The 55,239-nt window shown below is 72.9% G+C and carries 57 protein-coding genes (2 of these 57 running past the window's edge); 16 read left to right on the top strand and 41 right to left on the bottom strand.

Going from position 1 to position 55,239, the window contains the following annotated elements:
• Window positions 1-1,339, bottom strand: partial view of a DNA-3-methyladenine glycosylase 2 family protein gene (locus tag DEI91_RS02525; RefSeq protein ID WP_111050768.1) — the 5' portion only. It extends 347 nt beyond the left edge of the window; only the first 1,339 of its 1,686 coding nucleotides appear in the window; the start codon lies at window positions 1,337-1,339; its stop codon lies off the left edge, out of view.
• Window positions 1,340-1,659: 320 nt separating this feature from the next.
• Between DEI91_RS02525 and DEI91_RS02520 the strand changes: the two genes are divergently transcribed.
• Window positions 1,660-2,226: a molybdenum cofactor biosysynthesis protein gene (locus DEI91_RS02520; RefSeq protein ID WP_111050767.1), complete on the top strand. Its 567-nt coding sequence runs from the start codon at window positions 1,660-1,662 to the stop codon at window positions 2,224-2,226.
• A gap of 92 nt (window positions 2,227-2,318) precedes the next feature.
• Here DEI91_RS02520 and DEI91_RS02515 read toward each other — a convergent pair whose 3' ends face one another.
• From DEI91_RS02515 to folE, 7 genes are all read right to left on the bottom strand, one after another.
• On the bottom strand, window positions 2,319-2,867 hold the full coding sequence (locus DEI91_RS02515) for a type 1 glutamine amidotransferase domain-containing protein (RefSeq protein ID WP_111050766.1): 549 nt from the start codon (window positions 2,865-2,867) through the stop codon (window positions 2,319-2,321).
• Window positions 2,868-2,988: 121 nt separating this feature from the next.
• Complete coding sequence (locus DEI91_RS02510; RefSeq protein ID WP_111050765.1) at window positions 2,989-3,642, bottom strand: HAD-IA family hydrolase; 654 nt, start codon at window positions 3,640-3,642, stop codon at window positions 2,989-2,991.
• Window positions 3,643-3,651: 9 nt separating this feature from the next.
• Window positions 3,652-3,852, bottom strand: a complete 201-nt coding sequence (locus DEI91_RS02505) for a hypothetical protein (RefSeq protein WP_110910547.1) — start codon at window positions 3,850-3,852, stop codon at window positions 3,652-3,654.
• Window positions 3,849-4,436 (bottom strand): hypothetical protein, encoded by a 588-nt coding sequence (locus DEI91_RS02500; protein WP_146244176.1) that lies wholly within the window; start codon window positions 4,434-4,436, stop codon window positions 3,849-3,851. Before DEI91_RS02500 ends, DEI91_RS02505 begins: the two co-directional genes overlap by 4 nt.
• A gap of 205 nt (window positions 4,437-4,641) precedes the next feature.
• Entirely contained in the window at window positions 4,642-5,388 is a 747-nt protein-coding gene (locus tag DEI91_RS02495) for a pyrimidine reductase family protein (RefSeq protein WP_258374259.1), read from the bottom strand.
• Window positions 5,385-6,311 carry a dihydropteroate synthase gene (folP, locus tag DEI91_RS02490; protein WP_111050762.1) on the bottom strand — a complete coding sequence of 309 codons (927 nt, stop codon included), beginning with the start codon at window positions 6,309-6,311 and terminating at the stop codon, window positions 5,385-5,387. The genes DEI91_RS02495 and folP overlap by 4 nt, the downstream gene beginning before the upstream one ends.
• Window positions 6,311-6,928: a GTP cyclohydrolase I FolE gene (gene folE / locus DEI91_RS02485; RefSeq protein WP_110889562.1), complete on the bottom strand. Its 618-nt coding sequence runs from the start codon at window positions 6,926-6,928 to the stop codon at window positions 6,311-6,313. Before folE ends, folP begins: the two co-directional genes overlap by 1 nt.
• Window positions 6,929-7,084: 156 nt before the next feature.
• On the opposite strand from folE, the gene DEI91_RS02480 reads away from it, so the two are divergent.
• Entirely contained in the window at window positions 7,085-8,554 is a 1,470-nt protein-coding gene (locus DEI91_RS02480) for an NCS2 family permease (protein ID WP_111050761.1), read from the top strand.
• 144 nt (window positions 8,555-8,698) lie between these two features.
• Here the strand turns inward: DEI91_RS02480 and DEI91_RS02475 are convergent, their stop codons facing one another.
• The gene (locus tag DEI91_RS02475; RefSeq protein WP_110824304.1) at window positions 8,699-9,154 is read right to left on the bottom strand and encodes a hypothetical protein; all 456 of its coding nucleotides are present in this window, start codon (window positions 9,152-9,154) and stop codon (window positions 8,699-8,701) included.
• Between the two features lie 135 nt (window positions 9,155-9,289).
• On the opposite strand from DEI91_RS02475, the gene DEI91_RS02470 reads away from it, so the two are divergent.
• The gene (locus DEI91_RS02470; RefSeq protein ID WP_111050760.1) at window positions 9,290-9,553 is read left to right on the top strand and encodes a hypothetical protein; all 264 of its coding nucleotides are present in this window, start codon (window positions 9,290-9,292) and stop codon (window positions 9,551-9,553) included.
• Between the two features lie 38 nt (window positions 9,554-9,591).
• The gene (locus tag DEI91_RS02465) at window positions 9,592-10,110 is read left to right on the top strand and encodes a DUF1697 domain-containing protein (RefSeq protein ID WP_111050876.1); all 519 of its coding nucleotides are present in this window, start codon (window positions 9,592-9,594) and stop codon (window positions 10,108-10,110) included.
• 24 nt (window positions 10,111-10,134) lie between these two features.
• Here the strand turns inward: DEI91_RS02465 and DEI91_RS02460 are convergent, their stop codons facing one another.
• From DEI91_RS02460 to DEI91_RS02440, 5 genes are all read right to left on the bottom strand, one after another.
• Window positions 10,135-10,458: a hypothetical protein gene (locus tag DEI91_RS02460; protein ID WP_110900375.1), complete on the bottom strand. Its 324-nt coding sequence runs from the start codon at window positions 10,456-10,458 to the stop codon at window positions 10,135-10,137.
• Window positions 10,459-10,482: 24 nt separating this feature from the next.
• The gene (locus DEI91_RS02455; protein ID WP_110910554.1) at window positions 10,483-10,947 is read right to left on the bottom strand and encodes a prevent-host-death protein; all 465 of its coding nucleotides are present in this window, start codon (window positions 10,945-10,947) and stop codon (window positions 10,483-10,485) included.
• 37 nt (window positions 10,948-10,984) lie between these two features.
• Window positions 10,985-11,752, bottom strand: coding sequence for an SDR family NAD(P)-dependent oxidoreductase (locus tag DEI91_RS02450; RefSeq protein WP_111050759.1), 768 nt, complete (start codon window positions 11,750-11,752; stop codon window positions 10,985-10,987).
• 148 nt (window positions 11,753-11,900) lie between these two features.
• On the bottom strand, window positions 11,901-14,408 hold the full coding sequence (locus tag DEI91_RS02445) for a glycoside hydrolase family 65 protein (RefSeq protein WP_111050758.1): 2,508 nt from the start codon (window positions 14,406-14,408) through the stop codon (window positions 11,901-11,903).
• Window positions 14,405-15,247 (bottom strand): HAD family phosphatase, encoded by an 843-nt coding sequence (locus DEI91_RS02440; protein WP_111050757.1) that lies wholly within the window; start codon window positions 15,245-15,247, stop codon window positions 14,405-14,407. The genes DEI91_RS02445 and DEI91_RS02440 overlap by 4 nt, the downstream gene beginning before the upstream one ends.
• A 182-nt stretch (window positions 15,248-15,429) precedes the next feature.
• Here DEI91_RS02440 and DEI91_RS02435 point away from each other — a divergent pair, with 182 nt between their 5' ends.
• Window positions 15,430-16,782, top strand: coding sequence for an APC family permease (locus DEI91_RS02435; protein WP_111050756.1), 1,353 nt, complete (start codon window positions 15,430-15,432; stop codon window positions 16,780-16,782).
• 103 nt (window positions 16,783-16,885) lie between these two features.
• Here the strand turns inward: DEI91_RS02435 and DEI91_RS02430 are convergent, their stop codons facing one another.
• The 6 genes from DEI91_RS02430 to hxlB form a co-directional block, all read right to left on the bottom strand.
• Entirely contained in the window at window positions 16,886-17,527 is a 642-nt protein-coding gene (locus DEI91_RS02430; RefSeq protein ID WP_111050755.1) for a PepSY domain-containing protein, read from the bottom strand.
• 80 nt (window positions 17,528-17,607) lie between these two features.
• On the bottom strand, window positions 17,608-18,939 hold the full coding sequence (locus DEI91_RS02425; RefSeq protein WP_258374257.1) for a HAMP domain-containing sensor histidine kinase: 1,332 nt from the start codon (window positions 18,937-18,939) through the stop codon (window positions 17,608-17,610).
• Window positions 18,932-19,609 (bottom strand): response regulator transcription factor, encoded by a 678-nt coding sequence (locus DEI91_RS02420; RefSeq protein ID WP_111050754.1) that lies wholly within the window; start codon window positions 19,607-19,609, stop codon window positions 18,932-18,934. The genes DEI91_RS02425 and DEI91_RS02420 overlap by 8 nt, the downstream gene beginning before the upstream one ends.
• An 84-nt stretch (window positions 19,610-19,693) precedes the next feature.
• Window positions 19,694-20,161, bottom strand: a complete 468-nt coding sequence (locus DEI91_RS02415; RefSeq protein WP_146234070.1) for a hypothetical protein — start codon at window positions 20,159-20,161, stop codon at window positions 19,694-19,696.
• A 276-nt stretch (window positions 20,162-20,437) separates the two neighbouring features.
• Window positions 20,438-21,067, bottom strand: coding sequence for a 3-hexulose-6-phosphate synthase (gene hxlA, locus DEI91_RS02410; RefSeq protein WP_110824313.1), 630 nt, complete (start codon window positions 21,065-21,067; stop codon window positions 20,438-20,440).
• Window positions 21,068-21,093: 26 nt separating this feature from the next.
• Window positions 21,094-21,666, bottom strand: a complete 573-nt coding sequence (gene hxlB / locus DEI91_RS02405) for a 6-phospho-3-hexuloisomerase (protein WP_111050753.1) — start codon at window positions 21,664-21,666, stop codon at window positions 21,094-21,096.
• 113 nt (window positions 21,667-21,779) lie between these two features.
• Here hxlB and DEI91_RS02400 point away from each other — a divergent pair, with 113 nt between their 5' ends.
• From DEI91_RS02400 to DEI91_RS02390, 3 genes are all read left to right on the top strand, one after another.
• Window positions 21,780-22,718: a LuxR C-terminal-related transcriptional regulator gene (locus DEI91_RS02400; protein ID WP_258367457.1), complete on the top strand. Its 939-nt coding sequence runs from the start codon at window positions 21,780-21,782 to the stop codon at window positions 22,716-22,718.
• 88 nt (window positions 22,719-22,806) lie between these two features.
• A complete protein-coding gene (locus tag DEI91_RS02395; protein WP_110900366.1) occupies window positions 22,807-23,118 on the top strand; it encodes a transcriptional regulator in 312 nt (103 codons plus the stop codon).
• Window positions 23,115-23,795 carry a nucleotidyl transferase AbiEii/AbiGii toxin family protein gene (locus DEI91_RS02390; RefSeq protein ID WP_258371639.1) on the top strand — a complete coding sequence of 227 codons (681 nt, stop codon included), beginning with the start codon at window positions 23,115-23,117 and terminating at the stop codon, window positions 23,793-23,795. Before DEI91_RS02395 ends, DEI91_RS02390 begins: the two co-directional genes overlap by 4 nt.
• Here the strand turns inward: DEI91_RS02390 and DEI91_RS02385 are convergent.
• The 7 genes from DEI91_RS02385 to DEI91_RS02355 form a co-directional block, all read right to left on the bottom strand.
• On the bottom strand, window positions 23,771-24,457 hold the full coding sequence (locus tag DEI91_RS02385) for a response regulator (protein ID WP_111050751.1): 687 nt from the start codon (window positions 24,455-24,457) through the stop codon (window positions 23,771-23,773). The genes DEI91_RS02390 and DEI91_RS02385 overlap by 25 nt on opposite strands.
• Window positions 24,454-26,946 carry an ATP-binding protein gene (locus DEI91_RS02380; protein WP_111050750.1) on the bottom strand — a complete coding sequence of 831 codons (2,493 nt, stop codon included), beginning with the start codon at window positions 26,944-26,946 and terminating at the stop codon, window positions 24,454-24,456. Before DEI91_RS02380 ends, DEI91_RS02385 begins: the two co-directional genes overlap by 4 nt.
• Before the next feature lie 136 nt (window positions 26,947-27,082).
• The gene (gene kdpC / locus DEI91_RS02375; protein ID WP_111050749.1) at window positions 27,083-27,685 is read right to left on the bottom strand and encodes a potassium-transporting ATPase subunit KdpC; all 603 of its coding nucleotides are present in this window, start codon (window positions 27,683-27,685) and stop codon (window positions 27,083-27,085) included.
• On the bottom strand, window positions 27,682-29,829 hold the full coding sequence (gene kdpB, locus DEI91_RS02370; RefSeq protein ID WP_111050748.1) for a potassium-transporting ATPase subunit KdpB: 2,148 nt from the start codon (window positions 29,827-29,829) through the stop codon (window positions 27,682-27,684). The genes kdpC and kdpB overlap by 4 nt, the downstream gene beginning before the upstream one ends.
• The gene (kdpA, locus tag DEI91_RS02365; protein ID WP_111050747.1) at window positions 29,829-31,511 is read right to left on the bottom strand and encodes a potassium-transporting ATPase subunit KdpA; all 1,683 of its coding nucleotides are present in this window, start codon (window positions 31,509-31,511) and stop codon (window positions 29,829-29,831) included. Before kdpA ends, kdpB begins: the two co-directional genes overlap by 1 nt.
• Window positions 31,511-31,600: a potassium-transporting ATPase subunit F gene (locus tag DEI91_RS02360; protein ID WP_017887940.1), complete on the bottom strand. Its 90-nt coding sequence runs from the start codon at window positions 31,598-31,600 to the stop codon at window positions 31,511-31,513. Before DEI91_RS02360 ends, kdpA begins: the two co-directional genes overlap by 1 nt.
• Window positions 31,601-31,841: 241 nt before the next feature.
• A complete protein-coding gene (locus DEI91_RS02355; protein ID WP_111050746.1) occupies window positions 31,842-32,843 on the bottom strand; it encodes a YafY family protein in 1,002 nt (333 codons plus the stop codon).
• 102 nt (window positions 32,844-32,945) lie between these two features.
• On the opposite strand from DEI91_RS02355, the gene DEI91_RS02350 reads away from it, so the two are divergent.
• Both DEI91_RS02350 and DEI91_RS02345 read left to right on the top strand, forming a co-directional pair.
• Window positions 32,946-33,365: a VOC family protein gene (locus DEI91_RS02350; RefSeq protein ID WP_111050745.1), complete on the top strand. Its 420-nt coding sequence runs from the start codon at window positions 32,946-32,948 to the stop codon at window positions 33,363-33,365.
• A 111-nt stretch (window positions 33,366-33,476) separates the two neighbouring features.
• Complete coding sequence (locus DEI91_RS02345) at window positions 33,477-33,872, top strand: hypothetical protein (RefSeq protein ID WP_111050744.1); 396 nt, start codon at window positions 33,477-33,479, stop codon at window positions 33,870-33,872.
• A 73-nt stretch (window positions 33,873-33,945) separates the two neighbouring features.
• Here DEI91_RS02345 and DEI91_RS02340 read toward each other — a convergent pair whose 3' ends face one another.
• The gene (locus tag DEI91_RS02340) at window positions 33,946-34,854 is read right to left on the bottom strand and encodes a putative RNA methyltransferase (protein WP_111050743.1); all 909 of its coding nucleotides are present in this window, start codon (window positions 34,852-34,854) and stop codon (window positions 33,946-33,948) included.
• Window positions 34,855-34,948: 94 nt separating this feature from the next.
• Here DEI91_RS02340 and DEI91_RS02335 point away from each other — a divergent pair, with 94 nt between their 5' ends.
• Window positions 34,949-35,887, top strand: coding sequence for an aldo/keto reductase family oxidoreductase (locus DEI91_RS02335; protein ID WP_111050742.1), 939 nt, complete (start codon window positions 34,949-34,951; stop codon window positions 35,885-35,887).
• Between the two features lie 36 nt (window positions 35,888-35,923).
• Window positions 35,924-37,090 carry an acyltransferase gene (locus DEI91_RS02330; RefSeq protein WP_111050741.1) on the top strand — a complete coding sequence of 389 codons (1,167 nt, stop codon included), beginning with the start codon at window positions 35,924-35,926 and terminating at the stop codon, window positions 37,088-37,090.
• A gap of 40 nt (window positions 37,091-37,130) precedes the next feature.
• Here the strand turns inward: DEI91_RS02330 and DEI91_RS02325 are convergent, their stop codons facing one another.
• The 13 genes from DEI91_RS02325 to DEI91_RS02265 all read right to left on the bottom strand — a co-directional run bounded on the left by DEI91_RS02325 (window position 37,131) and on the right by DEI91_RS02265 (window position 51,593).
• Complete coding sequence (locus DEI91_RS02325; RefSeq protein ID WP_111050740.1) at window positions 37,131-37,361, bottom strand: hypothetical protein; 231 nt, start codon at window positions 37,359-37,361, stop codon at window positions 37,131-37,133.
• Between the two features lie 48 nt (window positions 37,362-37,409).
• Complete coding sequence (locus DEI91_RS02320) at window positions 37,410-37,709, bottom strand: hypothetical protein (RefSeq protein ID WP_111050739.1); 300 nt, start codon at window positions 37,707-37,709, stop codon at window positions 37,410-37,412.
• A 54-nt stretch (window positions 37,710-37,763) separates the two neighbouring features.
• The gene (locus tag DEI91_RS02315; RefSeq protein ID WP_111050738.1) at window positions 37,764-39,395 is read right to left on the bottom strand and encodes a serine/threonine-protein kinase; all 1,632 of its coding nucleotides are present in this window, start codon (window positions 39,393-39,395) and stop codon (window positions 37,764-37,766) included.
• A 45-nt stretch (window positions 39,396-39,440) separates the two neighbouring features.
• On the bottom strand, window positions 39,441-40,280 hold the full coding sequence (locus tag DEI91_RS02310) for a phosphatase PAP2 family protein (protein ID WP_111050737.1): 840 nt from the start codon (window positions 40,278-40,280) through the stop codon (window positions 39,441-39,443).
• Window positions 40,281-40,329: 49 nt separating this feature from the next.
• The gene (locus DEI91_RS02305) at window positions 40,330-42,015 is read right to left on the bottom strand and encodes a bifunctional 3'-5' exonuclease/DNA polymerase (RefSeq protein WP_111050736.1); all 1,686 of its coding nucleotides are present in this window, start codon (window positions 42,013-42,015) and stop codon (window positions 40,330-40,332) included.
• Window positions 42,016-42,054: 39 nt separating this feature from the next.
• A complete protein-coding gene (locus DEI91_RS16130) occupies window positions 42,055-44,820 on the bottom strand; it encodes a hypothetical protein (protein WP_181439439.1) in 2,766 nt (921 codons plus the stop codon).
• Window positions 44,821-45,022: 202 nt separating this feature from the next.
• Entirely contained in the window at window positions 45,023-45,217 is a 195-nt protein-coding gene (locus DEI91_RS02295) for a hypothetical protein (RefSeq protein ID WP_146244175.1), read from the bottom strand.
• 41 nt (window positions 45,218-45,258) lie between these two features.
• Complete coding sequence (locus DEI91_RS02290; RefSeq protein WP_111050734.1) at window positions 45,259-46,068, bottom strand: hypothetical protein; 810 nt, start codon at window positions 46,066-46,068, stop codon at window positions 45,259-45,261.
• Entirely contained in the window at window positions 46,065-46,973 is a 909-nt protein-coding gene (locus DEI91_RS02285; RefSeq protein ID WP_258374256.1) for a carbohydrate ABC transporter permease, read from the bottom strand. The genes DEI91_RS02290 and DEI91_RS02285 overlap by 4 nt, the downstream gene beginning before the upstream one ends.
• Window positions 46,970-47,929: a carbohydrate ABC transporter permease gene (locus tag DEI91_RS02280; protein WP_111050733.1), complete on the bottom strand. Its 960-nt coding sequence runs from the start codon at window positions 47,927-47,929 to the stop codon at window positions 46,970-46,972. The genes DEI91_RS02285 and DEI91_RS02280 overlap by 4 nt, the downstream gene beginning before the upstream one ends.
• A gap of 127 nt (window positions 47,930-48,056) precedes the next feature.
• Window positions 48,057-49,373, bottom strand: a complete 1,317-nt coding sequence (locus DEI91_RS02275) for a sugar ABC transporter substrate-binding protein (RefSeq protein ID WP_111050732.1) — start codon at window positions 49,371-49,373, stop codon at window positions 48,057-48,059.
• The gene (locus DEI91_RS02270) at window positions 49,370-50,611 is read right to left on the bottom strand and encodes a Gfo/Idh/MocA family protein (protein ID WP_111050731.1); all 1,242 of its coding nucleotides are present in this window, start codon (window positions 50,609-50,611) and stop codon (window positions 49,370-49,372) included. The genes DEI91_RS02275 and DEI91_RS02270 overlap by 4 nt, the downstream gene beginning before the upstream one ends.
• 193 nt (window positions 50,612-50,804) lie before the next feature.
• Entirely contained in the window at window positions 50,805-51,593 is a 789-nt protein-coding gene (locus DEI91_RS02265; RefSeq protein WP_111050730.1) for a DeoR/GlpR family DNA-binding transcription regulator, read from the bottom strand.
• A gap of 130 nt (window positions 51,594-51,723) precedes the next feature.
• On the opposite strand from DEI91_RS02265, the gene DEI91_RS02260 reads away from it, so the two are divergent.
• The 4 genes in view from DEI91_RS02260 to DEI91_RS02245 are tightly spaced (at most 22 nt apart) and all read left to right on the top strand, a layout consistent with a single transcriptional unit that may run on beyond the window.
• A complete protein-coding gene (locus DEI91_RS02260) occupies window positions 51,724-52,602 on the top strand; it encodes an SIS domain-containing protein (RefSeq protein WP_111050729.1) in 879 nt (292 codons plus the stop codon).
• Entirely contained in the window at window positions 52,602-53,558 is a 957-nt protein-coding gene (locus DEI91_RS02255) for an ROK family protein (protein WP_111050728.1), read from the top strand. The genes DEI91_RS02260 and DEI91_RS02255 overlap by 1 nt, the downstream gene beginning before the upstream one ends.
• A 22-nt stretch (window positions 53,559-53,580) precedes the next feature.
• Complete coding sequence (locus tag DEI91_RS02250; protein ID WP_220038014.1) at window positions 53,581-54,678, top strand: N-acetylglucosamine-6-phosphate deacetylase; 1,098 nt, start codon at window positions 53,581-53,583, stop codon at window positions 54,676-54,678.
• On the top strand, window positions 54,675-55,239 hold the 5' portion of the coding sequence (locus tag DEI91_RS02245; protein WP_111050727.1) for a 1-phosphofructokinase family hexose kinase. It continues 386 nt past the right edge of the window; 565 of the gene's 951 nt are visible here — the first part of the coding sequence; it begins with the start codon at window positions 54,675-54,677; its stop codon lies beyond the right edge, outside the window. Before DEI91_RS02250 ends, DEI91_RS02245 begins: the two co-directional genes overlap by 4 nt.

Genomic DNA, 55,239 nt, shown 5'->3' with positions numbered 1-55,239 from the left:
CGCGCATGATCGTGTCGACCCGGGCAGCGGGGCCGCGGAGGACCTCGCCTCCACGCTCGGCGACGACGGCGGCCCGCGGGAACGTACGCGCCACGGCCGCACCCGGCACGAGGCCGCCCGACACCGGTCCGCCCGACACCGGTCCACCCGGCTCGAGGCCGCCCGACACCGGTCCGCCCGGCTCGAGGCCGCCCGACACCAGCCCGGCCGGCACCGGGGTGCCGAGCGCCGCCACGAGCCGGGTCTGCGCGGTCCTCGCCGCCGCGACGGACACCTGCTGCCCGATGAGCGTGCGGAACACGACCTCGTGCGGGTCCACCGCGCCGGGCAGCCGCATGCCGGGGATCCGAGCGACGACCGGTGCGAGTGCGGGCACCGCGGCGAGCGCGGCGTCCACCGCCACCGGGTCCGCGTCGAGGTCGAAGAGTGCTCGTACCCGGGCGACGAGCGTCGGCAGGTCGGAGAGGTCCGTCAGGCGCACGAGCAGGTCGATGCCGACGCGGCTCCTCGCTCCAGGGACGCGCTGCCGGCCGGCTCCCGACCCGGCCCCGTCGGGTGCCGCAGCCGATGCGCGGAACCAGGCCGGGCCTCCCGGCAGGTCCAGCACCCGACCGTAGGACGTGACCCGACCGTCTGCTCCGGTCTCGACCTGCTCCATGCCGGCGAGCGCGTGCAGCGCGTGCCACTCGAGCAGTCCCTGCACGTCGAACGGCGGCCGGGCCGGGAGGTGGACCCGCAGTGCACCGTCGGCGCTGGGCGCGGATCGCCGGTGGGCGCGGAGTTCGGTCGGGGTGAGCGCGAAGACCTCGCGCACGGTGTCGTTGAACTGGCGGATGCTCGTGAACCCGGACGCGAACGCGACGTCGGCGACCGACAGGTCGGACGCCGTGAGGAGCGTGCGGGCCGTCTGCGCACGGTGCGCACGGCTCAGGGCCTTCGGGCCGGCGCCGAGCTCTTCGGTCATGATGCGGTTGAGCTGCCGCTCGGAGTAGCCGACCCGGCGGGCAAGGCCCGGCACGCCCTCCCGGTCGACGACGCCGTCCACCACGAGACGCATCGCCCGTCCGGCGACGTCCTCGCGCAGGTCCCACTCCGGGCTGCCCGGGGTCGCCTCCGGCAGGCACCGGCGGCAGGCGCGGAACCCGGCGAGGTGCGCGGCGGCGCTGGTCCGGTAGAAGGTCACGCCGGTCGACCGCGGGGTCCTGGCCGGGCAGCTCGGCCGGCAGTAGATGCCGGTGGAGTGCACGGCGGTGACGAACTGCCCGTCGAACCGGGCGTCACGGGAGGCGGCGATGCGGTAGCGCTCGGCGTGCAGCGCATCGGCTCCGGTCGTCGTCATGCGGTCAGCCTGGCACGGGCCGGCGACAGGGACTGGCGGGTATCGGACATCACAGTGGGCCGGCAGGTCGGGAGCTGGCCCGACGAGACGCCGCCGCCTTCGGAAGACGCCGCCGCGTTCGGAAGACGCCGCCGCGTTCGCGAGACGCCGCCGCGTTCGGAAGACGCCGCCGCGTTCGCGAGACGCCGCCGCGTTCGCGAGACGCCGCCGCCTTCGCGAGACGCCGCCGGATCCGGCGGCGTCTCGCGGACGACGCGGCGTCTCGGACGGACGGGGGCGTCTCCCGCCTCACCGCGGGAGGCACGACTACCGTCGTCCGCATGGGTCCCGGTTCCGACACGGTCGCGTCCGATGCGCTGCCGCACGCCCGCGAGGTCGAGGTGGTGATGCTCCTCGCCTCCCGGCGGCACCGCTACGAGGGACGTCCGGCCGACGGGGCCGCTCCTCCGCAGCCGGGGGAACGGGAGCTCCGGGAACGGGTCGAGCTGCGGGCCGGACTCGGCATCGTCGGGGACCGGTACTTCGCCGCCCGGGCGCACGTGCACGCGACCGTGACGGTGATCGGCGTCGACGGGCTCGAACAGGTCGAGCGCGAGCTGGGCAGGCCGATCGACCTGGCGGCGACGCGGCGGAACGTGTTCCTGCGTGGCGTCGACGTCGAGGCCCTGCGCGGCGAGCCGTTCTCCCTCGACACCGGTGACGGACCCGTGCGCTTCCGCGGGTACCGACTCGCGAACCCGTGCGCGTGGATGGACACCGAGGTGGCACCCGGGGCGTTCCGCGCGATGCGCGGACACGGCGGGGTGCGGTGCGACCCGGAGTCCGACGGGGTGCTCACCCTCGGCACGGCGGTGCTCCGCACGGCCCACCCCGTCCCGGACGCTTGACCGCGACGAGGCCGCCGCAACACGCGACGTGGGCGGCATCCCGCAGCGGAGAACCGCTGCGGGACACCGCCCACGCCGGGTTGCGTGAGGGGTCAGACGAGCGCTGACTCGATCGCGTCGACGAAGGCCGGCAGGTCGTCCGGCGTGCGCGAGGTGATCACGGTGCCGTTCGTCGTGTCGACCTGGACCTCCTGGTCGACCCACTCGCCGCCGGCGTTGCGCACGTCGGTCTGCAGGGACGGGAACGACGTGATCGTGCGGCCCGGCAGGACACCGGCCTCGACCAGGGTCCACGGGCCGTGGCAGATCGCCGCGACCGGCTTGCCCGCCTCGACGAAGGCCTTCACGAGGTCGACCGCCGTGCTGTCCTGGCGGATGGTGTCGGCGTTGATCGTGCCACCGGGGACGACGAGCGCGTCGAAGTCGCTCGCGGAGACACCGTCGTAGGTGGTGTCGGTGTCGACGCTCTTGCCAGGGTCCTTGTCACCGACGAGGGTCTCGATCGAGCCGGACTCCTTCGCGGCCACGGTCACGGTGGCGCCACGCTCACGGAGCTGGTCGGTGGGGACGACGATCTCGTCCTGCTCCACGCCGTAGTTCGTCGCGATGACGAGGATCTTCTTGCCGTCGAGGGCTGCCATGGTCACTCCTTCCGCGGGCCGGGGTCTCCGGCCGCGGACACCACGGTCGTCGCTCGGCGCTGGGTGTGCTCGCAGTGCGCAGGCGGCATCCAGCGAGGGGTGCGCGGAGCGGACCGGAGGCTCAGCCGCGGATCCGGAACCCGTCGCCCTCCGGCGTGACCGTGATCCCGTCGTACCCCGTGATGCGCGGGAGGTCCGCGGCCACGTCGGTGGCGAGCGGTCCGACGGCGACCGTCGTCGCACCGGAGGCGACCGCAGCCTCCAGGCCGGCGGGCGCGTCCTCGAAGGCCAGGCAGTCCGTGGCGGCGAGCCCGAGCAAGGCGGCCCCGCGGAGGTAGCCGTCCGGGTGCGGCTTGCCGTGCTCGACGTCGGCGGCGGAGACGAACGCGTCCGGGACGGGCACGTCCGCGGCCCGCATCCGGTTCACGGCGAGGTCCCGCGGGGCACTGGTGACGAGCGCCACCGGCACGCCGGCGTCCCGCAGCCGTCGGACGAAGGCGCCGGCACCGGGGACCTCGACGATGCCGTCGGTGTTCTCGACCTCGTCGTTCACGAGCTCGAGCGCGACCCGGCGCTGCTCGTCCGGGGACAGGTCGGGCAGGAACTGCCGGATCGTGTCGATCGTCTGACGGCCGTGCGAGAAGGCGAGGATCGTCTGCGGGTCCAGGTCGTGGTCGGCGCCGAACCGTCCCCATGCGCCCTCGACGATCGCGGTCGAGTCGACGAGCGTCCCGTCCATGTCGAACAGGACCCCGGACACCACGACGTCGATCACGTGCCGACCCTACCGCCGGCCGTCCCCGTGAGGCCGGACGGCGACGGCGAAGACAAGCGCCGCCAGCAGGAGCGTGAGCGCTGCACTCCAGACGACGATCGGTGCCTCTCGGAGCGGCGGGAGGAGCCTGCCTGCGAGCATGACCAGAGCCGCTGCGATCGCGAGTACCGGTGGAACCATCCGTCGTGTCGTCTTCGTGGTGCGGGTCATCCCCGACTCGCCTTCCCCGCACAGAACGAGATCGTTCCACTGGTCACTGCGGACGCCGCGGTCAAGCAGGCGATGCAGCCGACACCAGCAGTCACGACACAGGCGGCCGAACAAGCGATCGACAGCGCGGTGATCGCCCATGCAGCAACACCGGCACCACTGAGGCACGACGAGAAGCGACTCCACCACGACGAGCGGACCACCGGCGCGGTCGCCTCCACGATCCGATCGATGCGGCGCGTGCCATCGACCCACGTTCGGAGGCGTCCGGAGTCTGCCGACCGAGGGGTGAGCACCATCTCACTCCACCCGAGCACCGTGTTCCCTTCGACCACGGCGGACAGGTTGGACTGCGGGAGCACCCCGGCTGAGGACGCGAACGGGATCCTGAGTACCGTCCCCCCGGAGGTACGGAATGCCCTGGCGGCCTCGACGTCGAGTTGCAGACCGCTCGCAGATCGACCCGATCGCTCCGTCCACGTCCCGACCGCAGTCGAGGTGGCCTCCTCCGACAGCGGCTTCCACGTCTCGGCTTCCCGCACGATGTCCTGGAGGTCCTGCTCCACCGACGGTGCGTCGCTCATCGCACTCGGAGCGTTGGTCGCGGTCGAGACCGCGGCGCTCGTCGGAGATGTACCGACCGAGAGTGTGGCGCCGACGGCGAGCACCGTGGAAGCGGCAGTCAGGAGCATGAGACGGGGCGGAACACTGAACGATGGCATGCACCGATCGTACTGAAATGGTACATGTCAGGCAACGATGCTGAGCGATCGGTCCAGCCGTAAGCCGTCAGCGCGCCCGCACGTACCTCGTGAGCAGCACGTCGCCCGCCCCGCGCAGCACGTGCGCCAACCGCATCCGCCGCAGCTCCGGGGACGAGCCGTGGACGATGCGCCCACCGGCCCCGCCCTCGAGCGACGGGTCGATCGACAGGCACAACTCGTCGACCAGGTCCGCCGCGACGAGCGAGCCGAGGAACGACGGACCGCCCTCGCAGTGGATGCGCGTGAGCCCCCGGTCTACGAGCACGGCGCGGGCGAGCACCGGGTCGACCGTGTCCTCGCCACAGGACACGACGTCGGCCACGGCCTCGAGGGCCCGGCGGCGCTCGGGGTCGGCTGCGGAGGTCGTGAGCACGATCGGCCGGGCGGGCGCCTCGGTGAACACGCGGGAGGCCGGGTCGAGGCCGAGCGACCCGGTGACGATCGCGAACACCGGGTGGTCGGCCGTCCCTCGCGCCCGTCGCCACGCCACGTCCGGGTCGTGCAGGACCATCGGCCCGTAGCCCTCGTCGCGCACGGTGCCCGCGGCGACCAGGATGACGTCGGCCGCTCGCCGCAGCAGGTCGAACACGCGCAGGTCGTCGTGGCCGCCGAGGGAGCCGGACCTCCCCGCCGCCGTGGCGGAGCCGTCGAGCGAGCTGACGAAGTTGACGCGGAGCCAGCTCCCGTCCGCGGTGCCCTCGGCGCCGTCCGTGTAGGCGGTGAGCAGGTCGTCGTCGGACAGGTCGGCGACGGAGCCGGGCAGGTGGGTCACGTGTTGTGCCTCGCTTCCAGCGGCTCCCGCCACCCGAGGACGGCCTCGACCATGCGCATCGCCTCGACGGCCTCGGGGACGTCATGCATCCGGACGATCCGCGCGCCGAGCACCGCGCTCATGGTCGCGGCGGCGAGGGACCCGGACAGGCGCTCGCCCCGCGGTCTGCCGAGGGTCTCCCCGACGAAGTCCTTGTTCGACACGGCCGCGAGGACGGGGTAGCCGAGCGCGACCACCTCCGGCAGGCGCCGGGTCAGCTCGAGCGTGTGCACGGTGGTCTTGTTGAGGTCGTGCCCGGGGTCGATGACGATCCGCTCCTCGGGGATGCCCGCGGCGAGCGCCCGGTCGACCCGGAGCCGGAGGAACGCCGCGACCTCACCGGCGACGTCGGCGTACTGCGGCTTCGGGTACTCCTGCCGGGGTGCGGCGAGCGAGTGGGTGATGACGACGGTGGCGTCCGAGTCCGCGACGACCTCGGCCATCCGCGGGTCCGCCAGCCCGGTGGTGTCGTTGACGACGCTGGCACCGGCGGCGATCGCGGCGGCGGCGACCTCCGGCCGGAAGGTGTCGACGCTGATCGAGACGTCTGACTGCTGCGCGACCTGCTCGACGACGGGCACGACGCGGTCGATCTCGTCCGCCGCGGACAGTTCGGGTCCGGGCGCGAACTTCACGCCGCCGATGTCGACCCAGTCGGCGCCCTGCTCGGCCGCGGTGACGGCGGCCGCGACGGCACGGTCGAGCGCGAAGGTGCGGCCCTGGTCGTGGAAGGAGTCCGGGGTGCGGTTCACGATCGCCATGACGGCGATGCGGGAGTCGAAGTCGATCGTGCGGCGGCCGATGGTGCGGACCGGGGCGCGCAGCTCGGGGACGACCCAGCCGGAGGGTCCGGACGGGAGGCCCGACGCGGGTCCGAGGCGCATCAGGCGTCCGTCCCGTGGCCGGCGTCGGCCGCAGCGGCCGTCCCGTTCCCGGTCCCCGCACCGATGAGCGCGATCGCCTCCGCACGGCCGGCGGCCTCGGACAGGATCCCGCTCGCCGCGACCGTCACGGTCGTGGAGCCCGTCTGCCGCTCGCCCCGGGTCGTCACGCACTGGTGCTGGGCGTCGAGGACGACGAGGACGCCGCGCGCCTCGAGGCCGTCCTGCACGGCGGCGACGACCTGCTCGCCGAGGCGCTCCTGCAGCTGCGGACGCGAGGCCAGGGCCTCCACCACCCGCGCGAGCGTCCCGAGGCCGATGAGCCGCTCCCCCGGCGCGTACGCCAGGTGCGCGGTCCCGAGGAACGGCAGCAGGTGGTGCTCGCACACCGACCGGAACCGGATGTCCCGCACGACGACCAGATCGCCCCGCTCCCCGTCCCCGGCGGGCACCGTGCCGTCCCGGGCGATCTGCGTCGCGTCGAGGTCGAGCCCGTGGAAGAACTCCGTGTAGGCGTCCGCGACCCGCTGCGGGGTGCGTTCGAGTCCTGGTCGGTCGGGGTCCTCGCCGATGCCCGCCAGCAACTCGCGCACGGCGGCCTCGACGCGGGCACGGTCCATGCGTTTCGTCACCCGCTCATCCAACACCGGTCGCGCGGTGCGGTCCTGACCGGAGAACGCGGTGCCGTACCCCGATCACCAGGAACGGGCCTCCTGGGCCGACTACGATCCCGCCGCGACGTGCCGGTCGGTCCACCCGTCCTCTAAACTCCACCGGTGAGCGCCCCGCAGACATCCCGCCCGCCCCGGAACAGCGTCGCATCCGGCCTCGACCGCTTCTTCTCCGTCACCGAGCGCGGATCGACGATCCCGCGCGAGGTCCGGGGAGGCGTCGTGTCCTTCGTGACGATGGCCTACATCGTCATCCTCAACCCGCTCATCCTCGGCGGGTTCAGCGCCGACCAGGCCGCGAAGGACGTCAGCGGCGGATGGCTCGAGAACGCTCAGGTGGCCGCGGCCACCGGGCTCGTCGCGGGCCTGATGACCATCGCGATGGGCGTCATCGCGAACCTGCCGTTCGGCATCGCGGCCGGCCTCGGGATCAACTCGTTCCTCGCCGTCAGCGTCGTGCAGCAGGTGACGTGGGCCGAGGCGATGGGGCTCGTCGTCATCAACGGCGTCATCATCGTGCTGCTGGCCCTGACCGGGATCCGGACGCTCATCTTCACCGCCGTGCCCGCACAGCTCAAGGCCGCGATCACCGTCGGCATCGGCCTGTTCATCGCGTTCATCGGGCTCGTCGACTCCGGCTTCGTGCGCTCATCGGGGCTCGCGTCGCCGCCGCTGCAGCTCGGCGAGGACGGCTCGGTCGGGGCCCTGCCGACGATCGTGTTCCTGATCGGCCTGGTCGTCATCGGCACGCTCATGGCCCGCCGCGTGAAGGGCGCGCTCCTCATCGGCATCGTCGCCACCACGGTCATCGCGATCATCCTGCAGGCCGTGTTCCGGGTGCCGACCTCGGTCGACTCGGAGACCGGGTGGAACCTCAACGCACCGGGGCTGCCGAGCGCGCTGTTCGCCCTGCCCGACCTGTCCCTCGTCGGGCAGTTCGACTTCGGCGCCTTCGCCCGGATCGGCCCGCTCGCCGCGTCGATGCTCGTCTTCACGCTCGTCTTCACGAACTTCTTCGACGCCATGGGCACGATGACCGGCCTGGCGAAGGCCGCGGGGGTCGCGGAGCAGGACGGGACGTTCCCGCGCCTCCGTGCCGCGCTCGTCGTCGAGGGCGCCGGTGCGATCGCCGGTGGCGGTGCCTCGGTGTCGTCGAACACGGTGTTCATCGACTCGGCATCCGGCATCGGTGAGGGCGCCCGCACGGGCATGGCGTCGGTCGTCACAGGTCTGCTGTTCCTGGCGTCGATGTTCCTCACGCCGCTGACCCAGGTCGTCCCGCTCGAGGTCGCCGCCGCCGGGCTCGTCGTCGTCGGTGCACTCATGGTCGCCCAGGTCGCGGACATCGACTGGTCGGACTTCGGGTCGGCCCTGCCGGCGTTCCTGACGATCGTCGTCATGCCGCTGACCTACTCGATCGCGAACGGCATCGGCGCCGGCTTCATCAGCTGGGTCCTCATCAAGGCGCTGTCCGGCAAGGGCCGCCAGGTCTCGTGGCTGCTGTACGTGGTCGCCGCCGGCTTCCTGCTCTACTTCGCACGCGGTCCGCTGGAGTCGCTCCTCGGCGTCGGCTGAGGTCCGGCCGCGGCGCCGATCGGCTCGGCACAACAGGAACCGGCCCACACCACGGACGTCCGTGGTGTGGGCCGGTTCCTGTTGTGCGCTGTCGGTCCGCGCCGCGCCGATGTCCGCTGACGCCGCTCGGCCGGGAGGCGCGGATCAGTCCGGCAGGTCGGCCGGCGTGGCCTCGTGGTGGGGCAGACCCGGCGTCCGCCGGTCCTCCTTCATGCTCGCCTCGAACAGGTGGCGCCTGCCGCCGACGAGCTGCTCGCGCGCGGTCCGCTCGAGCTCCTTCGCGGTGGCGTAGTAGCCGTCGTCGTAGTCCTCCATGATCTGGAACGTCCACCGCCCGGCGATGACGTTCCGCCCGACGAGTTCGGTGTCGATCCGCTCGGCGAGCTCGGTGTGCCCGGCCTTCCGCAGCTGCTCGACCGCCTCGCCGATGTTCAGGTCGGCGGTGCCGGTCAGTCGGTGGAAGCCGTAGAGGAGTCCGCGCGCGTGTTCGATGACCTCGATCGCCGCGGAGAGGCTGCCGAGCGCCTCGACGGTCGCCTCGGACACCCCCTCGGGGACCTGGTGTGCGGAGTCGGGACCCTGCCCGTCGTCGTTCGTCATGCTGCTCGTCTACACGACCGCTCCTCGCGTCGTCCTGGGCGTGCTCCGGAGGACGAACGCGGCGCGCCGGGGCGCTTGCAGCTGTCGGAGGGCCGACCTAGCATTCGAACACACGTTCGAACGAGGAGGCTCCTGATGATGATCGTCGACACCGCTGCCACCGTGTGGTGGACCGGCGGCGCACCCGCCCGACTGGTGTGGCTGGGCCGGCGCTGGCGCGTCTCCGACGTCCCGACCCGGCTGACCACGACGCCGACCGACCTGCCCACCGCCATCACCCACGCGCCCGAGCGCACCGCGGGATGGCGCTTCCAGGCCACGGCCGAGGACGGCGAGACCCTGGTGGTCGACATCGTCCCGGACGACGACGGGTGGAGCGTCGCCCGGACGTGGACGTGACCGTGGACGCCCCGTCCGGCCCGCGCTACCGTCACGACATGACGAGGTGGGTGGCGCTCCTGCGCGGGGTGAACGTGAACGGCATCACCATCCGCAGCGCCGAGCTGGCCGAGCTCGTCCGCGGCCTCGGGCACACCGACGTCCGGACGGTCCTCGCGTCGGGGAACGTCCTCTTCACCGCGGACGACGCGGCCGACGCGGATGCGCTCCGGGCGGCGGTGGAGCAGGCACTCCGCGACCGCTTCGGGTACGACGCCTGGATCGTCCTCGTCCCGCACGCCGCCGTGGCCGGGATCGTCGCGGGCTTCCCGTTCCCGTCTGCGAAGGACCGGCACGACTACGTCGTCTTCGGATCCGAGGACGCCGCGCTCGACGACCTGCTCGACGGTGTCACGGCCGACGGCGTCGAGCAGGTCGCGCGCGGTGACGGCGTCGTCTACTGGTCGTGCCCGAAGGGGTCGAGCACCTCGACGCCATTCGCGAAGCGCGCCGGGGCCGCCCGCTTCAAGCGCACCACGACGACCCGGAACACGAACACGCTCCGCAAGCTCCTCTGAGGCAGACGGCGGCCCGCACTCGCGTCACTTCGTCTGGTTCGGGTGACGCGTGTGGACGTCGAGCAGGTGCACGACACGCTCCTCGGGGTCGACCACGAACCAGACCCGGGCTCCGCGCTTCAGTTCCAGCTGCCGACGGACCCACGACCGGCCGAGGTAGGCCACCGTCCCCAACGCACCACGCAGTGCGTGGCAGGTGAGGTCTTCGGTCAGCGGATCCGTTGCCAGCCGCTCCCATGCCGCGACGACGGCGTTCCGTTGCGTCGCGACGAGGTCTCGCCACCCTTGCTCCGCCGACCTCGTCGCGAGCACGATCGTGTACTCGTCCGTGCGGACCGGACGGGGCACCGCATTCCGTCGTGCCGCCACGACTCAGGGCTTCTCGACGACGACCGGTTCCTGGAGGAGCTCGGGCTCCGCGGCGGCCCAGCCGGCCGCGATCGCCTCGGCCGAGTTGCGCCACGCCTGCATCTCGAGCAGGAGCTTGCGGGGCTGCCGCAACGCGAACGAACCCCGGGCGACCTCGACGATCTCCCGCGCGAACTGTCGCTGGTCGTCACGGCTGAGCATGGCGATCCACGGGTACGGGATCGCGAGACGCTCGTGCAACGGCAGGTGTTCGTTCACCGTGACGGCGGCGATGAGCTCCGCGGCGATGTCGAGGACGGCATCGTCGTCGTCGGACCGCGCCTTGGTGGTGAGCACGAGCGGAGCGCCGTCGCGGCGCGTCACTTCGAGCGGCTCCTGCTCGGCCGCTGCGAAGACGTCCTTCGCGTGCCGGGACAGGTCCGACGACTGGACGATCCGCCGACGTCGTGGTGGAGCGAGGAGAGTCATGACGACATTCTCTTCAGAACGTGTTCTGAACGCAAGGTCACGCCTGCGGCGGCTGCCCGTTGCTCGCCGTCGTGCCGCCGTCCACGGGCAGGACCGCGCCGGTGATGAACGACGCGTCGTCGCTCGCCAGGAACAGCACCGCGGCGGCGACCTCCTCCGACCGGCCGCCGCGACCGAGGGCGATCCGCTCGGCGAACGCGGCCTTGAGCTCCTCGTCCTCCGCCTGGGACGTCGTCAGGTCGGTCCAGATGAGGCCCGGCGCCACCGCGTTGACGCGGACGCCGTACTGGCCGTTGTCGAGCGCGGCGGCCTTCGTGAAGTTCGTCACGCCGCCCTTCGCCGCGTTGTACGGGCTCATCCGCCAGTCGGCCGCCAGTCCGGACACCGACGAGGTGTTCACGACGGACCCCTTCGTGTCCCGTAGGGCCGGGAGAGCCGCCCGCGTGCCGTAGAACACGCTCGACAGGTCGGTCTCGACGACCCGACGCCATTCCTCGGGCGCGATCTCGGTGATGTCGCCGGACGTGAACGTGCCGGCGTTGTTCACGAGCACGTCGACGCGACCCCAGCGGTCGATCGCCGCGTCCACGACGGTCGGCCACGCGTCCGGGTCCGCGACGTCCGCCTGCAGCCAGAGCGCCTGCTCGGTCGGCAGGGAGTCGGCGACGTCGCGGACCTTCTCCTCCACGCTGTCCACCAGGACGACGCCCGCACCGTCGGCGACGAACGCCCGCGCGGTGGCCTCGCCGATGCCGGACCCCGCGCCCGTGACGATCGCGACCTTGCCCTCGAACCGCTTGCCCATGATGTGCTCCTCTCGCGACGGTCGTGCCCGGGGTGGGACGTCATCGGCCCGGAGGGGCACGGGAGACCACGCTGCCCGCCCCGGCCTGGACGGTGGTCCAGGCGGAAGCGGGCAGCGGAGGCGGAGGGAGGGCGGGCCTCCCGGCCGGTCACGCGGTGGTGTCGTCGTCCTCCAGGTCGCGTTCCAGCGAGATCGTCGGGATGGAGGCGGTGATCACCGACCCGTCGGCACGGAGCGTGCCCTGGATGTCGCTGGTCGTCGGCGCGTGGCCGCTCATCCGCGGCCCCTGGTGCGGCAGCGGCACGACGGTCGGCTCGCCCGGTCGGACCTCGATCGGCGCGTTGTGGACCCACGCGTCGAATCCGCCGCCGGTCTCGACGGTGAACGTGAGCGCGTCCTGCGTCAGGTCGACGCGGACTCGCGAACCGTGCACGGTGATCCGGAACGTCAGGCGCTCCCAGTCCAGGGGCAGGCGCGGGTTGAACGTGAGCCGGCCACCGTGGTCCCGCATGCCGCCGAAGCCGTTGACGAGTGCACCCCAGATGCCGCCGGTGGACGCGATGTGCACGCCGTCCGTGGTGTTGCCGTGCAGGTCGGCGAGGTCGACGTAGAGCGCGGTCTGGAAGTACTGGTCGGCGAGCTCGTGGTAGCCGACCTCGGCGGCCATGATCGACTGCACGACCGCGGACAGGGTCGAGTCGCCCGTCGTGAGCGCGTCGTAGTAGTCGAAGTCCCGGCGCTTCTCGGCGGGCGTGAACTCGTGGCCCTGCAGGAACAGCGCGAGCACGACGTCGGCCTGCTTGAGCACCTGGAACCGGTAGATCACCAGCGGGTGGTAGTGCAGGAGCAGCGGGCGCTTCGACTCGGGCGTGCGCTCGAGGTCCCACAGCTCCTTGTCGAGGAACTGGGCGTCCTGCGGGTGGATGCCGCGGTGCGGGTCGAAGGGGATCTCCATCGACTCGGCGGCGCGCTCCCAGTTGGCGATCTCCTCGGCGTCGAGGCCGGTACGACGGACCATGCGGGCGTACTCGTCCGGGTCGTCGACCGCGAGCTGCCGGCAGGCGTTGACGGCCGACCACAGGTTCGCCCGCGCCATGACGTTCGTGTACATGTTGTCGTCGACCACGGTCGTGTACTCGTCCGGCCCGGTGACGCCGTCGATGTGGAACTTCTGGTCGCCGTTCGAGCGCCAGAACCCCAGGTCCTCCCACAGCCGGGCGGTCTCGACGAGGATGTCGATCGCGCCGCGCTTCAGGAAGTCGGTGTCCCCGGACGCCCGCACGTACTGCATGAGGGCATGGGCGATGTCCGCGTCGATGTGGTACTGCGCGGTGCCGGCCGCGTAGTAGGCGCTGGACTCCTCGCCGTTGATCGTCCGCCACGGGAACAGCGCGCCCCGCTGGTTCAGCTCGCGGGCCCGGGAACGGGCGGCGTCGAGCATGTTGTAGCGGAAGCGGAGCGCGTTCCGGGCGACGATCGGCGCCGTGTACGACAGGAACGGCAGGACGTAGATCTCCATGTCCCAGAAGTAGTGACCGCCGTAGCCGGAGCCGGTGACGCCCTTCGCGGCGATGCCGTGGCCGTCGGTGCGGGCCGTCGCCTGCGCGAGCTGGAACAGGTTCCACCGGACGGCCTGCTGGACCTCGGGCTGCCCGGCGATCTCGACGTCGCTGCGGGCCCAGTAGTCGTCGAGCCACTTCCGCTGCTCGCCGAAGACCTGCTCGACGGACTCGTACTTGGCGCGGTCGAGCGTGCGGTCGCAGCGGTCGGCGAGCTCCCGGGCCGGGACCCCGCGGGAGGTGTGGTAGACGATGCTCTTGACGAGACGGATCGGCTGCCCGGCCTTCGCCTGCACCCGGTAGACGTGCTTGGCGAGGTCGTCCTCGATGCTCGAGGTCTCGTCCCAGGCGTTCTCGGTCTCGAGCCGGTGCTCGACGCCGACGCAGATCGTCATGCCGGAGCTCGACGCCTGGTAGCCGAGCAGGGCGCGGGAGCCCGCGTTCCGCTTCAGTCGTGGCTGGAGGACCCGGTCCGTGAACGACTCGGCCTTGCGCGGGTCGAACGCGGCGGCCGCGGCCTTCATCCCGGCGTGGTACTCGTCGGCGACGTCCTGCCGGTTGAGCACCTGGCTCGACAGCAGCACCGACGCGTCGTGGTCGAGCATCGTGACCTCGTAGTCGATGACGGCGAGGTGCCGTTCGACGAAGGACACGAGGCGCCGGGAGCGGATGAGGACCCGCTTGCCGGACGGTGTCGACCACTCGGTCTCCCGCAGCAGGTAGCCGCCGCGGAAGTCGAGCCGACGGCTGTGCCGCAGGATGTCGGCCTCGGACAGGACGAGCGGTTCGTCGTCGACGTACAGGCGGATGACCTTGGCGTCGGGGACGTTGATGATCGTCTGCCCGGTCTTCGCGAACCCGAAGGCGGTCTCCGCGTGCCGGATCGGCCACGTCTCGTGGAACCCGTTGATGTACGTCCCGTACTGGACGCCGCCGCGACCCTCGTCGAAGTTGCCGCGGAGGCCGAGGTACCCGTTGCCGACCGCGAAGTTCGTCTCGTCGACGCCCTGCTCGTCGGCGTACTCGGTCTCGATCAGGGCCCACTCGTCGACCGGGTACCGGACGCGGTCGAGGGGGTCTTCGGTGATGGGGTTCATGCGGTCTTCCGGGGGTCGACGGGAGGCAGGTCGGCAGCGGGCGCGTCGGTGCCCGCCCCGCGCAGGTCGGCGGCGGGCACGTCCGTGCCGGCACCGCGCAGGTCGGGCAGCAGGTCGGCGAGGTCGGACACGACGACGTCGGCGCCGTGCTCGCGGAGGGCGTCGGCCCCGGCGCCGCGGTCCACCCCGACCACCAGGCCGAAGGCACCGTTCCGGCCGGCTTCGACACCGCTCGTCGCGTCCTCGACCACGACGCACTCCGCCGCGGTCAGTCCGAAGCGGGTCGCCGCGTCGAGGTACGTGTCGGGGGCGGGCTTGCCGGCGAGCCCGTCCGCGCGCGCGACGGCGCCGTCGACGATCACGTCGAAGCGGTCGATGATGCCCGCGGTGCGGAGCACGTGCTTCGCGTTCGCGGAACTCGACACCACGGCGACCTCGTAGCCCGCGGCGATCGCTGCGGTGAGGAAGCGCACCGACCCCGGGTACGCGGCCACGCCGTGCTCCTCGAGCTCCGCGGTGAACTCGGCGTTCTTCCGGTTGCCGAGCCCGCAGACGGTGTCCAGGGTGGGGTCGTCCGCCGGGGTGCCCTCGGGCAGGTCGATCCCGCGGTCGTGCAGGAGCGAGCGGACGCCGTCGTAGCGCGGCTTGCCGTCGATGAACGCGAAGTAGTCCTGCTCCGTGTACGGGGCGACCCCGTGTGCGGCGAGGTACGGGGTGAAGAGGCGGCTCCAGGCGCGCATGTGCACCTCGGCCGTCGGCGTGAGCACGCCGTCCAGGTCGAAGAGGAGCGCTCGCTGGTCCGCGAGGCGAGCAGGGGTTCGCCGATCCGACGACGTCATGGGGCAGACCTTCCGGGGAGCGGTGTCGAACACGAGTGCTGCGCGTCCCACTCTAGGACCGGCACGGGGCGCTGTCCTCCAGCGACGGGCGATGCCCATCGGCGGTCCCGGCGGGTCCCCGTCCAGTCCGGTGGACGCGGAACTGTGGACGCGTCCAGCAACGGGCAGAGACGCTCGCGACCATGACATCCGACACCACCGCACGGCCGCAGGACGGGACCGGCTCGAAGCTGAAGCAGGCGATCACCGGTCCCCTGCTGTTCCTGTTCATCCTCGGCGACGTCCTGGGCGCGGGCATCTACGCCCTCATGGGGACGCTCTCGAAGGACGTCGGCGGTGCGCTCTGGGCCCCGCTCCTGCTCGCGCTGCTCCTGGCCCTGCTCACCGCGGGCTCGTACGCGGAGCTCGTCACCAAGTACCCGAAGGCCGGTGGTGCCGCGGTGTTCGCCGAGCGTGCCTACAAGGTGCCGCTCGTGTCGTTCCTGGTCGGCTTCTCGATGCTCGCCGCCGGCGTGACGAGCGCGGCCGGCCTCTCCCTCGCCTTCGCCGGGGACTACCTCGGCACCTTCATCGACGTCCCGCCGGTGCCCGCTGCGATCGTCTTCCTCGCCCTCGTCGCCTGCCTCAACGCCCGCGGCATCTCCGACTCACTGAAGAGCAACGTCGTGATGACGATCATCGAGCTGTCCGGTCTCGTCATCGTCATCGTCACGGTCGCCGTGATGATGGGCGGCGGTGGCGGTGACGTCTCCCGCGTCGGCGCGTTCCCCACCGGTGCGAACCCCGCGCTCGCGACCCTCAGCGCCGCGATCGTCGCCTACTACTCGTTCGTCGGCTTCGAGACCTCCGCCAACGTCGCCGAGGAGGTCCGCGAGCCGGCCAAGGTCTACCCCCGTGCGCTGTTCGGCTCCCTCGCCACCGCCGGCGTCGTCTACGTGCTCGTCGCACTCGCCAGCTCGATCGCGCTGCCCGCGTCGGAGCTGTCCGACTCGAGCGGCCCGCTCCTGGCGGTCGTCGCCGCGACCGGCGTCGGCATCCCGGAGTGGGTGTTCAGCATCATCGCCCTCGTCGCGGTGGCGAACGGCGCCCTGCTCACGATGATCATGGCGAGCCGTGTCACCTACGGCATGGCCGAACAGCGTCTGCTGCCCAGTCTGCTCGGCAAGGTCCTGCCGAACCGCAAGACGCCGTGGACCGCGATCATCGCCACCACCGTCGTCGCGATGCTCCTCACCCTGGTCGGGGACGTCGGCACGCTCGCCGAGACCGTCGTGCTCCTGCTGCTCTTCGTCTTCATCAGCACGAACGTCGCGGTCCTCGTGCTCCGCAAGGACACCGTGGAGCACGAGCACTTCCGGGTGTGGACGGTCGTACCCGTCCTGGGTGTCGCGTCCTGCGTCCTGCTGCTCACGCAGCAGAGCGGGCAGGTCTGGCTGTACGCGGCGATCCTGCTCGCCGTCGGCGTCGTGCTCTACTTCATCGCCCGCGCGACGCGGGGCCGCGAGCGCACCACGTCCGACACCGACGCCCGCTGACGGGTGCGGGACGGGCCTCCCGGCACACACTGCCTGGAGGCCCGTCCCACGTCCGCCGTGTCGCTCGCTGCACCGGACCGCATGCCCCTTCCGGGGCGTGTCATCAGTCGTCGGTGTCGACGGTGTTCGTGAGGACCTTCCCGCTGCCGGCGTCGATGCGGATACCGTGCGTCGTGCCGGAGCCGTCGAGGACGTCACCTTCCCAGACGACCGTGCCGGCGTGGTCGTCGAGCGCGAGCTCGGTGACCGTGCCGGGGACCGCCTTCGTCAGCGCGGACGCGGCCTGCGTCACCGACAGGTCGGCGGCGTCGACGAACCGCTCGTTCTCCGCGACGTCGTCCGCGTCCGACGTCTCCTTCGTCGGGCCCGCGGTGGTGCGCTCGCCGTCGGCGTCGACGTGGACCTCCTGCTCGTCGCCGCCGTCGGTGACGACGAGCACCTCCCACGAGGTCCCGCCGGCCTCCTGCTCGATCGAGGTCACCGTGCCGGTGCCGACGGCCTTCCGCGCGGTCGTCGCCGCGGCGACGAGGGCGTCCTCCCCCGGTGCGGCGGCGGGGCCGGTGGTCGTGTCGTCGCCGCCGGTCGCACCCTCGGTCGCCGAGACGGACGGGGCGGAGGCCGCGGGTGCTGCGACGTCGTCGCGGTCGTCGTCGGTGGCGCACCCGGCGAGCGCCAACGCCCCGACGAGCGGGAGTGCGGTGAGGAGGGCGATGCGGCGGGCGGTGGGCTTCTTCGTGGTCTGCATGTCGTCACTCTGGCGAGCGGGCACTGAAGCAGACCTGAAGCGACCTGGGTCCACGCCCGGCGGACGGGCTCGGGCGGGACTCAGTGCGGCAGGAGTGGCAGCCGGACCGTGAACCGTGCGCCGCCACCGGGCGCTGTCGACACCGCCACGGTCCCGCCGTGTCCTCGGACGACGGCGTCGACGATCGCGAGCCCGAGCCCGGAGCCACCGGCGTCCCGTGCCCGGCCCTCGTCGAGCCGCACGAACCGGTCGAACACACGCGCCCGGTCGGCCTCGGGGACCCCGTGCCCGTCGTCGTCCACCGTGAGCACCGCGTCGCCGCCGTCGCTCCCCAGCCCGACGACCACGGACCCGTCGGCGTGCCGGACGGCGTTGTCGACGAGGTTCCGGACGACCCGTCCGAGCAGCCGGTCGTCGCCGCGCACCCGTGCCGGTGCAACCCCCGACACGTCGACGTGCACGGTCGTCCGGGGCCGGGACGCCTCCGCGAACACGAGGTCGTCGAGGTCGAGGGGACGGTCCCGGTCGCGTCCGCGTTCGTCCAGGCGGGTGAGCAGGAGCAGCGACTCGACGAGGTCCTGCAGGCGGGCGCCCTCGTCGAGCACGACGTCGGCGAGCTCCCGCACATCGGTGACCTCGGGGTGCGCCCGGGCGACCTCGGCGTGCTGTCGGATGGTGGCGAGCGGGGACCGGAGTTCGTGTGACGCGTCGGAGACGAACTGCCGCTGTGCCTGCTGGGACGCCTCGAGCCGGCCGAGCATGCGGTTCATCGTCGCGGCGAGCCGGTCGACCTCGTCCCCGGAGCCCGGTTCGTCGACGCGCGCGTGCAGGTTCGTGCCCTCGACCTCGTCGACCTCGCGGCGCATCCGGTCGACCGGGCGGAGCGCACGGCCGACGACGATCCACGTCACGAGCGACATGAGCGCCACGACGACCGGGACGGCGACGACGAGCAGCACGGTCACGGTCTGCACGGCGGCGTCGGCGTCCTCGAGCGGGACGCCGACGACGAGGACACCGTCGGTGCCGTCCGGCAGGTCGACGTCGTCGGCGACGAGCAGCCACGTCTCGCCGTCGTGTCGGTACCGGGACTCCTCGGCGGGTGCGAGCGGCTGGTCGGGGCCGTCCTCCGCGCTGGCCAGCACCCGTCCGTCGGTGTCCTGCAGTTGAGCGAGCACGTCGTCGTCCTCGGCACGCACCGCGTCGACACCGGAGGCTTCCACCCGGCTCGTCAGCCCGTCGAGGGTCTGCTCGGCCGCGGTCCGCACGCCGCCGACCACCGAGCTCCGCAGGACCCCGACGAAGGCGACCGCGCCGACGACGAGGGCGACGAGGACGACGAGGGCCGCTCCTCCCGTCGCGCGCGCACGGATGGATCGGGGGCGACGGGACGGACGGGACCGGTCAGCCACCGTCGGCGGCGAGGCGGTACCCGGCCCCGCGGACGGTCTCGATCGCGTTCCGCCCGAAGGGCCGGTCGACCGTGCGGCGGAGGTGCCCGACGTAGACCTCGACGATGTTCGGGTCCCCCGTGAAGTCGTCGTCCCACACGTTCGTGATGACGTCCCGTTTCGACAGCACCTGCCCGGGGTGGCGCATGAGGTACTCGAGGACGGTGAACTCGCGGCTCGTCAGGTCGAGCAGCGTCTCGCCCCGCCAGGCGCGTCGCTCCGCGGGGTCCAGGCGGAGGTCACCGGCCTGGAGGACCGTGGGCCGTTCCCGGGAGCCGCGCCGGACGAGCGCGCGGAGTCGTGCGACGAGCACCGGGAACGAGAACGGCTTCGTCACGTAGTCGTCGGCGCCGGCGTCGAGGGCGTCGACCTGGTCCCACTCGCCGTCCTTCGCGGTCAGCATGAGCACCGGGGTCCAGTCCTGCTCGGCGCGGAGGGTCTCGCAGACCTTCCAGCCGCTCATGCCCGGCATCATCAGGTCGAGGACGATGGCGTCGTACGGGTTCGCGCGGGCGTACCAGAGCCCGTCGACCCCGTCGTGGGCGACGTCGACGGCGAACCCCTCGGCCTGGAGGCCCTTCCGGATGCCGTCCGCGAGCCGCACCTCGTCGTCGACCACCAGCACGCGCATCGTCCGAGCATGGCGGCGCGGCCTGAACCGGCGCTGAAGCCGGGCCGCGCCGGGGTCTCTCGGACGCTCACCGGACAGCCCGCATCAGCGGTTGAGCGACCACGTCTGCATGCCCTGCATGACGAGCGCGACCCCTACCGTCATGCCGACGGCGCTGAGGGCCATGGCGACGGCCGGGCTCCACCGCGCCCGACGTCGACGGGACGACCAGGCGGCGGTCGCGAACAGGACGAGCATCACCGGCAGGGTCGTCAGCTGGAGCATGCCCCACAGCCCGTGGATGTGTTCGAGCTGGTCCGGGGAGGTACCGGCGACGGCGGCCGGCATCAGGCCGCCGAGCGGGACGTCCCGTGTTGCGGCCCGTTGGGCGACGAGGCACAGTCCCGCGATCCACAGCACGACGCCGATGCTGGTCAGGACTGCCAGGAGACGAGCACCCTCTCGTGACGGGCGCGGTACCCGCTCGGCGATCTCCCGCTGCGCTCTGGACGGCCGAGCCGTCCAGCGTTCCCAGTCGTCGTCCTGCCCCCACGCGTCCCACCCTGAAGTCATGCCCTCACGCTAGGGAGCAGGCGAGGCGGTGACATCGGCCGAACGGCGGTGCCCGGTCATCCGAGCGGGTGAGCCGGCCACGACCAGCCGGCTGCTGCGACGCCCCCGTGTCCCCGTGACGCCCTGTCCACCTCGAGACGCCGCCGGATACCGCGGCGTCTCGCCAGCACCGCGGCGTCTCGGAGGAGGAACGGCGTCTCGGGGAACGCAACGTGGGCGACATCGCGCAACGGGATCCCGTGCGCGGTGTCGCCCACGTGGCGTGTTGCGAGGGGACTACGCGGCGTCGATCGCGGCGCGGATCTCGGCGGCGGCAGCGCCGACGTCCGAGGCGCTGTAGATCGCGCTGCCGGCCACGGCCACGCGAGCGCCGGCGGCCTTGACGGAGGCGACGGACGACGCCTTCACGCCACCGGCGATCGAGAACGGCACACCCGAGGCCTTGCCCTCGTCGAGGAGCGTGTCGAAGGTGAAGCCCTCCTCGGCCTGCTCGTCGAGGCCGGCGTGCACCTCGACGAACTCGACGCCGAGCGCGGTCACCTCGCGGGCACGAGCGGCCTTGTCGGGCACGCCGATCAGGTCGACGACGATGCCCTTGCCGTGCTTCTCCGCGGCGGCGACCGCACCGACGATCGTGCTGTCCCCGGCGACGCCGAGCACGGTGACGAGGTCGGCCCCGGCCTGGAACGCCATGTCGGCCTCGAGCTCACCGGCGTCCATCGTCTTGAGGTCGGCGAACACGATCTTGTCCGGGTGCGCCTCCTTCATCGCGGTGATCGCGGCGACGCCGGCGCTCTTCACGAGCGGGGTGCCGAGCTCGAGGATGTCGACGTGCGGGGCTGCCTGGGCGGCGAGCTCGAGCGCGGTCTCGGTGGACAGGGTGTCGATGGCGAACTGCAGCTGCATGCTGGTGCTTCCTTCTTCCGTGGGGGTCATTCGAGGTTGGCGTGCCGCGGCCAGAGGTCGTCGGCGGAGTGTCCGCTGCGCTGCCAGAGCGCGTGGAACAGCGCGTCACCGAGCAGGACGACGCCCTGCTCGAACAAGCTGCCCGCGTACTGCGCCGATGCGGCGCCGGAGCGGTCGGTCTTCGTCGCGGCCGGCAGCACGAGGGTGACCTCGGCCAGCTCGGCGAGCGGCGACGACGCCGTGGTCGACACGGCGACGACCTGCGCGCCGACGTCCACCGCGGTCCGCGCGGCCTGCACGATGCTGCCGGTGGTGCCCGAGCCGCTCGCGGTGAGCAGGACGTCGTCGGACTCGATCGCGGGGGTCGTCACCTCGCCGACGACGTGGACGTCGAGCCCGAGGTGCATGAGCCGCATCGCGGTCATCCGCAGCGCGAGCCCGGAGCGCCCGGCACCGTGCACGAAGACACGCTCGGCGCCGTCGAGCAGGTCGAGGGCGCGTGCAGCGGACTCCGGGTCGCTCTCCCCGACCGCGTCGACGAGGTCGTCGAGTTCGTGGCTGACGAGGTCGAGCGCGGCGGTGAGGGTCTGTTCGGACATGCCCTGAGCCTGCGCCTGTCCGCCGCGGTCCGCCGCTACCCGACACGGCGGGCGTCCCGTCCGAACGGGTGGGTGGGGTCGTCGCGCAGAGCAGGGCGGGTAGGTTCGGCCCCGTGGACGACGTGACGGACCCGGAGACCGGCCGGGAGGCGCGCACCGCTCCCGACGACCAGGTGACGTCAGTCGCGGGGCCGGGTCGGGCCTCCCGCCCGGCGCTCCCCGCACCCGCCGGTGGTGCCGTCGCCCACGCCAGCCGCGCGGAGGCCGCGGAGCACGCCCGCGTCGTCGCGGACCTGACCGACCGGCACTCGCTCACCCTCGAGTCGGTGCTCGCCGTCCTGCGATCCCCCCGCGTCGGCGACGCCGCGGCCCGTGCGGAGGCGGTCGAGGTCGCGTCCGCAGCCCTCGTCGACCTGCGGACGTCGAGCGACCGCCAGCGGGAGGTCTTGCTCGAGCCGGTGACGGGGGCGTTCTCGCGCCTGCGCGCCGATCTGCGTCCGCTCGTCCGGTTCGGTGACCTCGACGTGCAGTTCGTCGAACCGCCCGCGACCGGCCGCGCGCTCCCCGGCGACGTCGCGCACGCTGCCCGGGCGATCGTCCGGAACGCGGTGCTCACCCTCGTCGACGAGGGCAACGCGAACCGGGTCCGCATCCAGTGGGACTGCGACGGGCGAAATCTGCTCATGCAGTTACGGGACGACGGAGCTGGGACGCACGACGTGCAGGACGACGCGATGCGGCCGATCGCCGAGCGCGTCGGGGTCCTCGACGGACGGATGCACGTCGACTCGACGCCGGGCTGGGGGTCCGTGCTCGACATCACGATCCCGCTCGACCCCGCCCCCGGATCGGTGCCGAGCCCGGACGAAGCCGACCTGACGCCCCGCGAGGCCGAGGTCCTGCGGCTCGTCGCGACGGGGGTCGGCAACCGTGAGATCGCGGACGGCCTCGGCATCTCCGTCAACACGGCGAAGTACCACGTGGCGAACCTGCTCCGGAAGCTCGGGGCGCGGACCCGGGCGGAACTCGCGGCGCACGTGCACGCCGGCTGAAGCGGGACCACGCGGGCGGTGGCGTCCTACCCACGGCGCGGTGGCGTCCTACCGACGGCTCTGGCACGATCGGAGCGAGGGAGGTGTGATGAACCCGCGTGTGCTGTTCCAGGACGTCAAGCCGGTCGACGTCGTCGCCTCCCTCGACGACCTCCGCGGTCCGGCAACCGGTCCGCTCGTGCTCCCGCTCGAGGTCTACTGGGGCCCGGAACCGCTGGTCGACCTGGCATCCACCTCGGACGTCGCCAAGGCGTACCAAGCGGTCCTCCGCGAGGGCAACGCCAGAGCCCAGGCGGCGCTGCTCGACCGGGACCTGCTCGTCCGGACATGGCCGGATCTCCTGCTGCCCGATCGCGTCCGGGCAGCGTGGGAGGCGCACTTCCCGGAGTTGACGGCGTGACCGACCTGCGCGCTGCGCAGCGGGAGGTCACCGCGCTCGTCCTGAGGACGGTCGGCGGACAGGGCTTCGTGCTCGCTGGCTCCGGCGCGATCCGCGAGCACGGCCTCGTCGACCGGCCGACCCGCGACATCGACCTGTTCACCGACCGGTACGACCGCGAGTTGTTCCGTACCGCAGTCGAGGACGCGGTCGGCGTCCTCTCCGGACACGGGTACCGGGTGGACGTCCGACGGCACGACGAGCTGTTCGCGCAGCTCCTGGTGACGTCCGCGCAGGGTGACCGTGTGGAGATGGACCTCGGGTACGACTGGCGCGGCCATGCCCCGGCGGATCTCCCGATCGGGCCGGTGCTGGCCGCGGACGACGCCGTCGCCTCCAAGCTCGACGCGCTCTACGGCCGCCTCGAGGTGCGCGACTTCATCGACGTCGACGCGATCCGGGCCTCCGGCCGGTGGACGGACGCCGATCTCCTGCGTCTCGTCGCTGAGCGGGACGACGGGTACGACCCCGTCGTCTTCGCACAGCAGCTCCGCCTCGTGACCCGCGTCGCGGACGACCGGTTCGCCGAGTACGGCGTCGCTCCGCCGGAGGTCGCCGCCCTCCGGCAGCGCGCGCTCGCCTGGGCGGGCGAGTTGGAGGACGAGACCGGAGGTCAGCCCGCCGGTGCGAACCGGTAGCCCATCCCCGACTCCGTCACGAGGTAGCGCGGGTGCGACGGCTCCGGCTCGAGCTTCCGCCGCAGCTGCGCCATGTACAGCCGCAGGTACCCGGAGTCGGTGCCGTGCGTCGGGCCCCACACCTCGGTGAGGAGCATCTCCCGCGTCAGCAGCCGGTCCGGGTTCGTCACGAGGACCTCGAGCAGCCGCCACTCGGTCGGGGTGAGGCGGATCGCGGGGCCGTCGGGAGCGGTGACCTGCTTCGCGACGAGGTCCACCACGAGGTCGCCGATCCGGATCGTCGGGGCGGTCTCACCACCAGCGGGAGCCCGCCGCCGACCGAGCGCCCGGAGCCTGGCGAGCAGCTCGTCCATCTCGAACGGCTTCGTCACGTAGTCGTCGGCCCCGGCGTCGAGTGCGTCCACCTTGTCGCCCGAGTCCGTCCGCCCGGACAGCACGAGCACCGGCACCTGCGACCACCCGCGGATCCCCTCGAGCACCCCGATGCCGTCGAGCCGCGGCATGCCGAGGTCGAGCATGACGATGTCCGGCCGCTCGGTGATGACGGCGTCGATGGCCGCCCGACCGTCCCGGGCCGTGACGACCTCGTACCCGCGGGCCCCGAGCGTCACGGCGAGCGCCCGCACGAGCTGCGCGTCGTCGTCCGCGATCAGCACCTTCATCGTCCCACCACTCCCAGATGTCCGGCGATCGGCAGCCGCACCACGACGGTGAGCCCGCCGCCCGGGGTGTCGTCGACCTCGATCGTGCCGCCCATGCCCTCGGTGAACCCCCGTGCGAGCGCCAGTCCGAGTCCGAGTCCGGTGTCGTTGTCGGTGTCGCCGAGGCGCTGGAACGGCTGGAACACGTCCTCGCGCCGGTCCTCGGGGATGCCCGGGCCGCGGTCGGCGACCCGGAGTTCGACCCCGCCGGCGAAGGCGCTCGCCGCGATCCGGACGCGCTCGCCGTCGGGTGAGTAGCGGACGGCGTTGGCGAGCAGGTTCACGACGACGCGCTGCAGCAGCACGGGGTCGGCGAGCACCGGCGGGAGTTCGGCGGGCAGGTCGAGGTCGACGTCCTCCGGCCCGAGCTCGAGTTCGTCGAGCGCGGGGGCGACGACCGTGTCGAGCGAGGTCGGGACCGGGGACGCGGCGAGCACCCCGGCCTGCACGCGGCTCACGTCGAGCAGGTCGCCCAACAGCACCGCGAGCTGCCGGAGGCTCTCGTCGGCGGTGGCGAGCAGGGCCTCCCGGTCGGCCTCGCCCAAGCGGACGTCGCGCGCACGGAGCGACTGCACGGCCGCGGAGGCGGCGGCGATCGGCCGCCGCACGTCGTGGCTGACGGCCGCGAGGATCGCGCTCCGCACCCGGTCGACCGCGGTGATCCGCTCCGCGTCGACGGCGGTGCGGGTGAGCGCGCGGTGCTCGAGGGCCGCGTCGAGTTGCTGCTCGACGACCCGCAGGAGCCGGCGCTGGGTGGGGTCGTCGGGTGCGCCGGCGAACTCCAGGACGGCGCCGGACGGGAGGCTCGTGGTCGCGTCCGGCGCGTCCCCGAACGTCCCGGACGTGGCCGGCACCTCGTCGCCCTGGCGGACCCGGACCCCGGCGAAGCCGAACGCCTCACGGGTCCGGTCGACGAGGGCCTGGAGGGCGTCGTCGCCGCGGAGGACGCTGCCGGCGATCCCGACGAGGAGGCCGGACTCGGCGGCCGCACGGCGGGCGGTGCGGGAGCGTCGGGCGGAGCGGTCGACCACGAAGCTGACGAGCACGGCGCTGACGACGTACATGACGAGGGCGACCAGGTGCCACGGCTGTTGCACGGTGACCTGGTGCAGGGGTTGCACGAAGAAGAAGTCGAGGCTCAACCCGGAGAGCACGGCGGCGAACACCGCGGGGAGCATGCCGCCGATGAGCGCCACGACGAGCACGAGCAGCTGGTAGGCGAGGACGTCGACCGTGATCGAGTCGGCGTCGTCGGTCAGGCTGAGGAGCCACGTCAACAGCGGACCGGCGACCAGCGCGAGCACGAACGCGGCGACCACCCGGCTCCGGGACAGGCTCCCGCCGAGCTTCGGCAGCGCGAATCCGCCGCCGGCCCGCTCGTGCGTCACGACGTGCACGTCGATGTCGCCGGACTCGCGGATGACCGTGCTGCCGATGCCCGGGCCGGTGAGTGCGGCGGCGAGTCGACTGCGGCGGCTGATCCCCATCACGATCTGGGTCGCGTCGATCGACCGGGCGAACCGGACGAGGGTGGTCGGCACGTCGTCGCCGACGACCTGGTGGTAGGTGCCGCCGAGCTGTTCGAGCAGGGCGCGCTGCGTGCCGAGCGCGCCGGGGTGCCGCTCCCGGAGGCCGTCGTTCGTCGTGACGTGCACGGCCGCGAGCTCGCCGCCGGCGGACCGGGCCGCGATGCGGGCGCCGCGACGGAGCAGGGTCTCGCCCTCCGGGCCTCCCGTCAGGGCGACGAGGACGCGCTCCCGCGTCTCCCAGCGGTTGGCGATGCCGTGCTCGGCGCGGTAGCGCTTCAGGGCGTCGTCGACCTCGTCGGCGAGCCAGAGCAGGGCGATCTCGCGGAGGGCGGTGAGGTTGCCGAGGCGGAAGTAGTTCGACAGCGCGGCGTCGACGCGGGCGGCCGGGTACACGAGCCCGTCGGACAGGCGGTCGCGCAGGGCCTGCGGGGAGAGGTCGACGACCTCGATCTGGTCGGCGGCGCGGACGACGGCGTCGGGGACGGTCTCGCGCTGCACGGTGCCGGTGATCTCGCGGACGACGTCACCGAGGGACTGCATGTGCTGCACGTTCACCGTCGAGATGACGTCGATGCCTGCGGCCCGCAGCGCCTCGACGTCCTGCCAGCGCTTCTCGTGCGGGCTGCCCGGGGCGTTCGTGTGGGCGAGCTCGTCGACGAGGGCGACCTCGGGGCGGCGGGCGAGCACGGCGTCGAGGTCCATGTCGTCGAGCGCGACCCCGCGGTGCTCGACCGTCCGGCGCGGGACGACCTCGAGCCCGTCCACCAGTGCGGCGGTGGCGGCGCGGCCGTGGGTCTCGACGACGGCGACGACCACGTCGCGGCCGTGGTCGGCCATCCGGCGGCCCTCTTCGAGCATCGTGTAGGTCTTGCCCACGCCGGGGGCGGCACCGAGCAGCACTCGCAGCTTCCCTCGCTTCACGCGCTCATCCTCTCCTGCGCAGGGCCCGGCGCGGACCGGACCCGCACGACCACATCCAGCGCGAACCGCGGTTTCCCTTGGTCCGGACGGGTTCCGGTTGTGCGGGTCCGGTCCATACCGTGGGCGGGCATCGGGGTCAGCCGAGCTCCGCCAGTGCCAGGTTGAGCTCGAGGACGTTGACCGTGGGCCCGCCGAGGAACCCGAGCTGACGACCGTCGGTGTGTGCGGCGACCAGCGCGCGGACGTCCGTCTCGGAGAGGCCCCGGGCCGCGGCCACGCGGGACACCTGCTGCTCCGCGTACGCGGGGCTGATGTCCGGGTCGAGGCCGGAGCCCGATGCGGTCACGGCGTCCGCGGGCACCTGGGCCGCCGGCACCCCGTCGGCGTCCGCGATCGCGGCACGACGCTCTTCGATCGCCGTCGTCAGGTCCGGGTTCGACGGGCCCAGGTTCGACCCGGACGACGCACCGGCGTCGTACCCGTCCTCGCCGGCGGCCGACGGGCGGGACTGGAACCAGCGGTCCGCGCCCTCCCCGGCGAAGGACTGCCCGATGAGCGATGAGCCGACGACCGTGCCGGACGAGTCGGTGACCATCGACCCGTTCGCTCGGTCGGAGAACGCCGCCTGGCCGACGCCCCACACCGCGAGCGGGTAGGCGACGCCGAGGACGACGGTGGAGAGCACGGTGAGGCGGAGGGCCACACCGGCGGAGCGGAAGAAGGAACGAGTGGATGTCATGACGAGAACCCCGGGATGAGACCGACCACCAGGTCGATCAGTTTGATGCCGATGAAGGGGACGATCACGCCGCCGAGCCCGTAGACGAGCAGGTTGCGACCGAGGATCGACGACGCCGACGCCGCGCGGTACCTGACGCCACGCAGGGACAACGGGATGAGCGCCACGATGACGAGCGCGTTGAAGACGATCGCCGACAGGATCGCCGACGCCGGGGAGTGCAACCCCATGATGTTGAGCGCCGCCAGCCCCGGGAACGCGAGCTGGAACATCGCCGGGATGATCGCGAAGTACTTCGCGATGTCGTTCGCGATCGAGAACGTCGTCAGGGCGCCGCGGGTGATGAGCAGCTGCTTGCCGATCCGGACGACGTCGATGAGCTTCGTCGGGTCCGAGTCCAGGTCGACCATGTTGCCGGCCTCCTTCGCCGCGGTCGTCCCGGTGTTCATCGCGACGCCGACGTCCGCCTGCGCCAGCGCCGGGGCGTCGTTCGTGCCGTCACCGGTCATCGCGACGAGGTTGCCGCCCTCCTGCTCCCGCTTGATGAGCGCGAGCTTGTCCTCGGGCGTGGCCTCGGCGAGGAAGTCGTCGACGCCGGCCTCGGCCGCGATCGCCTTCGCGGTGCGCGGGTTGTCGCCCGTGATCATCACGGTGCGGATCCCCATGCTGCGGAGCTCGGTGAAGCGCTCGGCGAGGCCGTCCTTCACGACGTCCTTGAGGTGCACGACGCCGAGCAGTGCGACCCGGCCCGACGGGTCCTTCCGAGCGACGACGAGCGGCGTCCCACCCTGGTCGGACACCTCGGCCACCGTGGCGTCGACCGCGGCGCTGACACCTGCTTCGACGGTGTCCGCCCAGGCGAGCACTGCTGCTGCAGCGCCTTTCCGGACCTGTGTGCCGTCCGGCAGGTCGACGCCCGACATGCGGGTCTGCGCGGTGAACGGCACCTCGACCGCGCCGGCCGGGAGGCCCGGAACGGCCCCGGCAGCGAGCGCCAGGTCCACGATGGAGCGACCCTCAGGCGTGCCGTCGGCAGCGCTCGACAGCGCCGCCGCGGCCGTGAGGTCGGCCTCGGTCACGCCGGGCACCGGCACGAACCGGGAGGCCCGACGGTTGCCGTACGTGATGGTGCCGGTCTTGTCGAGGAGCAGCGTCGTGATGTCACCGGCGGCCTCGACCGCGCGACCCGACATCGCGAGGACGTTGTGCTGGACGAGCCGGTCCATCCCGGCGATCCCGATCGCGGAGAGCAGCGCCCCGATGGTGGTCGGGATGAGGCAGACGAGCAGGGCGATGAGCACCGTGACGCTGACCGTCGAGCCGACGAGTCCGGCGATCGGCTGGAGCGTCAGGCAGACGATCACGAACACGATCGACAGCGACGCGAGCAGGATGTTCAGCGCGATCTCGTTCGGCGTCTTCTGCCGGGCGGCACCCTCGACGAGTCGGATCATCCGGTCGATGAAGGTCTCACCCGGGGTCGACGTGATGCGCACGACGATCCGGTCGGACAGCACCCGGGTCCCGCCCGTGACGGCGCTGCGGTCGCCGCCGGACTCGCGGATCACCGGGGCGGACTCCCCCGTCACGGCCGACTCGTCGACCGAGGCGATGCCGTCCACGACGTCGCCGTCACCCGGGATCACCTCGCCGGCCACGACGACGACGAGGTCGCCCTTCGCCAGGTCGACGGACGCGACGTCCTCGGTGGAGGCGGACAGCGCAGCCGGGTCGGCGGGCGAGTACCCGACGACACGGCGGGCCGTGGTGGTCGAGCGCGTCTTCCGCAGGGTGTCGGCCTGCGCCTTGCCGCGGCCCTCGGCGACCGACTCCGCCAGGTTGGCGAACAGCACGGTCAGCCACAGCCAGACGGCGATGACGACGGTGAAGGACGACGGGACGGGCGCGCCGGAGTCGGCCGCGCCTCCCGTCCGGCTGAACGGCTCGACGACGGCGGTGACCGTCGTCAGGGCGGCACCCACCTCGACGAGGAACATGACCGGGTTCTTCCACATGAGCCGGGGGTCCAGCTTGCGGAACGCGCCCGGGAGGCCCGCCGCCAGTTGGCGGGGACCGAACGCCGACGGGCGTCGGCCCGCTCCGGTGGTCGCGTGCTGCTCCGTCTCGGGAGTCAGGGTGGTCATCAGGACAGTCCTTCTGCGAGCGGGCCCAGTGCGAGCACCGGGAAGTAGGTGAGTGCGGTGACGATGACGGACACGCCGCCGAGGAGCGCGATGAACAGCGGCCGGTGCGTGGGCAGGGTGCCGACGGTCGCGGGCACCTTGTCCTGCGACGCGAGCGACCCGGCGAGTGCCAGGACGAACACCATCGGCACGAAGCGGCCGAGCAGCATCGCGACGCCGAGCGCGGAGTTCATCCACGTGGTGTTCGCGGTGAGGCCGCCGAACGCCGAGCCGTTGTTGTTGCCGGCGCTGGTGAACGCGTAGAGCAGCTCGGTCAGGCCGTGGTTGCCGGGGTTGAAGAGGCTCGTGCCGAGCACCTGCTCCCGGACGCCCGGGATGACGAGGGACAGCGCGGTACCGAGCAGCACGACCGTCGGTGTGACGAGGATGTACAGCGCCGCGAAGGTCATCTCCTTGGCGCGGATCTTCTTGCCGAGGTACTCGGGCGTGCGGCCGACGAGCAGGCCACCGATGAACACCGTGATCACGGCGAGCACGAGCATGCCGTACAGGCCGGAGCCGACGCCGCCGGGGGTGACCTCGCCGAGCATCATGTTGACGAGCGCCATCATGCCGCCGAGCGGGGTGAAGCTGTCGTGCATGGCGTTCACGGCACCCGTGGACGTCGAGGTGGTCGCCGTGGCGAAGAGCGTCGAGCCGAGGATGCCGAACCGGACCTCCTTGCCCTCCATCGCGGCGCCGGCCGCCTGGGTGGCCGCGCCGCCGCCGGCGAGTTCCGCGATCGACATCGCCGACAGGGACACCAGGAAGATCGCGCTCATCACGGAGACGATGGCGGTGCCCTGGCGGGTGTCGCCGACCATCTTGCCGAAGGTGCGCGGCAGCGAGAACGGGATGACGAGCATGAGGAAGACCTCGACGAGGTTCGTCCACGCCTGCGGGTTCTCGAACGGGTGCGCCGAGTTCGCGTTGAAGTAGCCGCCGCCGTTCGTGCCGAGCATCTTGATCGCCTCCTGCGAGGCGACGAACCCGTCCGGCACGTGCTGCGTGCCGCCGGTGAGCGTCGTGACGTCCGTACCGGCGCCCCACGACTGGACGACTCCGCCCGCGACGAGCACGAGCGCGGAGACGAAGGCGAGCGGCAGGAGTAGACGGCCCGTACCGCGCACGACGTCCACCCAGACGTTGCCGAGCGTGCCCGACCGTCGGCGGGCGAACCCGCGCACCAGGGCGACGGCGACCGACAGGCCGACGGCGGCGGACAGGAAGTTCTGCACCGCGAGGCCGGCCATCTGCACGGTGTACCCGACGGTGACCTCGGGTGAGTACGACTGCCAGTTCGTGTTCGCGACGAACGAGGCCGCCGTGTTGAACGCGAGCGCGGGGCCCACGGCGGGCAGGCCGAGGTCACCCGGCAGCACCACCTGGATGCGCTGGAGGAGGTAGACGAGCAGGAGCCCGACGACGCTGAACAGCAGCACGCCGCGGAGGTAGGCGGGCCAGGACTGCTCGGCGTCCGGGTCGACCCCGATCACGCGGTACACGAGTCGCTCGACGCGGCCGTGACGGGCACTCGTGAACACCCGGGCCATCCAGTCGCCGAGCGGTCGGTGGGCCACGACGAGGAGCAGCACGAGGAGGGCGACCTGGGCGATGCCGGCCCAGGTCTGCGCGGCGCCCATCAGAACCGCTCGGGGCGCACGAGCGCCCAGACGAGGTACACGACAGCGGCGATGCCGAGGACGGCAGCGGCGATGGTGATGCCGATCACAGCCGCTCCACCCCCTTGGCGATCAGTGTCACGACGCCGAACACGGCGAGGACACCGGCGACGACGAAGACGTCGAACACGTGGGACTCCTGGAGATCGGGTCGTCCGCGGCGGCTGCCGAGGACTGCACCACGAGTGGTGCGTACCGATGGTGGGTCCGGTACCGGGCCTCCTCGCCGTTCCTAACGGTTCCCTGACGGACGCGTGTGCGACGCATGCGCCCCGCTAACGGAGCACCCGGTCACCGGACCGACGGCCTGTCGGTGTCCACCGCCGCCCGCAACTGGTCGGCCAGCGCCGTCGTCGCGGTCCGGAGCTGCTCGGGCCCGACCACGGTGAACGGCACGGTGAACGCCGCGAGCCGGGCAGCGAGGGCAGACCACGACCACGAGCCCGTCGTCAGCCGGCACGAGCCGGCGTCGAGTCCCTCGAGCACGGCGTCGTCGTCCACGTACGGCGTGACGGTGCTCGCCGGGACGTGCAGGACGGCGGTGCCGATGCACGGCCAGTGACCGACGTCCCCGTCAGCACCGGGGTCGGCACCGCGGAACCGCGCCTCCACGAAGGCCGCCGCGTCCCCACCCGGCACCGGCCGAGGGGCGAACGCCGGTCCGGTCGGCGTCCGCGGGTGCATCCGGTCGATGCGGTAGGTGCGCCAGTCGTCCGCCTCGGGCGACCAGGCGAGGAGGTACCAGCGACCGGCGCGCGCGACCACGGCGTGCGGTTCGACCCGGCGGGGCGGCCGGTCGTCGACACCGTCCGCGGGCCAGGCGGACGTGTACCCGAACCGGAGCACCTGGCACGAGCGGACGGCGTCGCTCACGGCGACCAGGACCGCGGGGTCGACGACGGTCCGCCCCGGGGCCGTCACGACCTCCACGGTGTCGATCCGGTGCCGCAGCCGCGAGGGCATCACCTGCCGGACGGTCGCGAGGGCACGCGCCGCGGCGTCGGCGATGTCCGCTCCGGACGCCGGTGCGACGGCGAGCGCCAGGGCGACCGCGACGGCCTGGTCGTCATCGAACAGGAGCGGCGGCAACTCCGACCCGGCGGCCAGTCGGTACCCACCGGCGGGGCCGCGGAGGGACGTGATCCGGTAGCCGAGCTCCCGGAGACGGTCGACGTCGCGGCGGACGGTCCGCGGGCTGACGGCCAACCGGTCCGCGAGCACGTCGCCGGCCCAGTCGCGTCGGACCTGCAGCAGGGACAGGAGCGTGAGCATGCGTGAGGACGGCCCGGACATGGTCCGAGTCTGCCGGTGGATCCGGACACGATCTGACCGCATCGGGCGGGAGGCTCGTCAGCAGCGCGGCCGGAGCGGTCGCCACCAGCACGAGGAGTCGTCATGACGTTCACCATCACCCCGCACCTCAACTTCGACGGTCAGGCCCGGGAGGCCCTGTCGTTCTACGCCGCTGCGTTCGGCACCGAGGCCGCGATCGCCACGTACGGCCAGACGGGCGCCTCGGACGACCCGGCCTGGGCCGACCGCGTCGTGTTCGGTCAGGTCGAACTCCCCGGCGGTGCCCGGGTCATGGCGTTCGACGTCTGGCCGGGACAGCCGTACGACCAGGGGGCGAACGCGTCCTACGTCTACCTGGCCGCGACGGACGACGCCGAGCTCCGTTCCGCGTGGGCCGGGCTCGCCGAGGGCGCCGAGGTCCGGCAGCCGCTCGGGCCGTCGGCGTGGTCGCCGCTGGCCGGTCAGCTCCGCGACCAGTTCGGCGTCGTGTGGGCCTTCGACGTGCCGCAGCAGCAGTCCTGACCCACCTCGACCGGGCGTGCCACGGGCGCGCCCGGTCCGTATGGTGGGGCGATCGACGACGTCCGCGACCAGCCCGTCCCGGCAGGCAGGACGTCGGCACCGCTGTTCCGGGTGCGCATCGCGACGTGGCGGTGGGTGTTCCTGCTCGTGGTCGGGATCATCGTGGCGCCGATCAGCCTGTTGCTCGTGGTCGGGGGCATCGTGACCGCCGGGGACGCCGAGGACGGGCCGGCGATGCTCGTCGCCGGGCTCGTCCTGCTCCTCGTCGCCGCCGGGGTCGTCGTGCTGTGCGTCGGGCTGGCGAGGACCGCGATCGACGTGCACCCCGGGATGCTCGTCGTGCACGACGGGTTCCGGAAGCCACGCGAGGTGCACCCCTCCGCGATCACCGAGATCCGCTTCTGGCCCGCCGGTCGCTACCCGGGCGTGCAGGGCCGGAACAGCAAGGGGCAGGACCTGTTCCACGTCGCGACGATCGCGGTCAACGCCCCGCGGCTCGCCGAGTGACTCAGCGTGCACACGCCGGAGGCATGGACCGAGTACCTGCGGGTCTTCCAGCGCTGGACCACGGCCGGGGCGCTCAGCGGACCGGCACCCATGTGCTCACGGTCACCGCGGCGGTGACGGTCGTCGCCGCGAAGACCGCGTCGGCCGGGACGTGGTGGTGACTCGGTCCCATGTGCACCACGTCGTGCACGTCCTCGGCGGTCAGGTCCGTCGTCCAGGTCAGGTCGTCGCTCGTCCGGAGCGTGAACGCGGGCGTGAGGGACCCGAGCAGGCGCCGCTCCTTCTCGGGGTCGACGCTGATGGTCGCCTCCGCGAGTTCCGCGAGATGTCCGACGCGTGGTGTCACGACGGCGAGCACCCCGGCGGGGTGGAGCACGCGGGCGTACTCCCGCTGGTTGCGCGGCGCGAAGACGTCCAGCACGACGGCGGCCGCGCCGTCGACGACCGGGAGGCGCTCGGTCACGTCCCCGACGACGGCCCCGCCGCGCGCATGGACGCGCGCCGCCCTGCGGATCGCGACGGCCGACAGGTCGAGGGCGACCCCGAGCCTCCCGGCCGGATCCGCACCGTCCGCCGGTCCGGTGGCGGTCCCGGGTGCGGTGGCGGTCGCGGCGCCGGCGGCGGCACGGGGTCCGGTCGCGGCACGGGGTCCGGTGGCGTCGAGGACGTGCGCGAGGTAGGTGCCGGGACCGGAACCGACGTCGAGGACGATCCCCGGCGCCGACACCGCGACGGCGACGTCGGCGAGCGCCCGCTCCACCGGCGCGTAGTGCCCCCGTCCGAGGAAGCGGATGCGCGCGTCCACCATCGCCGGGGTGTCCGCCGTGAGGGCCCGGCGCTTCGCGGGCAGGAGCGTCAGGTGGCCCTGCTTGGCCTCGTCGTACCGGTGTCCGTGCGCGCAGCCGGCCTGCCCCGGAGCGGTGCGGGCGAGGGGCTCGGCGCACACGGGACACGCGAGCACGGGGAGGAGGTCGTCGCGCACCGGTCCAGGGTACGGGGAGCCGCGGCTGCCCGGGCAGCTGACCGGTACCACCAGGGCCTCGCTCCCCGGAGGTCCGGCTGGCAGGATCGGTCCGGTGAAGACACTGGAGTTGCCACAGACGGACCTCACCGCCTCCGACGTCGTCGTCGGGCTGATGCGGATCAACGACATGAGCGACGAGGACATCCGGTCGCTGTACGCCGCCTCGCGCGACGCCGGCGTGACGATGTTCGACCACGCGGCCGTCTACGGCGGCTGGCACGGCTGTGAGGAGCGCTTCGGCGCTGCGGTCACGCTCTCCGCCGCCGAGCGCAGCGAGATCCAGCTGCAGACGAAGGTCGGCATCCGCCCGACGGCGGGCGGCGCGTACTTCGACTTCTCCTACGAGCACATCATGTCCTCGGTCGAGGAGTCACTCACCGCCCTGCGCACCGACTTCATCGACGTCCTGCTCCTGCACCGCCCGGACGCCCTGGTCGAGCCGGACGAGGTCGCCAAGGCGTTCGACGAGCTCCACGCCGCGGGCAAGGTGCACCACTTCGGCGTCTCGAACCACACCCCCGGGCAGACCGAGCTCCTGAAGCGGTCCGTGCGGCAGCCGCTCGCCTTCAACCAGGTGCAGCTGAGCATCACGCACGCGAACGTCATCACCCAGGGCCTCGTGGCGAACATGGCCGGCCTCGACCAGTCGATCGACCGCGACAACGACATCCTCAACCACGCCCGCCTGCACGACGTGACGCTGCAGGCCTGGTCGCCGTTCCAGAAGGGCTTCTTCGACGGCGTCTTCCTCGGCGACCGCGAGCAGTACGCGGAGCTCAACGACGTGCTCGACGAGGTCGCCGCCGCGCACGGCGTCACCCCGACCGGCATCGCGGTGGCGTGGATCACCCGGCACCCCGCGCACTTCCAGGTGGTGCTCGGGACGACGAACCCGCAGCGCGTCCGGGACTCCGCCGCGGGCTCGGACGTCGACCTCAGCCGCGAGGAGTGGTACCGCATCCTGACGGCAGCGGGGCACACGGTCCCCTGAACCGACCGCGGGGCGTGCGTCCGTTAGGGTCCTCACGTGACAGAACGACTGAGCCACGCCGAGATCGTCGCCGAACCGGCCAACCGCGTCCGTTTCGGGTACAACGCCGCACTCGACGGGCTCCGCGCGATCTCGGTGTTCGGCGTCATCGCCGGGCACGCGCACTTCAACGGACGGCTGGCCGGCTACCACGGGGTGACGGTCTTCTTCGTCATCAGCGGGTACCTGATCACGAGCCTGCTGACCGGCGAGCACGCCGAGCACGGACGCATCGCCCTCGGGCGCTTCTTCCGACGTCGCTTCGCGCGTCTGGCACCGGCACTCGTGCTCGTCGTGCTCGTGACGGTCGCGTGGCTCCTGCTGATCCGCGAGCCGATCGAGACGTGGTGGGCCGGCCCGGTCGGCGCCCTCACGTACACGTCGAACCTCATCCAGTACTTCTCCGGCAACGGTTCGGTCGGGTTCTACTTCCAGTACACGTGGTCACTCGGGCTCGAGGAGCAGTACTACCTGGTGTGGCCCCTGCTCCTGGTGCTCCTCCTGCGCTTCCGCTCCTCCACGGTCGTGCTGTGGGTCCTCGGTGTCGTCTACGTCGGCCTGTGGGTGCTCCGCTACCTACAGGACCGCTCGCTCCCCACCCATGAAGCGCAGTTCTACGGGCCGATCTCGCACGCCGACGCCCTGGTCCTCGGCTCGATCCTGGCGATCGTGCTCGAGCGGTGGTCCGGCACGAAGTGGCTCGAGCGGGTCGTGATGGTCGCGGGGCCGCTCGGGTTCATCCTGCTCTGCTACGTCGCCGTGGCGTCGCCGTCGGGCCTGCCCGGCCTGCGGGTCATCGACGCGATCGGGTTCGGACAGACCGCCCTGGCCTCCGCCGCGGTGGTCGCCTGGCTCGCGCTCGAGCGAAACGGCTTCCTCGCCCGGTTCCTGTCGCTGCGTCCCCTGGTGTTCCTCGGGAAGCTCTCCTACGGCCTGTACCTCTGGAACCTGCTGGCGGTGTTCGCCTTCGTGAAGGTGGCCGGGCACTTCCCGGGCCAGTCGAAGTTCCTGGTGATCTGGCTCGCCGGGCTCGTGCTCGTGGCGTGGCTGTCCTACCGGTTCGTCGAGACGCCGCTCCGACTGCGCTGGGCGAAGCCCGGGGTGCACGCGATCGTCGGCGTGAGGCGCGGCGTCGACGAGCCGCGCGCCGCGAAGGTCGGCTGACGCCGAACTCCGGGAGGACGGTCGTCCTGCCCGGGAGCGCTCAGCGCTGCTCGTCGGACGCGCGCGCAGCGGCCTCGGCCGCCCCGGACCCGGCGCCGCCCCGGCCGCGGAGCACCGGTGCCGCGGCCGGGTCGGTCGACCCGCCGGACACGACGTCGAACCGGATGCCGAGCGCTGCCGGGTCCTCGTCGAGCTCGAGCCCGTCGCTGCTGACCTGGTCCTCGGGGATGGCGCGACCCTTCGACGGGTCGAACGCGCTGCTCATCGACATCCGACGAGCATGCCCGGTGTGCCCGGGAGTCGTCGCAACGTCGCCTGACTAGGAGCCGAGGTCCTCGGGGTGCAGGCGGTCGCCGGGGTGGGGCGTCCGGAAGACCGGGCCACCGCCGGCCTCGTCCTCGTCGTCGTGCCGGACCGGCGAGTCGCCGGGGTCCCCGGTCGCCTCGGCGCCGGAGACGTCGGCTCCCGACGGCTCGGACCCGGACGACTCGGATCCGGACGACTCGGTCCCGCCGGAGCTCCCGCGGGCCTCCTCGACCTCGAGTTCGTCCTGGTCGGAGCCGTCCACGGGGACGTCGCTGCCCTGCTGCATGGGATCGAACGGTGCGCTCATCGACATGGGTCGAGTGTGCTCCTGTCAGGTGGACAGCGCGTGCGGACTGTCCGGCGGGCGTCAGCCCCGACCGGGAGCATCGCCGGACTTGCCGGGTCCACCACCCTCACCGCCACCCGGTCCGCCGTTCCCCTTGCCCGGGTCGGCCGGCACCTGCTGCGAGGTCGTGTCCACGCCGGTGTCGAGCGGCTCCTGGACCGGCAGGGTCGTCTCGACACTCGGCTCGGGAACCGACGTCGGCAGCTGTTCGGCGGGCTCGCTCGGCTGCTCCTCGGCAGGCTCGCTCGGCTGCTCCTCGCTCGGCTGCTGGGCGGGCTCGCTCGGCTGCTGCTGGGCGGGCTCGCTCGGCTGCTCCTCGGCGGGCTCGCTCGACTCGTCCTCGGACGGCTGCTGCTCGGCGGGCTCGCTCGACTGCGTGTGGCTGGGCGTGCCGTCGTCCCGGCCGAGCGCGAGCGCGGCGACGAGCACCCCGGCGACGAGGAGCACGGCGAGGACGACCACCGGCAGCACCCAGCGCTTCCGCCCACGCTCCTCGGGCGCACCGCCTGACGGACCGGCCGGCACGGCTGCGGTACCGCTCCGTCCGCCAGCACCACCGGCGGAGCCGGCACCAGCTGCGGCGCCGGCCGCACCGGGACCGGCGGCTCCCGGCGTCCCGAGCACCGTCGTCGCCACGTCGTCGTCGGCACTGCGGGCGGACTGCGTGGGCAGGCGCCTGGTCGCCGTGTCCGCGTCGGAGGCTCCGCTCACCGGCATCGCGCGGGTCGCGTCGTCCGCCGACGCGGCCCCGGCGCCGGCCATTGCGGCCGCGCCGAGCGCCCCGGCACCGGCGGCTGCCCTCGTGAGCGCCCCCGGGCCTCCCGGCAGGAGCTGGGTGGCGGGCGCGACGTCGTCCCGGCCGAGCGCTCGGAGGCGGGCTGCCGCCTCGGCGGCCGAGGGCCGGTCCTCCGGGTGCTGCGCGGTCATCACGTGCAGGAGCGTCCGCCACGCCGTCGGCAGGTGTTGGTCGATCTCGGGAGCCCGCGCGAGCCGGGCGGTCGCGGCCTCGACGGCGCTGCCGGGGAAGGCCTGCTTGCCGGTGAGGGCCTCGAGGAGCATGAGCCCGAGCGCGTACACGTCGGCCTCACCGGACACCGGCTGGCCGAGGACCTGCTCGGGGGCCAGGTAGGCAGCCGTGCCGATCACGGTGCCGGTGCCGGTGACCCGTGCGGCGTCGCGGAGCAGCGCGATGCCGAAGTCGGCGAGCTTGACGTGCTCGCCGTCCTGCTCGAGCAGCACGTTCGCGGGCTTCACGTCGCGGTGCACGATGCCCTGTGCGTGCACGGCGGCGAGGCCCTCGGCGACCTGTGCGCCCACGCGCGCGGTCGTGGCTGGGTCGAGCGGCCCCTCCCGCAGCCGGGTGGCGAGGTCGCTCCCCGGGACGAGTTCCATGACGAGGAACGAGTCGCCGTCCGCGGTGTCGAGGGCCGCGTCGAACAGCGTCACGAGGTTCGGGCTGCGGAGGCCGGCGAGCACGTGGATCTCGGCCTCGGCCCGCGCCCGCTCACCGTGGTCGACCGGTCCGATGCGGAAGAGCTTGACCGCGACCTCGCGTCCGAGCTGCTCGTCGACGGCGCGGTACACCGACGCCATCCCGCCGTGTCCGAGGGTCCCGGTCACCCGGTACCTGCCACCGATCAGCCGTTCTTCCATGCAGGGGAACCTACCGGGCCCAGCTGGCGAGGACGCGCAGCCGGGTCAGGACGGGGTGGGCTCCGCTCCCCGGTGCAGCGCGGTCAGGTACAGCCGGTGGGCGGTGACCACGAGCGCCAGCCAGGCCAGCCCGAGCGCCCAGGCGGCCAGCACGTCGGTGGTCCAGTGGTGTCCGAGGAACACCCGCGAGGCCCCGACGGACACGACGAACAGCGTGCCCGCGACGATCGTCCAGACCCGGGTCACGACGCGGCTCTGCCGGAGGAGCAGCAGGTACACGATCGTGCCGACGATGACGGTGGAGTTGAGGGTGTGCCCGGACGGGAACGACGGCGAGTGTTCGTACGGCGGGACGGCGTCGGACAGCGGCGGACGGGCGCGCCCGATGAGGTCCTTGCCGGCGATGGTCATCGCGAGCGACCCGGCGCTGGCGGCGACGAGGAGCACGAGGGGCGTCCACGCGCGGCGCTGGACCGTGAAGCCGACCAGGAAGAGCACGGCGACGATCGGCATCCCGATGGTCCCGGCGATGTCGGTCCACCACGTGACGCCCCGGTCGAGCACGGGTGACCGGAGCGTCAGCATCCAGTCGAGCACGGGGCGGTCGAGCGCGGCGACGTCGTCGGCCTCGCGCACCGCGTCGTAGACCTCGGACGCGGCCCACGTCGCGGTCACCGCGACGCCCATCCCGACGAGCAGCGTCAGCACGAGCAGCGGGAGCGCCCCGTACCGCCGACCGAGGCCGGCCCACGCGTCGGCGACGGACCGACCGGCGCGGGACCGCCAGCGGGTGAGGTCGACGTCACCGACGGTCCGGTCGGCGCGCTCGCGGTCGGTCCCACCGATCACCGGGGTGCGTCCGGAGGGGGTGTCGTGCTGTTCCATCCGGCCAGCCTGCCCTCCTGCGGCTGGGGAAGCGCGAGCGGTGGTCCGCCTACTTCGCCTCGGAGTAGGCGTCGACGACCGCGACCGACAGCGGGAAGGTCACGGGGAACCCGCCGAACATGATCCGGCCGGCGTCGACCGCGGCGGCGCGGACCTGCTCGGCCACCCACTCCGCGTCCGCGGCGGGCGCGTGCACCACGAGCTCGTCGTGCACGAAGAACACGATGTGCGGCCCGGCGGTGACCGACCCCGATGTGCGGCCGGCCAGGCGGGTCCTGAGTCCGCCCATCCAGGACAGTGCCCACTCGGCAGCCGTTCCCTGCACCACGAAGTTGCGGGTGAACCGTCCCCAGCTCCTGGCCCGGGACTCGACGGCACGCTGCATGCCCGGGGACCCGTCCACCGAGTAGGCGCGGTTCCGGGCCTCGAACCAGGCCGCCTCGGGGACCGGCGAGGTCCGGCCGAGCCGCGTCGTCACCGGTTCGCCGCGTTCCCCGGCGCGGGCGGCCTGCTCGACCAGGTCGAGTGCGCGCGGGAAGGCCCTGGCGAGCCGGGGGACGAACCGGCCGCCCTCGCCCTGGGTCGCGCCGTACATCGCGCCGAGCATCGCCGTCTTGGCCTGCTGCCGCGTCTGCACGGCGCCCGACGCCACGACCCCGTCGTACAGGTCCTGCCCGTCGCCGGCCGCAGCCATGTCGGTGTCGCCGGACATCGCCGCGAGGACCCGTGGTTCGAGCTGGGCGGCGTCCGCGACGACGAGCTTCCACCCGGGGTCGGCGACCACGGCGGCGCGGACCTGCTTCGGGAGCTGCAGGGCACCACCGCCGTTCGCGGCCCACCGTCCCGTGACGACCCCGCCGACCACGTACTCGGGGTGGAACCGGCCGTCGCGCACCCACTCGTCGAGCCAGGTCCAGCCGTTCGCGGTGAGCAGCCGGTACAGCCGCTTGTACTCGAGCAGCGGTCCGATCGCCGGGTGCTCCAGGTGCTGCAGCTCCCACTTCCGGGTGCTCTCGACGACGAGTCCGGCCCGCCGCAGGGAACGCAGGACGTCCGCGGGCGAGTCCGGGTTGAGGTCACGGTCGTCGAGTCGCTCACGCAGGACGTCGGCGAGTTCCTCGAGCTTCCGCGGTCGGACGCCGTACGGCACCCGCGGTCCGAGGGCGTCGGCGAGCAGGCGCTCGTGCACGTCCGTCCGCCAGGGCAGACCGGCGTGCTTGACCTCGGCCGCGACGAGCGCGCCGGCGGACTCCGCGGCCAGCAGCAGGCGGAGCGCACCCGGGTCGGTCGCGCCCGCCACGGCCTCGAGCTGTGCCCGGAGTTCCACGACCGGGTCGAGGTCGCCGTCGGTCGGAGCGAGCGCGAACAGGTCGTCGTCGAAGAGCGACGTCTGCGTGGCGGGGGCGGGGCGGGCCTCCACGGCGGCCGGCGCGTCCCATCCGCTCGCCGGTGCCTGCGCGAGGGCTGACCCGCGAGCGGCCAGCGCGGTCCGGAGCACCCGGTGCCCCAGGCGCAGGTCCACGCAGCGCGCCACCCGGCCGCCGGTGGCGAGCACGGCCGGGTACCAGCGCGCGGTGTCGGACCAGACCCAGCGGACGCCCGGCCCGTCGGTCGCGGCGACGAACGCCGGGAGGTCCGACTCGGCCAGGCGCGTCGGTGCACCGTCCGGCCGTCCCGCGTCCGTCAGGGGCGTCGCGGTGACGCCGCCGTCGACGGAGGCGAGGACGATGTGCACGGGTCGATTCTGCCGTGCACCACCGTCCACACCGCACCGTCACCCGTCGGCGGACCCGCCGCCTCCCCGCGTCCGCCGGACGGTGCGCCCGGCCAGCAGGACACCGCCGCCGAGTGCGAGCAGGCCCGCGGCCGCGACCACCGCCCCGAGGAGGTCACCGCCGGTGAAGGCGAGCGCCGGAGCCGCTCGGGGTCCGGACGGCGGGGCGGCCGGACCGGGGCCGACGACCGGGAACGACGCGGAGACGTCGGCGGACCGGACCGCCGCCGTGCCCGCCGGTGTGGACGGGTCCGCCGACGGGGAGTCGGAACGACCGACGGTGCCGTCCGCGACCGCCACGAAGTCGACGTGTCCCCGGGCCGCATCGGCCGCGGTCACCGGACGCGCCCGGTCCGCGACGCACGTCGTCGACGCCCCGGGGTCGAGCTCGGCGGCCTCGCAGGTGACCGGTCCGGCCGCGGCACTCGTCACGCGGACGGTCGAGGCGCCCAGGTTGCTCGTGTTCGTCACGCGGTAGCGCGATGCGACGGAGTCCCCCGCGTGCAGGGGTGCCGCCGACGGCGTCCAGTCACCGCGCAGGTCGAGGGCGGAGGCCGCGCCGAGACCGACGACGACGCTGTCGGTCGCGCGGAGCGCGGCACCGTCCGGTCCCGTGGCCTCGGCCGTCTCCGTGAACGGGACGGTCCCGCGCTCGACGTCGTCCTGGGTGAGCACCGTCGACGGGACCCGGCACGGGACGCTCGCGCCCGGTGCGAGGTCACCGGCGGGGCACTGCACGGGCAGGTCGGAGCGGTCGTCGAACGTCGCTCCGGGGTCGGTGAGTGTGACGTTCCCGGTGTTCGTGACGGTCAGCCCGACCTCGACGCCGTCGCCCGCATGCGGCACCGGGTGCTCGCTCGCTGCGAGGTGCGCGGTGACGTCGGTCGCGAGCGCCGGGGCCTGCACGGGCTCGACGGCGTCCGCCGCCTCCGCGGTGACGGTCGCGCCGGAGGGGTCGGTCCCGGTCGCCGCGCTCATGAACGCGACACGGCCGGCGTCGATGTCCGCCTGGCCCAACCGGTGGCCCGGCACGGAGCACGAGACGGTGGCGCCGGGTGCGAGCGGAGCGTCCGGGCACGACACGGAGACGTCCGGGTGGCTCGTCAGACGCAGGGTGGTCCCGGTCAGGGTCGTCGTCCCGGTGTTCGTCACCGTCGCCGTCAGCGCGACGACCTGCCCCGGTTCGGACGGACCGTCCGCGGGGAGCCGCGCGCCGAGTGTGGTCGCGATCGCCGGACGACGGTCGGTCGGCTGGTCCGCGGTCGCCTCCGCCGTCACGGCGGCTCCGCGCGGCGACCTCGCGGTCGCCGTGACCGCGTCGTGCACCGGGCCGCGGTCGACCTCCTCCTGCGTGACGGGCCGGGAGGCGGTGGTGCAGTCCGTCGACGCGCCCGGCGCCAGGGCGGTCGCCTCGCAGGCGACCGCGCCCCGTGACCCGGCGACGACGAGGTCGTGCACCGGTCGTCCACCCGTGTTCGTGACGGTCTGTGCGAAGCGGAGGGCGTCGCCCGGGTCGGCCTGCCCGTCGCCGTCGGCGTCGTCGAGCACCGGCCGGTCGGTGACGGCGATGCCCGCGTCCTCCGCACGGAAGGTCACCGCGGTGTCACCGGGGGCGTCCAGTCCGACGCGCTCGGTCACGCTCCCGGCGGTGAGCGCGTAGGTGGCCGCAGTCTCGCTCGTGACGTCGACCGCCACCGTGCAGGATGCCTGCCCGGACCGGAGCGCACCGGTGACCGCGACGTGGTCACCGGCGGGCTCGGCGTCGACCTCGCTGCCGGCGCAGGTCGTCTCCGTGCGCGGGTCGGATGCGAGTTCGAGGCCCTCCGGCAAGGCCTCCCGGAACGACCAGCCCGCCTTCGCCCCGCCCTCGCTCGTGTTCTGCACGGTGTACGTCAGCCGTGCGGTCTCGCCCACGTACGGGGACGACCCGTCGAACGCGTGATCGAGCGCGGGGGTGGCGTCGTACACGGTGACGCCGTCGACGGCACCGTCGTTGCCCACGTCCCGGGACTCGGCGTTGCGCATCACCCAGCCGAGGGTGTCACCGGTGAACAGCGCGGCGGCGTCGGAGACGAACCGGCCGCCGCGCACCGTCGTGCCGAGCGCGGTGTAGGTCCTCGACCCCGGTGACGTGCACGGGTCGATGGCCGTGCCGGTCACCGGGTGCTCGGTGGTGCCGTCGAGCAGGCCGAAGCCGAGCCGGGGGTGCGCGGCGTCGGCGCACGAGGTCGCCACCGCGTCCACGCCGAACGTGATGAAGCGGTCGGAGACGGGCAGCCGGAGCGGCGACGCGGTGCGGATCTGGACGCCGCCCGCCGGCACGGGCCGGTCGAGGGTCCACGCGCCGACGCCGTGGTTCGTCGCGGGGTCGGACCCGTTCACCTGGCCGAGCGCGTGGTACAGCGGCGCGAGCTGCGGACACGGCAGGCCCGGTGTGGACGCGGACGCGACGACGCCGTTGCACTGGTCGAGGTCGATCCAGCCCGGGTCGGCCGTGTAGCGCTCGCCGTCCGGTCCCACGTACCGGTCGAGCGGCGTCGGTGCCGGCCCCACGTCGTGCTCGAAGTCCTCGGACAGCAGGACCCGCGGCGCATGGCGCCCGTCCACGTCCTGCGCGGGCACCGTCTGCCGTGCGCGCGGGCCGGGGTCGAGGGCGGTGGCCGGGCCGGTCGCGACGAGGACCGCGGCGGTCGTGGTGAGGACGGTGACGGCGAGCAGGGCCGTGGCCGCGACGACGGGGCGGCCCGGGCGGTGTGCGGTGGTCATGTCCCGGACGGTACCCGAACACTGACGTTCCACATACCACCATCGCGGTTCCGGTGTGGCAGTCGGGCTGGTACCGGCCGGTCATCGCGGGAACGCGATGTCCGGCCGCGGGTCGGCGCAGTCCCCGGGCTGGCGCTGTCCCCGGGCTGGCGCAGTCCCCAGGCTGGCGCAGTCCCCAGGCTGGCGCAGTCCCCGGGCGGGGTCAGTCCCCCGGTCGGACCGCGGCGCTGTCGGCGACGTCGATGCGGACGTCGCCGGACGCGGTCTCCTCGACCTCGACGCGCGGTGCTTCGTCGTGCTCGTCGGACCCGGACATCCGGCGGAAGGTGTCCTGACGCCGCTCCTCGAAGGTCATGTCGACGCCGTCGTCCAGGTGGTCTCGGTCGGGTGCGCTCATGCCCCTGACGGTACGCGCGACGAGCGTGCGTCGCGTGCAGGTCACGGACCGGCGACCGGTGCCCATCCGGTGGGCTCGGTCCAGTGCCCACCGGCGGCCCAGCGCTCGTGCACCGCCCGCTGCAACCGGCCGACGGGCTCTGCCCGACGAGCTGCCGCCAGGTCCGTCCCGAACACGAACTTCGCGACCGACTCGTCGCCGACCGCGGCGTCGTGCCCCGCGTCCTCGTGCGACCGGTCCGGCAGCGGTCGGAAGCGCGCCGCGAACCGCGCGGTGTTCGAGGCCGGGCCGAGAGCGTCCGCGACGCCGGGGTCCAACAGCCACGACGAGCACACCCAGACCGCCACGGTGGTGCCCGGGTCGAGGGTCCGGAGCACGGCCGGCGCCGCCGCGAACGAACGGTCGCAGGCATCCGGGTCGAGCGGCCCGACCTCGGGGACGTGCACGCCCCACGCCGGGGTCCCGTCCGGCAGCTGCGCGTGCCGCTCGAACTGCAGGCGCCCCACGGCCACCACGCGACCGGTCGCGACCTGGCACAACCAGCCGAGGCCGGTGCCGTCGAGGCCGTACCGGTCGGCCTTCCGGTCGACGTCGGCGACGCTGGCCGCCGCGTCCGCAGGACCGAGCCCGCGGGCGACGAGCTCCCGCTCGGTGTCCGGCAGCACCGCACGGAGGGCCGCCACGAGTGCCGCCTCCCGGCCGGCCGCGTCGAGGTGGCGCACGCTCGCCTCGAGTGCCGCCGGGAGCCCCGCGGCGTCCCCGGCCGTGCCGACGGCGGCGGTGAGGAGCGCGACGGGGTCGGGGCGGGCCCCCCGTCCGGCACCGGACCGACCGGACGAGGCCGCGCTCACTTCAGGCCGGAGGAAGCGAGTCCGTCGATCACCCGGCGCTGGAGGACGATGAACAGGACGAGCACGGGCGCCATCGCCATCAGGCTCGCGGCCATGAGCAGCGGGTAGTCGATCGTCCGGTCGGACGACAGGGTGGCGAGCCCGGCGGCGAGCGGCATGTCCTCGGCACGGGTGGACACCACGAGCGGCCAGAGCAGCTCGTTCCAGGACCACAGGACCGTCGTGATCGCGAGGACGCTGATCGACGGTCGTGCCAGCGGCAGCATGATCCGCCAGAAGGTCTGGAAGGGGTTCGCGCCGTCCATGCGCGCGGCCTCCTCGAGCTCGGCCGGCATGTTGAGGAACGCAGTGCGCATGAGGAACGTCCCGAACGCGCTGAACAGCCCCGGCGCGACGATGCCCGCCAGGGTGTCGAGCCACCCGAGCCCCTGCACGATCTGGTACTGCGAGATGAGGTACACCTGCGACGGCACGAGCAGGATCGACAGGACGATCCCGAGGATGACCGCGCGCCCACGGAACCGCATGCGCGCGAAGGCGTACCCGGCCAGGGTGCAGAGCACGATCTGTGCGGCCGTGCGGATGAGGGTCACCCAGATCGACGTGCCGAGCTGGCTGAGGAACGGCAGCCGGTCGAACACGCGGGCGAAGTTGTCCCATTGCAGGTCGCCCGGCCAGAAGGTCGGCGTCGGCGAGGTCACCTGCGCGTTCGTGGACAGCGCCATGATGATCTGCCACAGGAACGGGAACGCCATGACGAAGCCGCCCGCGCCGAGCACGAGGTGGATCCACCAGTGGCTCCCGCCGCGGCGACCCGGACGCGGTTCCGCGCGGTCCCGGGTGCGGCCGGCGGCCTCCGCCGCCGCGGTGAGCTTGCTGCCGTGCGCCTCGATGATGCCGGTCATGACTGGACCCACTTCCGCTGGACCCGGAACTGCACGACGGTGATGATCCCGATGAGCACGAAGATCACCATCGCGATCGCAGCCGCGAAGCCCTTGTCGTTGTCGATGAACCCGGCGCTGTAGAAGTAGAAGACGAGGGACATCGTCTTCGGGATGACCGGGTTGGTGGAGCCGAGGATGGCGTAGAGCAGGTCGAACAGCTGGAAGCTCGAGATCGTCGTGATGATGAGCACGAAGAAGATGCTCGGCGTCAGCAGCGGCACGGTGATCGAGTGGAACTGGCGCCAGCGGCTCGCCCCGTCGAGTTCGGCCGCCTCGTACAGCTCCGGCGGGATGTCCTTGAGCCCGGCGCCGAGGATGATCATCGAGAACCCGAGGGACGACCAGAGCCCGACGAGCGAGACCGCGACGAGCGCGAAGCCCGGGGTCGAGATCCAGAACGGCCCGTCGATGCCGAACAAGCCGAGGAACCAGTTCACGATGCCGAAGTCGCCGTTGAACATGATGCGCCAGACCAGGGCGATGGCGGCGGGCATCGCCACGTACGGCAGGAAGAACAGCACGCGGTAGAACTGGGCGAACCGCAGCCCCGGGGTGTTCAGCAGGCTCGCGAGCCACACCGCGACCGGGATGCCGAGCAGGACGATCACCGTGTAGACGATCGTGTTGACCAGCGACTGGTACAGCTGCGGGTCCGTCAGCAGGCGACCGTAGTTCGCCAGGCCGGTGAAGCTCGAGCCGCCGAAGACGCCCCAGCTCGTGAACGAGTAGTAGAACGTCTGCAGGATCGGCCAGATGAAGAACGTGGCGACGCCGACGAGCAGCGGCAGGACGAACAACCACGGCCAGACCCCGTCGGTTCGTGGCGCCTGCTCCCGCCGGGCGGGTGCGGTGGGGCGGTTCTCGGGCGGCGGGGACGCCTGCACGGCGTCCGGTCGCTGGGTGTGGATCGTCATCAGGTCGCTCCTCGGCCAGGGCGGTCGGATCGGGTGGTCCGGGTGGTGCTGGTGCTGCGGGTGCCACGGCCCTCGGCTCGCGGCGGGGTGTCGGCCGGTCGGGTGGTTCCCGACCGGCCGACGACCGTCACTCCTTCGCGAGTGCGGCGTCCATCTTCCGGGCGAGCTCCCCGGTCACCTCGTCGACCGGTTCCGAGCCGTCGAACGCGCTCGGCAGCAGGTTCGTCTCGAGGGTGTTCCAGGCGGCGGTGTTCTTCGACACCGGCAGCGGCTTCGCGTAGTCGACCGCGTCGAGGAAGACCTGCAGGTCGGCGTCGGGCATGGTCTTCGTGAAGGCGTCCTGCGTGCCCTCGTACGCGGGGATGACCGCGCCCATGTCGCCCTGCTGCTGCTGGGCGGGCTTGCTGGCCAGGTAGGCCTGGAGTGCCTGCGCGGCGGCCTTGTCCTCCGACCCCTCCGCGACGACGTTCGAGACGCCGTGGATGACGGTCGCCTGCTCCTTGCCCTTCGGCAGCGGGTAGGCGACGACGTCCTGCTCCATGTCGGAGCCGATCAGCGCCGACCGGAACCAGCTGCCGCCCTGGTACATCGCGACCTTGCCGGAGGTGAACCACTGGTCCGCCGTGGTGTCGGTCAGCTGCTTGATCGAGGGCGACGCGCCGGACGCGATCAGGTCGGTCCAGAAGCCGATGCCCTCCTGGGCGGCCTTCGTGTCGTACGCCGACTCGTCGCCGTCGATGACGGAACCGCCGGCCTGGAAGATCGTGTCGTAGTAGGTCGTCTGGCCGTCCATGCCCGCGGCTGCCCCGTAGGCGCCGTCCGCCTTCAGCTTCTCGGACAGCTCCGCGCCGGTCTCCTGGAAGTCGTCCCAGGTCCAGTCCTTCGACGGCATGGCGACGCCGGCCTTCTCGAACAGGGCCGTGTTCATCCAGACGCCGATCGTGTCGAAGTCCTTCGGGACGCCGTACTGGGTGCCGTCGTACGTGTACAGCTGGTTGAGCGCGTCGGAGTAGTTCGCGGGGTCGATCGCGCCGGACTCCACCTCGCCGGTGATCGGGGCGAGCTTGCCGTTGGCCGCGTAGAGCTGGAAGTTCGGGCCGTTCATCCAGAACAGGTCGGGGAGCGTGTTGCTCGAGCCCTGGGTCTGCAGCTTCGTGAAGTAGTTGGCGTACGGCGTGACGTCGACGTTCACCGTGATGTCCGGGTACTCCTCGTTGAACCCCTTGATGTTGGCCTTGATGGCCTCCACCTGGTTCTGGTCCCAGACGGCGTACGTCAGGTCCGCCTTCGTGTCCTTCGCGACCTTCCCCGAGCCGGAGTCGGAGGACCCCGCGGAGGAGGCGCTGCTGCATCCGGCCAGGAGCGCGACGGCACTGACGGCGGCTGCGAGACCGAGCAGTGCGCGGCGTCGGCCGCGGCCCGGACGGGCGGTGGGAGCGGTCATCGGGTGGTCCTTTCGGGAACGTCGTCGCGGTCGGGAGTGGTCGCGAAGTGTCGGAGGGTGGCGTCGGAGAGCGGCGGGACGTCGACGGGGACGGAGCCGTTGCGGAGCGACTGGGTGGCGAGCGCCCCGGCTGCGACGGCGGCCCGCGCCGCGACCGGCGACAGGGTGGTCGGCGTACCGAAGGCGACCGAGCGGAGGAACTCGGTCATGGTGAGCAGGTCGGCGTCGGCGTGGCCGTCCTCGACCCCGTCGATCGGGTACTCGACGTCCCCGGCCACGTCCCAGTTGCGGCGGCGGTTCCAGACCCTGACCACGCCACCACCGGTGTCCCCGGTGTTCTCGAGCCGCCCGCGGGTGCCGATGACCGTGTAGTTCCGCCAGTAGTCGGGCGTGAAGTGGCACTGTTCGTAGCTCGCCTGCACGCCGTTCTCGAGCGTCATCATGACCATCGACACGTCCTCGACGTCGACGACGGGGTTCAGGCCGGTCTGTTCGGCGGGCGGCCAGTTGTCGAACGAGAACCAGTCGGTCATGAGTTCGTCGCTGCGGTCCCGGCGGTCGGTGACGTCACCGTAGACCGACAGCGACCCCATCCCGACGACACGGCTGGTGTACGCCCCGGCGAGCGCGTGCACGACGTCGAGGTCGTGGCTGGCCTTCTGCAGCAGGAGCGAGTTCACCCGGCTGCGGTCGGCGTGCCAGTCCTTGAAGTAGTAGTCGCCGCCGTTGCCGACGAAGTGGCGCACCCACACCGCCTTCACCTCCCCGATCTCGCCGCGTGCGATCACGTCGCGCATCAGGCGCACGACGGCGGCGTGCCGGAAGTTGTGCCCGACGTAGAGCGGGGTGCCGGTCTCGGCGGCGGTGTCGAGCACGGCGTCGGCGTCCTCGAGCGTGATGGCGAGGGGCTTCTCGAGGTAGACGGCGATGCCGGCGCGGAGCAGGTCGATCGCGATCTCGGCGTGGGTCCAGTCGGGGGTGGTGACGATCGCGGCGTCGACCGCGTTCGGGGCACCGCCGGTGCCGATCAGGCCGCGGTGGCCGTCGAGGACCGTGGCGTCCGGCCAGGCCTCGGCGGCTCGCTCCCGACCGGACGCGGTGACGTCGGCAGCGGCCATGATCCGGGCGTCGACCCCGTCCGCGTCGAGTCCGGCGGCGGCCACGTGGTGGGCGATGGACGACCGCTGGCCGATCCCGACCACACCGACCCGCAGTGTGCGCGTGCTCGTGATGCTCATCTCGCTCCCTTGCGTGATTGTGACGGCCATGATGCCAAATCGATCATGAATGCACAATATGCGCTCATCGATCGCTCACGGAAGCGAGATGCGCGGGTTTTACACGCCGGAAACGTCGCGCCGATCGGCGGGGTGGCACGGCACAGCCCCCAGCGGGTCCGTCGATCCCGCGGGGGCGAGCTCCGGCGTGGCGTCAGTCCGCGACGACGAGCTCCACACCGGCGGCGGACAGGTCCGCGGCGAACGGGGCGGGGACGTCCCGGTCGGTGACCAGGACGTCGATGCGCTCCAGCGGACAGATCCGCGCGAAGGTGGAGCGCTCGATCTTCGTCGAGTCGGCCACCACGACCACCCGGCGTCCGACCGAGGCGAAGTGGCGGCTGACCTCGGCCTCTCCCTCGTGCATGGTCGTCGCCCCGTACTGCCCGGTGAGTCCGTCCACGCCGAGCACGACGACGTCGAGTGCGAACTCGTCCAGGGTGTCGCGGACCAGGGGGCCGATCAGCTCGTACGACTGCCGTCGGGCCACGCCGCCGGTCACGACGATCTTGACGTTCGCGCGGACCGAGAGCTCGTACCCGATGTTGAGCGCGTTCGTGACGATGGTGATGCCGTACTCGCCGTCGGCGCGGAGGAAACGTTCGCTCTTGCCGAGTTCCCGCGCGACCTCGGTCGTGGTCGTCCCGCCGTTGAGCCCGACCGTGTCCCCGGGCGCCACGAGCGCCGCCGTCGCCCGGGCGATCGCGGTCTTCGCCTCGGCCTGTCGGACGATCTTGTACTGCAGGGGCAGCTCGTAGCCGGTGCCGAGGGCGGCAGCGCCACCGTGCGTCCGGGTCACGAGGCGCTGGTCGGCGAGCGTGGCGAGGTCGCGTCGGGCGGTCGCCGCGGAGATCCCGAGCGCGTCACCGATCTCGGTGATCGAGACGTTGCCACGATCGCTCACCAGCTCGAGGAGGGCGTTCAGCCTCTGCTGCGGGGTCATGGCGTCATCCTACGGGCGGCACTCCGAACCCGCGTGATCGGAAATGACGTTTTGTACTTGCATCGCGCACGATCGATCGTCATGCTGGCTCGTACCGATCACCAAGGATCGGTCCGACCGGAAGGACTCCATGTCCGACACCTTCGTGAGCGCAGAGCTGGCAACGCAGCCGGACTCCTGGCGCTCTGCCGCGGCCCTGCTGCCCTCGTTCGTCGACGTGCTCCCCCAGCCCGGCGAGCGCGTCGCCGTCGTCGGCTGCGGCACGAGCTGGTTCATCGCGATGAGCTACGCCGTCGCCCGTGAGTCCGCCGGCCTCGGCGTGACCGACGCCTTCGCCGGCTCCGAGTACCCCCTCGACCGCGAGTACGACCGCATCGTGACGATCTCCCGCTCCGGCACGACCACCGAGGTGATCGACCTGCTGCGCGCCCTGCCCGGACGTCGAACCGTGCTCCTCACCGCCGTTCCGGACAGCCCGGCCGCCGCGGACGCCGACCACGTCGTCGCGCTGCCGTTCGCCGACGAGCGCTCCGTCGTGCAGACCCGCTTCGCGACCACCGCCCTCGCGCTGCTCCGCGCCTCCCTCGGCGAGGACGTCGAGGCCCTCGCCGCCCAGGCGGAGACCGCCCTGACGGTGCCGATCGACGACCTGCTCGACGCCGAGCAGGTGACGTTCGTCGGTCGTGGAGCCGCGGTCGGCCTGACGTCCGAGGCCGCCCTGAAGACGCGTGAAGCCGCCCAGTTCTGGGCCGAGTCGTACCCGTCGATGGACTACCGGCACGGACCGATCGCGATCGCGCAGCCCGGGCGGCTGGTCTGGTCGCTCGGCGCGGTGCCGGACGGCCTCGCCGACGACGTCGCGGCGACCGGAGCGCGCCTCGTGCACCACGACCTCGACCCGCTCGCGGGACTCGTCGTCGTGCACCGGTTCGCGGTCGCGCTCGCCGAACGACGCGGCCTCGACCCGGACCACCCGCGCTCGCTCACCCGTTCGGTCATCCTCACCTGATGACCGCGCGCGGGGCGGTGCTCGGGGTCGACGTCGGCGGCACGGGCACCAAGGCCCGACTGACCGCCGACGACGGACGGTTGCTCGGCGAGCAGCGCGTCCCGACCCCGCGTGACGACCCCGCCGCCGAGGCCCTGGCCGTCGTCGTGGCCGAGCTCGCCGTGCACGCGCGCTGGGTCGCCCGACAGCACGGCGTGGCACTCGACGCCGTCGGCCTGGTCGTGCCCGGCGTGGTCGACGAGGCCGCCGGCCGCTCGGTGCTGTCCGTGAACCTCGGCTGGCAGGACGTCCCCATCCACAGCCGGGTCGCCGCGGCACTCCGGGCGACGGGCACCGACGTCCCGCTCGCGTTCGGCCACGACGTCCGCGCCGGCGCACTCGCCGAGGCACAGGCCGGAGGGCTCGACCACGGCACGGTCGCGTTCGTCCCGGTCGGGACCGGGCTGGCGAGCGCGCTGGTCGTGGACGGACGGGTCGTCAGCGGCGACGGCTGGGCGGGGGAGATCGGCCAGGTCCGCATCGCGCACGGGCCGCACGCGGGCCTCCGGGTCGAAGAGGTCGCCTCTGCGGGTGCCGTCGCCCGGCGGAGCGGCGTCCCCACCGCGCACGCCGCGATGCTCCGCGTCCTCGACGGCGACCTCGTCGCCCGCCGGGCGTGGGACGACTGCGTCGACGTGCTCGCCGACGCGCTGGCCTGGCTGACGGCCGCCGCGGGCTGCCACACCCTGGTCGTCGGCGGTGGACTCGCGCAGTCCGGTCCGCTGCTGCTCGACCCCCTCACCGCGGCGCTGAGCGACCGGCTGGTGGGCGTCCGGGTCCCGGCCCTCGTCGGCGCACGACACGGTGACGCCGCCGGCGCGATCGGTGCCGGACTCCTGGCACGGGAGCTGCTCGGGCGCGACCTCCGCGCCCGTCACCAGCGCGTCGACGACGGCCCGACCGCGGTGTCGGCGTGACGACGCTCGTCCGCGCCCCCGTGTGGTCACCGCGGAACTCGACCTGGTCGACGGCTGGATCGCGCTCACCGACGGCCGGGTCGCCGCGGTCGGCACCGGACCGACACCGGCACACGACCACGTCGTCGACGCCCCCGGCACCGTCGTCCCGGGCTTCGTCGACCTGCACGCGCACGGTGCGCTCGGCCACGACTTCGCCTCGTGCTCGGCCGACGAGGCCCGCGCCGCCGTCGCGCACCACGCCGGACGGGGCACCGCACACCTCGTCGCCTCGATCGCGACGGGGACCGTGCCGGACACGGTCGCCGCGCTCCACCGCCTCGCACCGCTCGTCGCCGACGGGACGCTCGCCGGACTGCACCTCGAGGGGCCGTGGCTCTCGCCCGCACGACGCGGTGCGCACGCGGCCGCCCTGCTGCACGCGCCGACCACCGCCGAGGTCGACCTCCTGCTCGACGCGGGAGGCACGGCCCTCCGGGTGGTCACGCTCGCCCCCGAACTCCCCGGCGCGATCGACGCGATCCGCCGCCTCGTCGAAGCAGGGATCGTCGCCGCGGTCGGCCACACCGACGCCGACACCGAGCAGGTGCAGCGAGCGGTCGACGCCGGCGCCACCCTGGTCACCCACCTCTTCAACGGCATGCCGCCGCTGCACCACCGTGCGCCCGGTCCGGTCGGTGTCGCCCTGACCGACAGCCGCCTCACGGTGGAGTGCATCATCGACGGCCACCACCTCGACCCGGTCGCCGTCGACCTCGTCCGTCGCGCCGCCGGTGACCGACTGGTGTTCGTCTCCGACGCGATGGCCGCCACCGGCTGCGCCGACGGCGCCTACCGGATCGCCGGGTCCGACGTCCTCGTGGCGGGCGGCGTGGCGATGCTCGCCGACCGCTCCTCGCTGGCCGGCAGCACCATCACCGTCGGCGACGCCGTCACCCGGGTCCTCGCCCCGCGTCCCGAGGGCGGCCCTGCCGCCGACGTCCGGGAGGCCGTGGCCGCCTCGTCCGTCCGGGCCTCCGCGGTGCTCGGCCTGCGTCCACCCCTCACCGTCGGCGCCGCCGCCGACCTGGTCGTCCTCGGCCCCGATGGCCGGCCCACCGTCCTGGAGGTCCCCGCGTGATCGTCGTCCTCACCCCGAACCCGGCGGTCGACGTGACCTACCGCGTCGCCGAGCAGTCGGTGGGCATCACCCAGCGCGTGCTCGACGTCGCCCGCCGGCCGGGCGGGAAGGGCGTCAACGTGGCCCGGGTGCTCGACGCCGCGGGCGTGGCGACGACGTCGGTCCTGCCGCTCGGCGGGACCACCGGCGCCTGGACCGCCGACGCCCTGCAGCGCGACGGACTCACGGTCACAGCGGTGCCGGTCGCCGGGGACACCCGGACCACGGTCACGGTCGTCGACGACCTCGCGCACCCGACGATGTACGGCGAACCCGGCCCGGTGGTCACCGCGGACGAATGGGCAGCGGTGACCACCGCGGTGCACGATGCCGGGGCCGGCGCGGCCGCGTTCGTCGTGTCCGGCTCGCTGCCCCGCGGCACCGATCCCCGTGTGGTCGACACCTGGGTCGGGGGCGCCGTGGACGCGGGCGTGCTCGTCGTGGCCGACCTGTCGGGCCCGGCGCTGCTCGAGGCCGCGTCCGCCGGTGCCACGATCTGCAAGCCGAACCGCGACGAGCTCC

Origin of the sequence: Curtobacterium sp. MCBD17_032, from assembly GCF_003234855.1 — a bacterium.
Lineage (GTDB): Bacteria > Actinomycetota > Actinomycetes > Actinomycetales > Microbacteriaceae > Curtobacterium.
This window is presented reverse-complemented; position numbering and strand designations above follow the sequence as displayed.

Coding starts and splice junctions, on each gene's coding strand:
- hxlB (WP_111050753.1), bottom strand. CDS start 21,666: ATGTCCGAACAGACCCTCACCGCCGCGCTCGACCTCGTCAGCCACGAA.
- DEI91_RS02455 (WP_110910554.1), bottom strand. CDS start 10,947: ATGACTCTCCTCGCTCCACCACGACGTCGGCGGATCGTCCAGTCGTCG.
- DEI91_RS02285 (WP_258374256.1), bottom strand. CDS start 46,973: ATGACCGGCATCATCGAGGCGCACGGCAGCAAGCTCACCGCGGCGGCG.
- DEI91_RS02255 (WP_111050728.1), top strand. CDS start 52,602: ATGACCGCGCGCGGGGCGGTGCTCGGGGTCGACGTCGGCGGCACGGGC.
- DEI91_RS02420 (WP_111050754.1), bottom strand. CDS start 19,609: ATGCGCGTGCTGGTGGTCGACGACGAGGTGCGGCTCGCGGACGGCATC.
- kdpC (WP_111050749.1), bottom strand. CDS start 27,685: ATGACATCCACTCGTTCCTTCTTCCGCTCCGCCGGTGTGGCCCTCCGC.
- DEI91_RS02515 (WP_111050766.1), bottom strand. CDS start 2,867: ATGGCAGCCCTCGACGGCAAGAAGATCCTCGTCATCGCGACGAACTAC.
- DEI91_RS02475 (WP_110824304.1), bottom strand. CDS start 9,154: ATGACGAACGACGACGGGCAGGGTCCCGACTCCGCACACCAGGTCCCC.
- DEI91_RS02505 (WP_110910547.1), bottom strand. CDS start 3,852: ATGACCCGCACCACGAAGACGACACGACGGATGGTTCCACCGGTACTC.
- DEI91_RS02500 (WP_146244176.1), bottom strand. CDS start 4,436: ATGAGCGACGCACCGTCGGTGGAGCAGGACCTCCAGGACATCGTGCGG.
- DEI91_RS02275 (WP_111050732.1), bottom strand. CDS start 49,373: ATGACCGCTCCCACCGCCCGTCCGGGCCGCGGCCGACGCCGCGCACTG.
- kdpA (WP_111050747.1), bottom strand. CDS start 31,511: ATGGGCGCCGCGCAGACCTGGGCCGGCATCGCCCAGGTCGCCCTCCTC.
- DEI91_RS02260 (WP_111050729.1), top strand. CDS start 51,724: ATGTCCGACACCTTCGTGAGCGCAGAGCTGGCAACGCAGCCGGACTCC.
- DEI91_RS02385 (WP_111050751.1), bottom strand. CDS start 24,457: ATGAAGGTGCTGATCGCGGACGACGACGCGCAGCTCGTGCGGGCGCTC.
- DEI91_RS02265 (WP_111050730.1), bottom strand. CDS start 51,593: ATGACCCCGCAGCAGAGGCTGAACGCCCTCCTCGAGCTGGTGAGCGAT.
- DEI91_RS02280 (WP_111050733.1), bottom strand. CDS start 47,929: ATGACGATCCACACCCAGCGACCGGACGCCGTGCAGGCGTCCCCGCCG.
- DEI91_RS02350 (WP_111050745.1), top strand. CDS start 32,946: ATGACGTTCACCATCACCCCGCACCTCAACTTCGACGGTCAGGCCCGG.
- DEI91_RS02270 (WP_111050731.1), bottom strand. CDS start 50,611: ATGAGCATCACGAGCACGCGCACACTGCGGGTCGGTGTGGTCGGGATC.
- DEI91_RS02470 (WP_111050760.1), top strand. CDS start 9,290: ATGATGATCGTCGACACCGCTGCCACCGTGTGGTGGACCGGCGGCGCA.
- DEI91_RS02430 (WP_111050755.1), bottom strand. CDS start 17,527: ATGCAGACCACGAAGAAGCCCACCGCCCGCCGCATCGCCCTCCTCACC.
- DEI91_RS02315 (WP_111050738.1), bottom strand. CDS start 39,395: ATGGAAGAACGGCTGATCGGTGGCAGGTACCGGGTGACCGGGACCCTC.
- DEI91_RS02435 (WP_111050756.1), top strand. CDS start 15,430: ATGACATCCGACACCACCGCACGGCCGCAGGACGGGACCGGCTCGAAG.
- DEI91_RS02440 (WP_111050757.1), bottom strand. CDS start 15,247: ATGACGTCGTCGGATCGGCGAACCCCTGCTCGCCTCGCGGACCAGCGA.
- hxlA (WP_110824313.1), bottom strand. CDS start 21,067: ATGCAGCTGCAGTTCGCCATCGACACCCTGTCCACCGAGACCGCGCTC.
- DEI91_RS02465 (WP_111050876.1), top strand. CDS start 9,592: ATGACGAGGTGGGTGGCGCTCCTGCGCGGGGTGAACGTGAACGGCATC.
- DEI91_RS02450 (WP_111050759.1), bottom strand. CDS start 11,752: ATGGGCAAGCGGTTCGAGGGCAAGGTCGCGATCGTCACGGGCGCGGGG.
- DEI91_RS02310 (WP_111050737.1), bottom strand. CDS start 40,280: ATGGAACAGCACGACACCCCCTCCGGACGCACCCCGGTGATCGGTGGG.
- DEI91_RS02520 (WP_111050767.1), top strand. CDS start 1,660: ATGGGTCCCGGTTCCGACACGGTCGCGTCCGATGCGCTGCCGCACGCC.
- DEI91_RS02320 (WP_111050739.1), bottom strand. CDS start 37,709: ATGTCGATGAGCGCACCGTTCGATCCCATGCAGCAGGGCAGCGACGTC.
- DEI91_RS02415 (WP_146234070.1), bottom strand. CDS start 20,161: ATGACTTCAGGGTGGGACGCGTGGGGGCAGGACGACGACTGGGAACGC.
- DEI91_RS02395 (WP_110900366.1), top strand. CDS start 22,807: ATGAACCCGCGTGTGCTGTTCCAGGACGTCAAGCCGGTCGACGTCGTC.
- folE (WP_110889562.1), bottom strand. CDS start 6,928: ATGGACCGTGCCCGCGTCGAGGCCGCCGTGCGCGAGTTGCTGGCGGGC.
- kdpB (WP_111050748.1), bottom strand. CDS start 29,829: ATGACCACCCTGACTCCCGAGACGGAGCAGCACGCGACCACCGGAGCG.
- DEI91_RS16130 (WP_181439439.1), bottom strand. CDS start 44,820: ATGACCACCGCACACCGCCCGGGCCGCCCCGTCGTCGCGGCCACGGCC.
- DEI91_RS02355 (WP_111050746.1), bottom strand. CDS start 32,843: ATGTCCGGGCCGTCCTCACGCATGCTCACGCTCCTGTCCCTGCTGCAG.
- DEI91_RS02295 (WP_146244175.1), bottom strand. CDS start 45,217: ATGAGCGCACCCGACCGAGACCACCTGGACGACGGCGTCGACATGACC.
- DEI91_RS02325 (WP_111050740.1), bottom strand. CDS start 37,361: ATGTCGATGAGCAGCGCGTTCGACCCGTCGAAGGGTCGCGCCATCCCC.
- folP (WP_111050762.1), bottom strand. CDS start 6,311: ATGCGCCTCGGACCCGCGTCGGGCCTCCCGTCCGGACCCTCCGGCTGG.
- DEI91_RS02445 (WP_111050758.1), bottom strand. CDS start 14,408: ATGAACCCCATCACCGAAGACCCCCTCGACCGCGTCCGGTACCCGGTC.